Source organism: Flavobacterium sp. 2755, from assembly GCF_031455715.1.
Taxonomy (GTDB): Bacteria; Bacteroidota; Bacteroidia; order Flavobacteriales; family Flavobacteriaceae; genus Flavobacterium.
In genome coordinates, this window is the sequence record NZ_JAVDTG010000003.1 from 634,386 (window position 1) to 692,056 (window position 57,671).

The window sequence follows — 57,671 nt, forward strand, 5'->3', positions numbered from 1 at the left end:
TACTTATGAGATGATGAAAGCTTGTATGGTTGAGCTTGGGATTTTGAAGGTTTCTAGCCCACGGGTTTTACAGGTTTAACGGATTTTCGCAGGTTGGTTTTTTCGCTGCGAATTCACGAACTTTTAATAATTAATTCGTGAATTCGTGGCTATAAAAAATTATTTCTGCTCGTAATATCTAAAAGATTGCCAATATTTATCTTTATAGATTTGGTAACTTATATCGAAAGAATCATTATATTTTTTTATTAATTCATCTGCCGTTTTTGAAGGTTTTCGAAAATCTTTGCAAGCAAAAAAGATTTCTCTTTTGTTTGCCAATGTTTCTCTACCCACATTTAAATAACCTTCCAAATCCTTAAGTTCTAACACTATTTGATCTTCAATTTCATTTAATAACTGATATGTTTCTTTGTCTGGCATCCCGTTACTATTACTACCGTCAAATGGGATTGTTATAATAAACATCCATGGATGGGATGCTTTATTATCCCATTTTAAAAGATCCGCATTCATTAATCCTATAACAACTCCTCCGTCTTTTGTACTTGACTCAAAACCTGAATAGTTATCTTTTTCTGTATTGTGTCTTATCCCTTCATATTTCTCAACAAATTCTTTTTCTCTCCAGATTAGATAATCTTTTAATTTTTCAATTGGAATTAATTCTTCCGAAATTTCATTTGATCCTACTACTTTCATATTATCAATTAAAGTAACAGAATGCAATTCTCCTAAATAATTATCAAGAAAAATATAAACACCGTTTGTCATCATTTGTTTTTTATCTTCTGTAAAATGGTCGTAAACTATGGTCAAATCAATTTCATCCGGATAGTTTTTATGAAGGTTAGGATAAAATTTTAAATTATCTTTATTAAAGTCAAAACCTTCATAATTTATACTTACATCTTTAATATCTGATGCTGGTTTAAGTGCTGTGAATCTCCAGCCCTTAATTTGAGGAGCAGCGTTGACCAATTCTTCTATAGCATAAATATTTCTAATGGCTCCATCCGGGGTTAGAATAAGTTCAGCAGTTTGATCATCAAACATTCCGGTTAGAAAATAAATTCCATCGTGGATTTCGTCTAGTTTTGGTGCCAGTTTATCAAGGAAACCTTTGTGAATATTTTGTCCTTCTTGAACAATTTTAAAAAATTCTTTTTCATTCTTTAAAAACCAATTCCAGAAATCACTATAAGACTTTATTGGAGATTCTTTTTTACCCAATATTTTATCAAGAAAACTCATTTATAAAAAAATTAAATTTAAAATTTACTAAGCGCAAACCTATGAAAAAAGCTTTAGAAAAAGTACGAATATTTACATAAAAAAAATCGTTCTGAAGATTATTTTCAGAACGATTTCCATTTATATTTTATAACTCCTAACTTATAACTTAGCTAAATTCAGCTTACTATTTTTTCTACTATAAGTAAAGTAAATAAACAACCCGATTAATAACCAAATTGTAAAATAAATCCAGTTCCAAACGCTTAATTCGGCCATCATATAAAGGCAGCAGATTAATCCTAAAAGCGGAATTAAAGATAGATTTCTTCTAAAAGCCCAAACAGCTAATCCAACTAAAACGAATAAGAATATCCACATTGGAATTTTGTGTTTGAATAAACTAAATCCTGATTCATATTTAGCAGAATCTGCAATTGGTAAACCTTTTACAACCTTAGCATATTTTGCATCGTCGTCTTGATATTGTCCTAATAAATGTTCTAAATCTGAAGTTTCAGTAGTTTTATTGTTTACTTCGATGCTTTCTAAGTATTTGAAAACTTTTTCAGATTCTGATTTATCTAAAGATGTTACGATTGAAGTCGCATCATAAATTTGTGGCTCATTATTGATAAAAGCCATTGTAGCTTTATTATTGAAAGCAAAAGCATAATACAATCCAACGATCATTAAAACCGGAAGAATAAACTTCGAGTTAATATAAGGCGTTTTGAATTTCCCTCTTGGAATTTCAGGTTTGTTTTGCAATACTAAAACTCCCGCACAAACCAATACAAAGGCAAATAAAGTTCCGATACTGCATAAATCAGTTACCATTGTCAGATTTAAGAATAAAGCTGGAATCGCTACTACAAAACCTGTTACGATTGTAGCAAATGATGGGGTTTTGAATCTTGGGTGAACGGTAGAAAATCTCTTTGGTAACAAACCATCACGGCTCATACTCATCCAGATACGTGGCTGTCCCATTTGGAAAACCAATAAAACGCTCGCCATTGCCACTACTGCACTTACGGCAATAATTCCCGACATCCATTTTAAGTCTAATTTATCGAAAACAAATGCAAGAGGATCTCCAACATTTAATTCGTGATATTTTACCATTCCGGTTAAAACCAAGGCAATAGCAATATAAAGAATAGTACAAATAATAATCGCCCACATCATTCCGCGTGGTAAATCGCGCTGCGGATTTTTACATTCTTCGGCAGTTGTCGAAATAGCGTCAAAACCAATATAAGCAAAGAAAACGGCAGAAACTCCTTTTAAAACCCCGCCAACTCCATTTGGAGCAAACGGGTCCCAGTTTGCTGTATCTACATAAAATACACCAACAGCAATTACTAACAGCACCACACAAAGCTTTACCACAACCATTAAGTTACTCGCATTACGAGACTCTTTCATTCCTCTATAAACTAGAGCAGTAATTAAAATAATGATGAATAATGCTGGTATATCAGTAACAAAATGGAAAGATCCAATTGTTGGTGCAGTTGTCCACGCTGTGTGTGCTTGCTGTAAAGCGACACTTAAATTTTCGAAAGATTTTCCGCCACGCATTAAAGCTTCGGCATCATTAAATCCGTTTGAAGCAGTTAAATAATCCATTTGAATCCACTGCGGTAAATGAATTCCGCCGCTCTGGAGCAGTCCGGTAAAATAATCACTCCACGATATGGCGACCGTTATATTTCCTACGGCATATTCCATTATCAAAGCCCAGCCAATAATCCAGGCGATAATTTCTCCAAAAGCTACATAAGAATACGTATAAGCACTTCCTGAAACCGGAACCATCGAAGCAAATTCGGCATAAGCAAAAGCTGCAAAACTACAAGCTAAAGCTGTAAATAAGAACAGAAAAATAACAGCTGGTCCGCCATCTGCACTGGCTTTTCCAATTGTACTAAAAATTCCCGCTCCAACAATAGCCGCTATTCCAAAAGCAGTTAAATCTTTGGTCGTCAAATGTTTCCCTAGCGCATTATGACCATCTGATTCATTCTGAGCAACTTGCTTCAGAATATCCTGTACTGTTTTCTTTCGGAATAAACTTGAAAATGCCATATATGTTTTGTATTATAAATTAATTTAATTCAGTTGTTATGGTTTTATTTTGCAAATAATGCAAAAATTATCCTTATTTCAAATATATAAAACGATTTTGTTTTGTGTGAATATTTTTTTCGCCACAAAGGCGCCAAGTCACAAAGTTTTTTCTGCCACAGATTATAAGGATTTTCACAGATTAAATTTTAAATTAAATCTGCCAAATCTGCGTGAAAAAATCTTTTTAATCCTTTTAATCTGTGGCAAAACTTAAGATAAAACAAAAAATCCGTGTTCATCCGCGTTTTCACGAAGTGAATCCGTGTCATCTGCGTGCCATTTCTCAACGCAAACAATTTCTCAAAATACTAACCGGATGCTGTGCTTCTCGTTTTGTTCCGTCATAAATTTGATGGCGGCAGCTTGTTCCTGCAGCGGCAATTTTTACGTTCTCCGCAGTGTTACGCACTTTTGGAAAAAGCGTGTCCTCTCCCATTTGCATGCTCACTTTATAATGCTCTTTTTCATAACCAAAAGAACCCGCCATTCCGCAGCAACCCGAATTATAAATCGTAACCGTATTATTTTTAGGAAGGTTCAGCATGGCAAAAGTCGCTTCAACAGAACTTAAAGACTTTTGATGACAATGTCCGTGAATTTTAATTTCTTTTGTTTCTTCTGAGAAAGAATCCGGCGTTATTTTACCGTCGATGATTTCTTTTTTGAAGAATTCTTCGATTGTGAAAGCATTTTGCGAAATTCTTTCAGCGCTTTCTTTATCTGATGCCAATCGTAAATATTCATCTCTAAAAGTCAAAATTGCCGAAGGTTCAATTCCAATTAACGGTGTGTTACTCGAAATCAAATCTTTGAATATATTGACATTGATATCCGTAATCTTTTTCGCTTCTTCCAAAAATCCTTTTGAAAGATATGTTCTTCCGCTTTCTTCATGATTTACGATTAAAACTTCGTAACCTAGTTTCGTTAATAATTCAAAAGCATCAATCCCGATATTTACATCGTAATAATTCGTAAATTCATCAACAAACAAATACAATTGTCCGTTTGGAAAATCTGTGCTTTTAGGTTTATTATTTTCATACCATTTTCTAAAGGTCTTTTTTGCCAAAAGCGGCACTTGTCTTTCTGGCGCAATTCCCATTGATTTTTTAACCAGCGACTGATTCGAAATAAAATTCGTAATCGACGGAAACAAACTTCCCATTTTATTCAATTTTGCGTTGTTAGCAAAAATTTTACTTCGGGTCGAAAATCCGTTTGCTTTTTGATATTGGTATAAAAATTCCGCTTTAAGAGTCGCTACGTCAACATTACTCGGACATTCGCTTGCGCAGGCTTTACAACTCACGCACAACTCAAAAACTTCGTATAATTCTTTCTGGTCAAATTTGTTTTCTTTTTCAGAATACGTCAAATATTCGCGTAAAGCGTTTGCTCTCGCACGAGTTGTTTCTTTCTCATTTCGCGTCGCACGATAACTCGGACACATTGCTCCTCCTGCCGATGGCATTTTTCTACAATCGCCAGATCCGTTACATTTTTCGGCAGCACGCAAAATCCCTAAACTATCTGAAAAATCCTGAAATGTTTTAATATCTGGTTCTACCCTTCCTGAAATCACACGATGATTTTCGTCCATCTTCAAAGCGTTGACAATCTTACCGATATTTAAAACCGAATTTGGGTCAAACGCTAATTTGATTCTTTTCAGCAATTCGTAATTCTTATCTCCAATCATAAACGGAATAAACTCACCACGTACGATTCCGTCTCCGTGTTCACCACTTAACGAACCTCTATATTTTTTTACCAAATGCGCTACTTCGGTCGCAATGGTTCTGAATAATTTTAAGTCTGATGTTTTCTTCAAATTCAAAACCGGACGTAAATGCAGTTCTCCTGCACCGGCATGCGCGTAATAAATCGCTTCCTGTCCGTGGCGTAACATCATCGCCGAAAACTCTGCAATATAAGCTGGCAAATCGCTTAATTCAACCGCTGTATCTTCAATAGAATCGGCAGCTTTATCGTCGCCTACAATACTTCCTAAAAGCCCGAGTCCGGCTTTTCTTAGTTCATTTGCTTTATCAATATCGGCTCCGTAAATTTTTACGAGCGCGTAACCAAAGTTATTTTTTTCTAAATCAGCAATTAAAGCATTGGCCTGATTTTCGGCATCTTCTAAAGTATGAGATGCCACTTCAAAAAGCATAATCGCTTTTGGTTCTCCAACCAAAAAGAATCGGTTTTTAATGTGTTCACGATTCGTTTTGGTACAATCTAAAATCGTATCGTCAATCATTTCGCAAGTGTACAAATGATGTTTCATCGCCACGACAACAGATTCTAAAGATTCCTGAATCGTATGATAATGTCCAACAACCATAATACTATGCGCTGGCGGTAAATCATCAACTTTTAAAGTAATTTCGGTTGTAAAAGCCAAAGTTCCTTCGCTTCCGCAAAGTAATTTTCCTAGGTTGATTGTGGGTTCTGTTCCGCCAAATAATTCTGATCTTAACAGAATATCAACGGCGTAACCTGTATTTCGTCTGTGAATTTCCGGTTTCGGAAACTCTTTTATAATTTCTTCCTGAATTGCTTTTACCGAAAGTTCGTCGTAAACGCTTTTGTAGATTTTATTTTCTAAAGAATCACCTTTGGTTTTCTCAATAAATTCTGCCGAAGTCAGTTCGCCAAAAGCCACTTTTGTTCCATCGCTCAAAATCGCTTTTACCTCGGCAATTTTATCACGCGTAACGCCATAACGAATCGAAGTTGTTCCGGAAGAATTATTTCCCACCATTCCGCCAATCATCGCACGGTTTGAAGTTGATGTAATTGGTGCAAAGAAAACGCCATGAGGTTTTAAAAACAAATTCAGTTCGTCGCGAATAACGCCGGGCTGAACCGTCACCGTTTTTTTCTCGGCATCATAACCTAATATTTTGGTAAAATGTTTCGAAACATCAATCACAAGTCCGTCGCCAACAGCTTGTCCGGCAAGTGAAGTTCCCGCAGTTCTTGGCGTAATCGAAATATTATGCTGCGCCGCAAAGCGAATTAATTTGCTGATATCTGCTGTCGATTTAGGCAAAGCCACCGCATTTGGCCGAATCCGATACACCGATGCATCTGTCGAATAAAGTGTTTTATGAAGATCATCGTATAAAAGTGTGCCTTCGAGTTCGCCGGCTAATTGCTCTAAATGAGATTGGGTCAACATGTAAATGGTGCTTTTCTTAAAAAATAATTGCTCAAAACTGAGACAACAAATATAAAGATAACACATGGCAAAATAATTCCATTTGTGGATTTTATCTAACAATCCCTCATATTTTATAAAATTCAGAAAGAATCCTGTAAAGTATTCCACTTGCTAAAAGTTAATTTTAAAACTTTGTTTAGTTGAATAAAAAATTTAAACACATAGAAACATAGATTTTAAATTCAAAGTATGAGAATATTATAAAAAATCTAGATTTTAACACATAGCACTGTAAACTCAGCTATGTGAATTTAAACAAATGAAATGCCTTTAAGCGCAAAGAAAAACTATGTTTCTATGTGTTAAAAAAATTCACTAAACGATTTAAACACTTTTACGCCTTACAATTATGGAAAATTTCGTTCAGGACGTCTTCAAACATTTAGAAAACTATTATTACAGCATTGTCGATCTTACGCCAAAATTTATTCTCGCCATTGTTGTCATTCTCGTTTCGTGGTTTATTGCAACCCGAATTGGTATTTTTACAGGAAACCGACTTAAAGCCAGAATGCACGACCGACTTCTGGCAACTTTTATTGCCCGTTTAATCAAATCGGTTTTGATTATTATTGGGGTTTTGTTCATGTTCAAAATTATTGGTCTTGACGGAATCGCTCAAAGTATGCTTGCCGGTGCAGGAATCTCGGCTTTTGTAATTGGTTTTGCGCTTAAAGATATTGGCGAAAATTTCCTTGCCGGAATTCTGCTCGCTTTCAAACGTCCGTTTTCTATTGGCGATATTATCGAAAGCAACGGCGTAAAAGGCGAAGTCATCAACCTCAACCTTCGTGATACCGAAGTAAAAAGCGATTCGAAAATTATTTATATTCCCAATGCACTTCTTATAAAAAACACTTTAATTAATTACAACAGCGAAGGTTTTCTTTTACAGACTTTTACCGTTGGTCTCGAATACGGTTCTGATTATGGAAAAGCAATAGAACTCGTAAAAGAAGTCCTAAAACGAAACGAAGAAGTAACCGAAAAAGATCACGAAGACGCAGCCGTAATAACTGATATTTCCGGGGCGATCATTCAGTTAAACATTCGTTATTGGGTAAAAACGGGAACTTCCAGAAAAAGCGCCGAATGCCGTTCGAAAATCATTGCAGAAGTTTTGAATACTTTAAAGGAAAATGAGTTTGTACTTAAGTAAGGTTCTAAGTTACTAAGATTCTAAGTTTTTCCTACACAATTGTCATCCTGAGCGAAGTCGAAGGCTAATGGAAACGTAAATTTCTCGTTTTAGAATTTTAATAAGGAGCAATTTCCTGCTGTCCGCTATATCTTTTACGCCTCCCGATAGCTATCGGGACCGGCGCAAAAGGATGCCGCTTCCATCAGGGCTAGGGCATTCGGTTTCATAAGAAGATTTTATTGAAAACTGATTAAAATAGAGTTTAGAATTGGATACACATAAAAGTCATTAATCCTATTGTTCCAATTATCATTAGTATTATACTTATCAACATACACAGAGAACTATAAAAATTATAAGTTTTTATTTTCTTATTATATTTCTCTAAATCAATCTCTTCATCTTTGCTTTCATCTGTAAATGCAATAGCTTGTTCCATCATAGCTAAATTGTGAAAAACATTAAAACTACAAAATTGAGTCAAAAAATTAAACATGATTGAAATAGCGAAGCACATTCCAAAAACTTTTAAAGAAACGTCAATGGACTTACCATTCTCAGACAAAAATTTCATTAGTTCTAATGAAAGATAAATTCCAGCTCCATCAAAAGTTACTAAAAGATAATCAAATCTTTGATGTGAAGCTCTAAAATCATCCCAATTTCTTTTATTAAATTCTTTTATATATTCTTCTCTTTTAGTAAGTTTATTTTCCTCCATTTTTTAACTTTTCATCAAATTAAGTAATTTTTCAATCCAGAAAATAGTTTTATCTTATCTATTTCATTTATTTATATGTTTCTAATTATAAAAATAACGTTTTATATTTACTATGCAGATATGATTTAGTTTCTTTCTAGGCTTTTTTTAAACAATAAATATATAATACTTTTCTTACTTTAAAATATTTTTTTGATATCTTTACAATCCTAAACACAAAGAAATATGATATCAAAAAAGCTTTTGCCCGTGCGGTATGGTGGCGGTATTGGAAACAACTGCAACGCACTTTGTGGCGTAGGACACCTTAGCTGTGCGGGTTCTTTTCCTAAACACAAAGATTATGATTACAAACACACTTTCAAAAGAAACCCAAATCAGGCTTTTGAATTTTTTCAATGAAAGAATTGATTCTAAGGAAATGGCTAAAACACTAAGACAGGTAAATTTCACACTCGCATTAGGCGTTATGAGCGAACACGAAGAACTTCAAAACGAAATCACCAAATTAAGAGATAGTTTTTACTGGCTCAATGAATTAGCTGAAACTTTAAATCCTTATTTGGATTTGGAGTGAGAATTTTAAAATGAAAAACCTCGGTTTCAAAAATCGAGGTTTTCTCTTTTAGTAATTGATAAACTTTGCGGGCACGAGCGGGACGCTCGCGCTAGCAGAGAGATTCTTGATTTTTGAAAACTATTTAAGACGCTAGCGCGAGCGTCCCGCTCGTGCCCGCAAAGTATCTCCAGCATTAGATAAAAAATAAATGAGCAGAAAATATAAATTTGGAGAACAAACAGGAGCATATTTTATCAGTTTTGCTACAGTTTATTGGATAGATGTATTTACAAGAGAAGAATATTTTGGAGCAATCATCGAATCTCTAGATTATTGTCGTAAACATAAATCAATGGAAATTTATGGATATTGTATAATGCCAAGTCATATTCATTTAATTTTCAGATCAGGAAATGGTGATCCTTCAGGATTGATTAGAGATTTTAAAGGATTTACTTCAAGAAAACTGCTTAAAACAATCGAAGAAAATCCGCAAGAAAGCAGAAAAGAATGGATATTATGGATGTTTGAAAAAGCTGGAAAGAAAAATAGCAATGTAAAATTCAGGCAGTTTTGGCAGCAAAATAATCAACCTATCGAGATTTGGTCATTAAAAGTTTTTGAGCAAAAACTAAACTATATTCATAACAATCCTCTTGAAACTGGTTTTGTTAGTAATCCGATAGATTGGAAATACAGTTCTGCAAGAAACTATGGAAATAATGATCAGACTGTTTTAGAAATTGATATTAATTGATGTTCTGTGTGGGCACGAGCGGGACGCTCGCGCTAGCTGGGGAACAAAAACAAATTTCAAATATAAAATTGTTAAAATTATAATCTATTTTTCATTAGTACATGGCTAATAATTAAACAAATATTCTTTCACTTCATCAGACTTATCATCTATATTATTTTTTGAAATTGGGAGATTATCAAAAAAACCTGAAGTTAATATTTCAAGAGGACTTATTCTTCTATGGGATTCAGCTATTGTTTCAACATCTAAATTATGTTCCTCCGCATATTTTTGTAAGTAGTCCGTTTCTTCATGTGAAGATGAATTCCAATCTTTATATTTTATATAATCTTCTTCTAAAAATCCTTTTAAAACGTTTAAACAAAAACCAACACATGTCATTCTCTCTCCTGTAGATTTTTGACTAAAATGCGTACCATTACTATCATAATATTCTCCGCTGTAAAAAAAACCATATGTTGGATTCGCTTTCTTTTTGATTGAATTACAATAAGCAATGAAAGCTGGAATCTCATCCTCATGAATTGTTTGAGTACGCTTATGAAAATAATTATAATTTACTTTTTGAAATTCAATCTCTTGACTTGTATAATGAAATTGAAATAAAGCAGATTTATAGTTTATTATTAAAGAAGCATGGTATGGGGACTTTTCTTTATTAATTAAAGCTCCTATCGCTACAAAGTCTTTATTTATATCTTTTTCTGATAAAGTATTAATTATTTCAAACATTAGCGTGATTGTTTTAATAAACTTTCGTACAACTTTAAAAGTTCATCTCTGTTTTTTTTAATACATTCATTCTTAACTTGAAATGATTTAGATATTACCAAAATAGTTTTTATTTCACTTACATTAAAAACATTACTATTGAAAGCTTTTAGCAGTAATTCAATATTTCTTTCCCTTTTATCTGAATTATCAATAAAATCATAAATAATTTCAAGTCTATCAATCAAATCCTCAGGTTGGTAATAATTGACCAGAAACTCTTTAAAAGGTTGTACTAATTCATCTTCAATTATTGTTTTATGTTCGAAAATTGGTTTTAAATCCTTATCTTCAAAATCTTTCTTAATAACTAAACTAGAAATAGTTTTATATAGATGTGGTTTTAATTCTTCCGTTTCATTAATTGTACAATCTATTGTCAATCTATTTCCATTTCCGTAATCAAAATGATAGTTAGGATCATTCCCGCCAATTTGATTAAAAAAACCAGAAACAATTTCTAGTTTATTTTCAAATAATTGTTTTTTTCTCTTTTTAGCTATTTTTTTTGATTCTCTTAATCTTTTATCTAGAAGTTCTCCTTTATAAGAAAATTGATATTTAAAAACAGTATTTTGTATTTCCTTTTGAATGCTTCTCAAATTCGAAGTTACAATTTCATCAGAGGATTCTCCTTTTAAAGCTTCATCAATTTTAGAGTAAATATTACCTATTTCATTAGGCAATCCATTTACACATGCATAAGCAGACCCTTTTTTAATTGTATAAGTTAATTGATCTGAAACTAATTCAGATATATTTTTCAGAGAATTGGTAACACTTAAAAATGACTCAAGTGCTTTCACAGACATATTGCTTAGATCAACAACTTGATCATCAATAAAAGTTAATTTTATTTCTATTTTGTCTGTGGACATAATTTAAATCTTTAATGTAAATATATCAATATTTTATTTATCAGATATTTTACCATAATATTTTATAATTTAAAATCACTATTATAATTTACTTCTCTGTCAGTTACCAAGAAAAATGCTCCAAAAATATCAATATATCCTCAAATACCTTTACGTATTTATACCTGATATTTAAAAAGTAAAACCGCTTAACAAATCAAAATCTATTAAACGGCTTAAAAATATTTTATAAAAAGAAATCTACTCCTTCCCCCAAATCCTAGTATTCAAATCCAGTTCATGAACAATATCATGCATGAATTTCACAATCGAAAGATCGCCGGAAAGTAAATCGGGATCTAAAAGCGAAGAATGAATAGGCGCTTCAAAATAATTTTCGGACAACGGAAAAGCAATATACATTTTAGAATGTATAAACGAAACCGAAATCGTTTCGTCGCATTTGCCGTTTAAGTCCAGAATTCTTTCCATCATGGCAGGCGTTAAAATGTATCGCGCTTCGATTTGGTTACTGGAATAAGTTACAAATTTATTGCTGAAATCGATGTTTTCTAATTCGATAACATCAGTATTTCCAAAACTAAAAACATTTTTAGAGAACCACGAACCAAAAGCTTCTCCAAAACCTTTTGGACGAACAACTGTCGAAACATTGAAATTTTTATTGAAATCGGCCACAAAAACAATTCCTTTAAAAATCGTGTGCCATTGTGTACGGGTTCCGTTTTTTGTACTAGTTTCGGTTTTGTATTCGGCGTGAACTTCGGCAAACCAAAAAGAAGTTTTATCGTTTGTTCCGCTTATTAAATCCTGTGTTTTATAACGATCAGATTCAGTTGTAAAAAGTTCCGAACTTCTAAACTCATATTCAGGAAGTCCGCTTTGCGGCGTTATCGTCAAGCTTTCGTTGATATTTTTTAATGCAGATCCTACAACATTGGTTTTATAAGCTATTTTGTATTTCTTAACATCGTCGCCAATTCTAAAATGCATTACGATGCCAGTAATGGCAGAAACGGCAAATCCCAGAAAACCTAAAGTCGGAAACCTAATTAATAAACCAATTACCATAAATACAATGGCAAGACCAAATAAAATGTAGGTGGTTTTATAGGTTTCGGCAATCTTTTTTCTTTCAACTTCTAATGTATTCAAAACCTCCTGCAAGGCTGAATTGTTGCTAATTCCTGAATCCATTAATTATTGAAAAGTTCTTTTGCACTAATATTTTTACGTTCTTCTTCTGGCGTTGCCAAAACATCAATTTGAGTATATTTCAACATTCCCGCAAACAGATTTCCCGGGAACATCATAATAGCGTTATTGTAACTCGTAACCGAAGCATTATAAGTTCTTCTCGCAGCAGCGATTTGTTCTTCGCTTTCTGTCCAAGTACTTTGCAGATTTAAGAAATTGGTATTGGCTTTTAAGTCCGGATAATTTTCAACCGTAACCATTAAACCTTTTACAGCTGAGCTAAGTTCAGTATCTAAACTTGCTTTTTCGGCTTCGGTTAAAGAACCTGAAGTTGCTCTTGAACGAAGTTCTACGATTTTAGTTAAGGTACTTTGTTCGTAATTAGTGTATTGCTTTACAATCTCAACTAAATTCGGAATCAAATCATAACGTTTTTTCAGCATTACATCAATAGAAGAAAAAGCATTCGTAACTTGGTTTCTTTTTTCAATAAGGGAATTGTAAATGAACACTCCTATTATGATGAAAACAAAAAGGATAATAACTATAATCATGGTTTAAATTTTAATTAGTTTGAAAACAAATATATAAAAACGGGAATAAGTTTTTCTTTTATTTTTCAATTACAGTCAGGCTTCATAATTAATTCTCGTATAAACGCAAAAAAAGCCCAACCGAATAGTTGAGCTTTTTATACATATATTCTATAATTTTATTTCTTCTCTTTCAATAGCTTTTTCAATTTCTCTTTTGTTTCTGGAATTGCTTGAAGCGTTAAAGCTTTTTTAAAAGTTTCTATCGCTTTTGCTTTATCACCTTTTTCAAGATATAAATCGCCAAGAGAATCATAACAATTGGCACTTTCAGGATAGTTGGTCGTATTAAGTTTAAACAAGGTCTCAGCTTTTGCTAATTGTTTAGCTCCCATCATTTGGTAACCCAAATTATTAATTTGGTTTTCGCCCGGCTTTACAACATAGCCCATGTTTTCAGAGACATTTTTGTAGTGCGCTACCAAAAGTGAATCTAATTTAAAATCAGGATTTTTTAATTCGCTGTCGTAAATTTTAAGTTTATAGAACTCAAAAATAAATCGAAGTGCATCATATTCACCAATCAAACGTACTGAAGGATGATTGTCATCTTCATAAAATTTATATTTAAAACGCAATTGGTTCTTTTCATTTTTAGACAAATCTTTAATAAATTCTAAATTGCTTCGAAGAAGCGCTGTCGTTTGGGTTGTATCTTTTTGAACACTTAATGTATCAACACCTTTTTCTAAACGATTTGCCATTGCCATATACAATGTTTTTCCTTTGTAATTTTGAGTCGGTAAAATCGTTTTGGCGTCTTTTACCACTTTTTGGCGATCCCACCACAACGAAGCGTCAAGAGAAACATACGAATTAAATAAATTCGGATTATGCAAAAAAGTATTCATAACTGTTAAGCCTCCAAGCGAGTGACCAATAAACGTTTTATAAGATGTAGTTGGATAATTGGAATCAATATACGGAATCAATTCTTTCTCGACATATGACATAAATTTTTCGCCGCCGCCCACAATTTCAGGTAATTCTTTATCTGTACCTATCGTTAAATCAACCAATCTGTTTTTGTGCAGAATACCAACCACAATCATTGGTGGACAAAGATTCGATTCCGCCATATGTTCTGTAATGCTCACAACGGTGTTGAAATTTTCACTTCCGTCTAATAAATAAATTACAGGATAATTTCCTCTGTCTTTGATTTTATTTCCACCGTTACTACTCGGAATATGGATCCAGACTTTACGTTGCTGTTCTAATATTTTCGAAGATATCGTTTCTTCAAATCCATTTACAAAAGGGCTGTTTTCCTGAGCTGTGACAAAAAAAGAGAGTAGTAGAAAGGTAATGTAGTAAAAAAATGATTTCATAATTTAAGTTTGATTGTTTTGAATTGATGACTAAAATTCAACAAAGTGTTTTTGAGGAATTTCGAAAGCAAACTTAACCAATTAATTGTACAAATTTTTCTGCATTTTTAATCATTATTCATTTAGCTGTCTTTTTTCGGAATAGTGAATTTTACAAATAAAAAAATCCTTTTTCACTATATTTATATCTAAAATAATCTGATTTTAGCGTTACCAAATAAAACACTTCCTTAAAACATCATTTTAATGAATAAAAATATAAGTTCTCTTTACGAAATTGCTCAAAAAGAGACCCGAAAAATATTAGGTTTAATGTCTGGAACTTCGCTCGACGGACTCGATTTGGCTCTTTGTAAAATTTCTGGCGAAGGCGAAAACACGGTTGTCAAAATCGAACAGTTTGAAACCATAGATTACAACGAAGATATTAAAACCGAAATCAGAAAAGTGTTTGCTAAAAAAACAATCGATTTTCAGCATTTGGTTTTACTAAACGAATGGATTGCTGGCTTGCATGCCGGAATGATTAAAGATTGTCTTTCAAAATGGAATATTCCCGCTAATGAAGTTGATTTGATCGCTTCGCACGGACAAACGGTTCTGCATGCGCCAAAGTTTTTACATCAGCAGGAAAAATTTCCAAATGCAACCTTACAAATTGGCGACGGCGATCATATTGCGGTAAAAACCGGAATTATCACTTTATCTGATTTCAGACAAAAACATGTTGCTGCGGGCGGCGAAGGCGCGCCTTTGGCAGTTTATGGCGATTATTTATTGTTCAGTAAAAAAGGCGAAAACCGAATCATGCTTAACATGGGCGGAATCGCAAATTTCACTTATTTACCAGCCTCGCAAAACGCCGAAGAAGTTTTTGTAACCGATACTGGAACTGCAAATACTTTAATTGATATTTTTACCAAACAACTTTTTCCTGAAAAAAGTTACGACAAAGATGCTGAAATCGCCAAAAGCGGAACTGTAAATCAGGAACTTTTAAGTGAATTAAAAAGTAATTCTTTCTTTCAAAAAAGCTTCCCAAAAACAATTGGTCAGGAATTATTCAATCATGATTTTGTGAACTCGGCTTTGGCAAAATTAGGTTTAGAAAACATTTCGGCACCAGATTTGCTTGCGACTTTAACACGCCTTAGTGCCGAAACTATTGCCGAAGCGATTTTATTTGTAGTTAAAAATACCAAAACTCCAATTGAAGAGTTTACAGTTTATATGTCTGGCGGAGGTGCACGAAATCCGTTATTGGTAAGCTGGCTACAAGAATTATTGTCTTGTAAATTTGAAAAAAGCGATGTTCTGGGAATTTCAGGCGATGCAAAAGAAGCCGTTTTATTTGCCGTTTTGGCCAATGAAACCGTAGCGGGAGGAAATTATAATTTTGGATCTAAAAAAGGAATTCCATCCGTAACAATGGGGAAAATTTCTTTTCCAGACTAAATAATTAGTTTGCCACGAATTACACGAATTTTCACGAATTATTTTTTTGTACTTTGAGAATAAAAAATTGGTGGAAATTTGTGCAATTCGTGGCAAAAAAACATTTAAAATAAAATTTAGCAGAATTCATTGAATTCCTAGCAAAACAAACTATTTTTGGTTCTTGTTAAAATTAAAGATTAAAATGCATAAAAATCAGCACTTACTATACTCAATCATACTTTTATTTTTCTTTGGATTAAAATCTAACTCACAAGAAAAAATAATGCATCCTAAAAATGAATTTAGAGGTGTTTGGATTGCGACTGTAGTAAATATTGACTGGCCAAAAACAGCTACAGATAATGTTGAAAAAGAAAAAGCTGATTATTTAGAAATTCTTGAAACTTACAAACAATTAAATTACAACGCTGTTATCGTTCAGATAAGAAGTGTTGGTGATGCTTTTTACCCAACAGAACTTGCGCCTTGGTCAAGATTCCTGACAGGAAAAGAAGGCGTAGCTCCAAATCCATATTACGATACTTTGGCGTGGATGATTGAAGAAGCGCACAACAGAGGTTTTGAATTTCACGCATGGCTGAATCCGTATCGTGCAACTTTCGATTTAAATAAAAATCTTTTAAGTCCAAATCACGACGTTTTTAAACATCCGGAATGGATGATTGAATACGGAGGGAAATATTATTACGATCCTGCATTGCCAGAAGTTCAGTCACATTTAACAAAAGTCGTAAAAGAAGTCGTTGACAAATACGATATCGATGCGATTCATTTTGATGATTATTTTTATCCGTATGCCGTTCCCGGAAAAGTATTTAACGACTCGGCTTCGTACAAAAAATATGGTTCAGGTTTAAGTCTTTCAGACTGGCGTCGTGCCAATGTGAGCAACTTTGTACATACTATTTCAACAACTATAAAAGAAAGCAAACCGTGGGTTCAATTCGGAATCAGTCCGTTTGGGGTTTGGCGAAATAAATCTGTTGACCCAAAAGGTTCAGAAACGCAGTCAACCGCAAATTACGACGATTTATATGCAGATCCTGTTTTATGGATGGATCAAAAATGGATCGATTATATACTTCCGCAATTGTATTGGAGCATGTATAACTCGAGAGCTTCTTATTCAAAATTAGTAAAATGGTGGGCAGAAAACTCTAATAATACAGCTGTTTATATTGGGCACGCTTCTTATAAAATCAGAGCCGATGGCGATAAAAGCTGGAATTATATCAGCGAAATCCCAACTCAGATCGATTTTGCCAGAAGTACTAAAAATGTTTCCGGAAGTGCTTATTTCAGCGCAAAATGGTTCATGAACAAAAACTTAGATCTTGTTCGTCTTCTGGAAGATAATCAATATCGTTTTCCTGCGCTTCCTGCTGCGGTTCCTAATTTGAAACGCATTATTATTGATACACCGGTTATTACAGATTTTGCAAAAGACACTATAAAATATTCTTTCAGCATCAAAAATCCGCTGAATACAAAAGTGCGTTACATTGTAATTTATGGCGGTGAGCATATTTCAAAAATAAATACAAACGATGCTGAAAAAATAATTGATAAAGTAAGAGCTGTTGAAAAAGACGGCGTTATATCATTTTCTATTCCCGCAGAAAAAATCGATATGTATAAAGCTTGTGCTGTAACATTTATTGATTATTTTGCAAACGAAAGCACCCCAACTGCTGCCGACTTAAAAAAGAATTTTAAAATCTATTCACCTGCTCAGCCTAATGAAAACAGATAATAAACCCTGGTTCTGGATTCCACTTCTTAATTTTGCGTCTGGATTGCCTTACGCCGTAATTATCTCGGTTTCGGTAATTATGTATAAAAACTTAGGTATTTCAAATGAAGATATTGGCGTTTACACCAGTTTATTATACTTACCGTGGGTTATAAAACCTCTTTGGAGCCCTTTTATTGAATTAAACGGAACCAAAAGAAAATGGTTTTTATCGATGCAGTTATTGATTTCGATTGCTTTTTTATTAGTCGGATTTACGATTCCAACCAATGGATTTTTCATGATGACATTGGCAATTTTCTGGGTTGCCGCTTTTGCTTCGGCTTCAAATGATATTGCTAGCGATGGTTTTTATTTATTGGTTTTACCAGAAAATCAGCAGTCTTTTTTCCTCGGTATCAGAAGTACTTTCTACAGGCTTTCAATGCTTGCCGGAAACGGATTAATTGTGCTTTTAGCAGGATATTTAGAACAAAAATATGGCGACAATACTAAAGCATGGTCGTATACAATGATTGGCGTTGGTTTATTAATGACTTTTATAACGATTTATAATTTTGTTTTTACTCCAAGAAATGAAATAAATGTTGTAGCAAATAATAAAGATCATCATCAAAATTTCGGTTCTATATTTGCCAGTTTCTTCAAGAAAAAACAAATCGGTTTAGTTTTAGCTTTTATTCTGGTTTTCAGATTAGGAGAATCACAGTTGCTTAAAATGTTAAGTCCATTTTTATTAGACGGAAAAGATGTTGGCGGAATGAGCCTAACTACTGAATCTGTTGGGATTATTTATGGAACTTTAGGAATTTTTGCTTTAACAATTGGCGGAATTTTGGGCGGAATTGCCATTTCAAAACATGGTCTTACCAAATGGATGCTTCCTATGTTTTTGGCAATGCATCTGCCAATTCTTGGTTTTATAGGATTAGCTCATTTTCAACCCGAAGCAATTTTTCATCTTCACATAAATCTTTATTTTTTCGAAATAAATTCTCCATTAAATCTGTATACTTGCATTACCGTAATTTTGGAACAATTTGGATATGGTTTTGGTTTTACAGGTTTTATGATGTTTTTAATTCATGTTGCCGAAGGAGAATCAAAAACAGCACATTATGCACTTGCAACCGGATTTATGGCATTAGGAATGATGCTTCCGGGAATGTTGAGCGGTTTTATACAACAATTTTTAGGCTATCAAAACTTTTTTATATGGGTTTTTATAGCGACAATTCCAGGTCTTATTTTATCACGTTTTTTAATTTTCCCGAAAGATTTTGGGAAAAAATCTGAAGAAGTTTAACCCCAAATCAAACTCTTACTTATGGAAATCAATGAAAATTTGCAGGCCGAACGCAACTTAAAAGGAGCTGAGTTCGAAAAAACCGGAAATCTTGAAAAAGCAATTGAATTATATGAGGAAAATGTCGCAGAAAGCTTTAAAGGAAATCATCCTTACGATAGATTAGCAACAATCTACAAAAACCAAAACGATCTCGACAATGAAATCAGGGTTTTAGAAAAAGCTATTGTGGTTTATGAAGAAATTACAATTGAAGACCGACTGGAAGGTTTGCCAAAACTCTTCCGCTTTAAAAACCGATTAGATAAAGCAATTGAAACCAAAAAACAATTGGCAAAGCAAAAGAAAGCAAAATTGAAATAAAATATCGATCTCAAAACTTGCAGTGAAAAGATGAAAACAAAGATTTGCATAATAACATTGTTTATAGTGCTAGTATTATCTTGTGGACATAATAATGAAAAGAAAAATAAACTGCCAGAAAAAAAACAACCTGTTACAAAAACATTTGAGCAAAAAGAAAAAGAACGTTTAGAGAAAAGAGCTGAAATTGAAAAACAGGAAAAGATAGATAGTTTAAAATTAAATAAAATTCTATTTGATGCTTTGAAAATTGCCACTCAGGAAATTAACAAAAAGAAATTCCAAAAGAAATACAAAGTTAGACCTGATAATGAATATGACGTTGAAGTTGAAATAAATATAGATTGCTATTTTGCAAAAAACAATCCTCATCTCATTATCCGAAGGTTAGAGCCAAATAATGTATATATCGATATTTATTCGAAAGATGGAAATAAATTCGTAAAAGTTCTTTCTCACAAAGAGTGGGCTATGACTTATATGGATGACACAATAAAAGACATTAATGGTGACGGTTTGAAAGATTTTGTTGTTAATTGGTATGGCGCAACTGGATGCTGCCTAAAAGCCTTCAGCAATATTTATTTGTTTAGAAAGGATAAAAAAACATTTTCGAAAGATTTTGAATTCATAAATCCTACTTTTTCTCCTAAAGAAAAAATAATACGAGGAGTTGAATATGGTCATCCTGGACATACAGCAATTTATAAATATAAATGGAACGGTGAAGCAGTCGATACTTTAGAATATGTTTACTATGAAACTGACAAAGAAGACAGAAAAACCGGGAAAATAATTATTTCAAAAAAAGAAGCTTACAGTAAAAATAAAAAAGACATAAGAATATTAAATTCAATACCTGTTGAATACAAAAACATTGAAGGTTTCGATTGGTTTACAGGAAAAGGTTATGAATAAAGAAAATTATAAAACAAGAAGATGATTAACTTAAAACGAACCAATTCAGATGATCCCGATTTTATAAAGCTGGTAGCTTTATTAGATCAGGATTTAGCAATTCGAGACGGAGAAGATCATGCGTTTTACAATCAGTTTAATAAAACCGATAAAATAAAACACACGGTTGTTTACTATGAAAACAACATTCCGGTTGGCTGCGGCGCATTTCGCGAAAAAGAAAGCGACAAAACAGAAATCAAACGAATGTATGTTCATCCTGATTTTCGCAAAAGAGGAATTGCTTCAAAAGTTTTAGCCGAATTAGAAATTTGGGCGAAAGAAGTCGGCTATACTTATACTATTCTCGAAACTGGGAAAAACCAGCCCGAAGCCATAAATTTGTACCAAAAATTAGGTTACACAATCATTCCAAATTATCCGCCTTACGAAAAAATGGATAACAGTGTCTGCATGAAAAAGACTTTATAATAATGAAAATTACAGCCGAAGCATTACGACAAAGAATAGGACAATTCTTTTTTCCTGCCGTTTTTATTAACGATACCGAAGAAAATATTCAGGAAACCGAACGTTTAATTAAAGAACACAACATTGGCGGACTGACCTTTTTTCACAGTCGTGCGAGCGCTGCAACGAATTATGAAAGCAAGAAAAAAGTTGTTTTTAATGACGATAGTTATCAAAAAATAAAAGAACTTATTGTTCGTTATCAAAAAGCCGCTTCTACTCCACTTTTAATCAGCATTGATGCAGAATGGGGATTAGCAATGCGTATCGAAAAAACACCACAATATCCGTATGCGATTACACTTGGCGCTTTGCCAGAAAACAAATCTGATTTAGTTTTTGAAGTTGGAAAACAAATAGGTTTAGATTTAAAAGCTGCCGGAATTCAGTATAATTTATCGCCTTTGGCAGACATCAACAATAATCCAAATAATCCTGTTATTGGATATCGTTCCTTTGGTGAAAACAAAGAAAAAGTAGCCAATTTTTCGGTTGAATATTTAAACGGAATGTCGGAAGTTGGCGTTTTAGGCTGTCTGAAACACTTTCCCGGACACGGAAATACGAATGTCGATTCACATTTAGGATTACCTGTTTTAAAGGAAACTCTGGAAGAATTATTAGAAAACGAATTATATCCATTCATTAAAGGAATTGAAAACAATGTCGACTCTATTATGATTGGACATTTGGCCGTTCCAAGTTTAAATGATGGAAAAGATACCTCGGCAACCTTATCAAAAGCTGTCATTCAGGATCTTTTACGAGACAAATTAGGTTATGACGGTTTGGTAATTTCTGATGCTTTAAATATGCACAGTGTTTCAAAATTATACGAAACGAAAGGCCAGTTGGAATGGGAAGCTTTTAATGCCGGAAATGATATTTTATGTTTCGCCGAGAATGTCCCCGAAGGAATTGAAGCAATCTTTAGAAATGCTTCACCAGACCGCATCTTCCAAAGCTATAGTCGAATCATGAAAGCTAAAGAAAAAGCAGGAATTCTTTCTGGAAATACTGCTGCTTCGGGCGAATTAAATTTTGAAAAAGCATCTGAATTAAATCTGGAAATTGCACAAAATGCGATCACAACAATTATTGATAATTCAAATTCAGAATTAGCATTTGAATCTCAGAAAAACAACAAATTAGCCAAACTAAGTTTATATAAAAATACCGAAAACACATTCTTCAAAACTTTAAATTCAAAATTAGAATCTCCTGAATTTGCTTTTGAAAATTTAGAAGTTTCGGATATTTCATCAATTAAAAAAGAATTAGAAAATTTCGAAACTATTTTGATTTCATTGTTTGTTCCAAAAGCAAAACCTGCAAATAATTTCGAAATTAACGATGAAGTTTTAGAGCTTCTTTCTGATTTACTTCAAACCAAAAAATGCATTGTTTACGTTTTCGGAAATCCTTACGTTTTACCAATAATTCCGAATCTGAAAAAGGCTTCAGGTTTAGTTGAAGCGTATCAGGATTTTGAAGAATTTCAAAAAACAGCAGCAATTCAATTTTTAGATAAAATTTCTTCAAACGGAATTCTTCCAGTAAATATTGATATCCAATAAGTTAAAAAGTTAAATAGTCAAAATTTATCAACTTATAAATTTTTATAATCACATCTTATTGTAAGAATCTGTACTTATACCCTACTTTTGCACCAGAAATAAATTTTTAACGTTAAAACGAAAAATATGTCTTTAGTAGGAAAAAAATTCCCAAGTATTGCAGTAGATGCTATCTCAGAAATGGGTGATAATTTAAAAATCAACATTTTTGAAGAAGCAGTAAACAACAACAAAAAAGTATTATTGTTTTGGTACCCAAAAGATTTCACTTTTGTTTGCCCAACTGAATTACACGCCTTTCAAGCTGCATTACCAGAATTTGAAAAAAGAAATACTATCGTAATTGGTGCTTCTTGTGACACAAACGAAGTTCACTTTGCTTGGTTAAATACTCCAAAAAACAATGGTGGAATCGAAGGTGTTACTTACCCAATCTTAGCTGATACAAACCGTAACTTAGCTAACATTTTAGGTATTCTTGATATCGAATCTACAAGCTACAGCGAAGATACTGATTCAGTTATCATCGAAGGTTCAAACGTAACTTACAGAGCTACTTACCTTATTGACGAAACTGGAAAAATCTTCCACGAAAGTGTAAACGATATGCCATTAGGACGTAACGTAAACGAATACTTAAGAATGGTTGACGCTTATACGCATATCCAGACTAAAGGTGAAGTTTGTCCTGCAAACTGGGAAGCTGGTAAAGAAGCTATGTCTGCAGACAGAGTTAGTACTGCTGAATACTTAAGCGCTAATTAAGCAGCTAAGATACTAAGATTTTAAGATGCTAAGTTTTTTAACTTAACTTTTGAATCTTAAATACAATTCTACAATAAAAGTCAAGAGATTCTAAGATTAAACTTAGATCTTAGAATCTCAACGACTTAAAAAAACATCAAATAAATCCACACAAAGTTATTCGGTTCGAGAGCAAACTTAGCATCTTAGAACCTTAGCAACTTAGTGTCTTAAAAATAAAAACTATGTTAATCGACTTAAACGAAGATACGTTAGCAGATTTAGTTGCTAAAAACGAAAAAGTAGTAGTACAATATTCAGCATCATGGTGTGGAAACTGCCGTATTATGAAACCAAAATTCAAAAAATTAGCAACAGAAAATGAAGCTATCACTTTTGTTTTGGTTGATGCAGAAAATTCTCCTGAATCAAGAAAATTAGCTAACGTAAGCAACCTGCCAACATTTGCAACTTTCGTAAACGGACAATTAGTTGGTGAAACTCAAACTAATAAACAAGAAGTTTTAATCGATCTTGTAAACGCAATTGCTTAATTTTAGATCGTTAGACTTGCTTAGATTTTTAGATATCTTAGATATTAAAAAAATTTAAATAAAGTCTAAGAAGTCTAAGCAAGTCTAAAAATCTAAGAAATCTCAACATGAAATTACCAGTAATAAAGCAATTAACGCAGTTCATCGAAGAAAACGATCAGGATTATATCATTGAAACGATTGAAGTTCTTGAAGCTATGACCGAAATTCCTTCTCTTAAAGACGAAGAATTAGATGTAATTGGCGAATTGATTTCGAATATGTACGGTGCTCTTGAAGTACACAAAATGGTTTCTCAGGGAACTGATAAAAAAGAAGCTCTAAACGCGTTCATGAAACGTGTTTTGGGTTCAATCGATAAATAAATCGACCTCTTTTTCAAGTAAAAAACAAAAAAACATGACTGAGAAAGCGTTTCTATTTGGAGACGCTTTTTTTTGTTTATACTTTTAGCGTAAGCAAAGTCATTGCGAGGAACGAAGCAACCTCACGCAGATTAGACATTGCTTCGTTCCTCGCAATGACACACTAAAATCCGTGTAATCTGCGTCATCTGCGTGCCATTATACACAAACCAACATAGATAAAAACCTCAACATTAATCTCACCTTAAACCCTTAACAAATACTTTTAGATTCAAATATTAATCCTTACTTTTGAACCTCATTAAAAAAAATTATCATGGCTTCAATAACATTAGGAGGAAATCCAGTTCATACATCAGGCGAATTACCAGCAGTTGGTTCTAAACTTGCTGATTTTAAATTAGTACAAAATGATTTATCAGTTGCTTCTTTGAGCAATTTCGCTGGTAAAAAATTAGTTTTAAATATTTTCCCAAGTGTTGATACAGGAACTTGTGCTGCCTCTGTTAGAAAATTCAACCAAAGTGCAAGCGGATTAGAAAACACTACTGTTTTATGTATTTCAAGAGATTTACCTTTCGCTCAAAAACGCTTTTGTGGTGCCGAAGGTTTAGAAAATGTAGTAAACTTATCTGATTTTCAAACTGGATCTTTTGGTAAAGCAAACGGTTTAGAAATCGTTGACGGACCTTTAGCAGGTTTACACTCAAGAGTTATTATTGTTGTTGATGCAAACGGAACAATTACTCATACAGAACAAGTTGCTGAAATTGCAAACGAACCAAATTACGAAGCGGCTTTAGCAGCACTATAATATTTTCCACTAAATGGAGTTTCAAAAAGATAATACTTTTGTTACAGGTCGTTTAAAGAGTGTAACTTACGCCTTTAAAGGAGCTGTAAAATTGATAAGAACAGAACACAGCGTTATGGTTCAATTCTCACTGGGAATTATTATGACCATTGCCGGGTTCTATTTTCATATATCACAAACCGAATGGCTATGTCAAACCTTAGCCATTGGTTTGGTTTTAAGCATTGAAGGATTAAATACGGCAGTTGAAAAAATCGCCGATTTTATCCACCCCGATTACAGCAGACGAATTGGGTTTATTAAAGATATTGCTGCAGGAGCGGTATTTTTTGCCGCCATGACAGCAATAGCGATTGGTTTGATAATTTATATTCCAAAATTTATATAGGCGGAACGCAAGAATGGCAAAAACAAAAAAAGAAACTGTAGACAAAAAAACCGAATCAAAAGTCGCCAGCATTAGATCCTGGTCATTATCCAAACAACAAAAATTTGTTTTGGGCTGCCTTTTGGTACTCTTTTCTATTGCATTATTAGTTGCATTTATTTCGTTTTATGTCAACGGACAATGGCAGACAGACCAAAGTGCGGTTAGTCAGCTTGGCGACCGTGAAGAAGTAGTGCAAAACTGGCTCGGAAAATTCGGGGCTTTTCTTGCAGACTTAATTGTATACAGAGGTTTCGGTCTTGCTTCTTTTATAATTGTTCGTTTATTCTTTTTAACCGGATTATTTCTGGCATTAGAACTTTCGACCAAAAAATTAAAAAATACTTGGTTCTGGGATTTATTTGCCATTATCGTTGTTTCTATTTTATTTGGATTTTTTGCTACTTCGGCACCAGAATTAGGAGGAACAATTGGTTATGAATTAAATCTTTTCCTTCAGGATTATATCGGGAAAACCGGAACTTTATTGAGCTTACTTTTTGGATTGATTGTTTATTTGATTTTCAAAATAAAAGTATCTCCGGAAAAAATCCAGTCTTATTTTGATTCAACTAAAAATGAATTAAAATCAGAATTAAATTCTATCAAAAAACCGCAACAGGATTTAGAGCCTGAAAGTGCTTATAATTTAGAAGAATTTGCGATTGAGGAAGATCCGGAACTGGATAATATTCATTTAAAAACAGACGATTCTAAATTCGAAATCAACAAAGAGGCTTTAAAACCAACTATTAATCATTCATCAGAAATTGAATTAAATCCAATTTTAAAACCAATTCAGCCAAAACAAGAACTTCCATTAGTTTCTCCTGATGAAGCCTTTGTTATTGAAAAAGCCGAAGAAGAAGACATTATTGAAGAAAATCTTGCTTCTCGCCTTGTTGCTGATTTTGGATTATTTGATCCAACTTTGGATTTATCCAATTATAAATTCCCAACTATCGATTTATTAAAAGAATATTCGACGGGTGGAATTACCATTAATCAGGAAGAATTAGAAGAAAACAAAAATAAGATTGTAGATACACTTCGTAACTACAAAATTGAAATTGCACAGATTAAAGCAACCGTTGGTCCATCGGTAACTTTATACGAAATTGTACCCGAAGCTGGAATTAGAATCTCTAAAATTAAGAGTTTAGAAGATGACATTGCGCTTTCATTATCTGCTTTAGGAATTCGTATTATTGCTCCAATTCCAGGAAAAGGAACAATTGGTATTGAGGTTCCAAATAAGACTCCTACTATGGTTTCCATGAAGAGCGTTATTGGCGCTGCGAAATTTCAAGAAGCTGAAATGGAACTGCCAATTGCTTTAGGAAAAACTATTTCGAATGAAACTTTTGTTGTCGATCTTGCTAAAATGCCTCACTTATTGATGGCGGGTGCAACAGGACAAGGAAAATCGGTTGGATTAAATGCCGTTTTAACTTCGCTTTTATACAAAAAACATCCGGCAGAAGTAAAATTTGTTTTGGTCGATCCGAAAAAAGTAGAGCTTACGCTTTTCAATAAAATAGAAAGACATTATTTAGCGAAACTTCCAGATACAGAAGACGCTATTATTACTGATAATGCAAAAGTGGTCAATACTTTGAATTCACTTTGTACTGAAATGGACAATCGTTATTCTTTATTAAAAGATGCGATGGTTCGTAATATTAAAGAATACAACGAAAAATTCAAAGCCAGAAAATTAAATCCGGAAGCCGGACACCGATTTTTACCTTACATCGTTTTGGTTGTCGATGAGTTCGCCGATTTGATTATGACTGCAGGAAAAGAAGTCGAAGTTCCGATTGCTCGTTTGGCCCAGCTGGCGCGTGCTATTGGTATTCACTTAATTATTGCAACTCAAAGACCTTCAGTAAACGTTATTACAGGTTTAATTAAGGCCAATTTCCCTGCGAGAATTGCATTTAGGGTAACTTCAAAAATTGACTCAAGAACAATTTTAGATACTCAGGGAGCTGATCAGTTAATTGGACGTGGAGATTTATTGTACACAAACGGAAATGATGTAACGCGTGTACAATGTGCGTTTATAGACACGCCAGAGGTTGAAAAAATTACAGATTTTATTGGTTCACAAAAGGCATATGCCACAGCATATTTGCTTCCGGAGTTTGTTGGAGAAGAAACTGGCATTAATCTTGATATGGATATTTCCGAAAGAGATACCTTATTTAGAGAAGCTGCCGAGATTATTGTTAATGCGCAGCAAGGTTCTGCTTCATTACTGCAAAGAAAATTAAAATTAGGTTACAACAGAGCCGGTCGTTTAATCGATCAGCTGGAAGCAGCAGGAATTGTTGGACCGTTTGAAGGCAGTAAAGCAAGAAGTGTGAACATTTTAGACTTAAGTGCTCTTGATCAATTCTTTAATAATGAACAAAATTAATCCAATCATGAGAACAAACATTCAGGAAATCAAAAACAATTCTATCACTAACATGACTAAAAAGTGTTTTCAAATGGCAGTTATCTTGCTTTTGAGCTTCACTTCTATTCAGGCTCAGGATAAAAAAGCTAAAGATTTATTGAACGAAGTGACTGCTAAAATAAAAAGCTACGATAATATTGTTATAGATTTTAAATATTCTCTAAATAATGCAAAAGAGAATATTAACCAGGACAGTAAAGGAAATGTAACCATGAAAGGAAATCAATATGTATTGAATTTTATGGGCGTTACTAAAATTTTTGACGGACAAAAAACGTACACAATTGTTCCTGAAGACGAAGAAGTTACAGTTTCTAAAGTAAATGAAAAGGATGATAATGCTATCACGCCTTCAAAAATGCTTACTTTCTTTAATTCTGGGTACAAATACAATATGGATATAGTACAAAATGTAAAAGGAAGAAAGATTCAATACATTAAATTAGTACCAACTACCGGAAAAGATCAAAGAAAAGAAATTCTTTTAGGTATTGATGTTCAGACAAAACATATCTATAATTTGATTGAAACTGGAAAAAACGGAACAAAAACAACTTTAACCGTTAATTCTTTTAAAACCAATCAGCCATTATCAAAAAATCAATTTACCTTTGTAGCGAGTAAATACCCGAAATACTACATCAATAAATTAGATTAATCAGAAGGTTGAAAATACTAGACAAATACTTATTAAAAACATTCTTAGTTACATTTACTACGGTATTTGTAATCCTTTTTTTCATATTCATACTTCAAACAGTATGGCTATTTATATCAGAACTAGCAGGTAAAGATCTCGACTTAATATTGGTCGTGAAATTCCTGCTTTTTTCTATGCCGCGTATTATCCCGCTGGTTTTACCGCTTTCGGTTCTATTGGCTTCTATCATGACTTTCGGAAATTTAGCCGAGAATTATGAGTTTGCCGCCATGAAATCTTCTGGAATCTCGCTTCAAAGAGCAATGCGGGTTTTAATTATTTTTATATTCGTTTTAAGTATTGTAGCATTTTGGTTTGCCAATAATGTTATTCCTTTTGCCGAATATAAATTTGTGAACTTCCGTAAAAATATCGCACAGGCAAAACCGGCCATGGCAATTGCTGAAGGTCAGTTTAATGATGTTGGAACTTACAACATTAAAGTCAACAAAAAATCTGGTGAAAACGGAAATATCTTAACTGGTGTTACTATTCATGAAAAGGCTAACAATTTTGGCGAGAACAAAACAGTTATCAAAGCCAAAGATGGAGAATTAATCAGTAATGAAAAATCAAGTATTTTGAAACTGGTTTTAAATGATGGTTATTACTATCAGGATGTTACTCCAAAAAAATACGAAGACCGCGCTAAACTTCCTTTTATAAAAGGAGCTTTTAAAAAGCATATCATTAACATAGATTTATCTGAATTAAATAAGGTTGATGACAGTAAAGAAAGTATTGCCGGTACAAACGCGATGCTTAATGTTAATGAATTACGCTATACTTTAGACTCATTAAACAAGAATCTGGATAATGAAATTATATCATTTTCTGAGAATATAAATCAACGTGTTGGATTTAGAAGATCAAGTACTCTGGTTACTGATAAAGCAAAAAAGAAAAAGACTTTACCAAGTGATCTTTTGTCTTTATACAACAATAAAGAAAAAGTCGATGTTCTAAAAATGGCGAGCAGCAATGTTACCAGCAACATCTTCTCTATCGAATCAACCCAAAAAGATTTAAAAGACAAACAGCGCGACATCAACAAACACTTAACAGCTTTGTATGAAAAGTTTGTTATTGCTTTTGCGTGTTTTTTAATGTTCTTTATTGGTGCGCCGTTAGGAGCTATTATCCGAAAAGGAGGACTTGGTTTACCAATTGTTTTTGCGGTATTAATTTTTATTACTTTCCATTTCATTAATACTTTTGGAAAAAGATTATCGCAGGAAGGCGGAATGACTCCTTTTATGGGTTCATGGATGTCATCGTTTATTCTTTCGCCATTAGCAGTATTATTAACCTATCGTGCTACAAATGATAACGGATTAATTAATTTTGATGCGATAACTACCCCAATATCACAACTATTTCAAAAAATTTCCGAGCGGTTTTCACCAGCTCAAAACAAACAATAATTATGTCAACAAAAATTCAACTTAATACCATTGAAGAAGCTATAGAAGATATTCGTCAAGGTAAAGTAATCATTGTAGTTGATGATGAAGATCGCGAAAATGAAGGTGACTTTTTAGCTGCTGCCGAAAAAGTTACGCCTGACATGATCAATTTCATGGCTACACACGGACGTGGATTAATCTGTACACCACTTACAGAAAGTCGCTGCAAGGAACTTGATTTACGCGCCATGGTTACTAATAATACAGATCATATGGAAACTGCTTTTACGGTTTCTGTTGATTTAAAAGGAAATGGTGTTACAACCGGAATTTCTGCTGCTGACAGATCTAAAACAGTACAATCATTAGTTGATCCAAATACAAAACCACATGATTTAGCACGTCCTGGACATATTTTTCCTTTGATTGCTAAACAAGGGGGTGTTTTAAGAAGAACAGGGCACACAGAAGCCGCAATTGATTTTGCAAGATTAGCAGGATTTAAACCCGCAGGTGTTATCTGTGAAATTTTAAATGAAGACGGAACGATGTCCCGTTTGCCTGAACTTATAAAAGTGGCAAAGAAATTCGATTTAAAATTAGTTTCGATTGAAGATTTGGTTGCTTACAGAATGCAGCACGACAGTCTTATCATTAAAAAAGAAGATTTTGATATCGAAACCCGTTTTGGAACTTTTAGATTAAGAGCTTACGAGCAGACTACAAATAAACAAATTCATATTGCTTTAACTAAAGGAACATGGAATTCAGGAGAACCAATTTTGACCAGAATCCACTCTTCTCAGGTTAATAATGATTTATTAGGAACATTGACTAATAATGCAGAACAGCAGTTAGACGATATGTTTAAAGTAATTAATGAGAACGGAAAAGGTGCTGTTATTTTTATTAATCAGGATATGACAGCTGTAAATTTATTAAACAGAATTTCTGAACTTAAAACTTTACAGGCCCAAGGAACATTAAAAGCACCAAAAGTTATCATAGATAGTAAAGATTACGGAATTGGGGCTCAAATCCTTCATGATATTGATATTTCTAAGATTAGATTAGTTTCGAACACAGAACAAACAAAACGCGTCGGAATGATTGGATATGGTCTTGAAATCACTGAATACGTAACTTACTAATCTTTATGGGTACATTAGAAGAAAGAATTTTAAAATCTGAAACACATATTTTTAAAGCGGTTTTCCCGAGTACAACGAATCATTATGATACTTTATTTGGAGGAACTGCGCTTCATTTAATGGACGAAGTGGCTTTTATTTGTGCTACACGTTTCAGCCGTAAAAAAGTAGTTACGATTTCTACAGGTCAAATTGATTTTAAAAAGGCGATTCCGGCAGGAACTTTAATCGAATTGGTTGCAAAAGTTGTAAGCGTAGGAAGAACGAGCTGTAAAATTCATGTTGATATTTTTATGGAACAAATGTATACTGAGCTTCGCGAAACGGTAGTTTCCGGAACTTTTTCGTTTGTTGCTGTTGATGAAAACAAGAAACCAACGCCAATTTTGGACAACTTGGATTAATTTTTTCAAAAATCTCATTTTCGGAAATACTGATAATTAGATACTTGTAAATTATTTAAAAAAAGTTTCGAAAAAAGTTTTCAGAACCGAAAAACCGTCTTATATTTGCACCCGCAATCAGGCAATGATAGCAACATACTGGAGAAATGGCAGAGCGGTCGAATGCGGCAGTCTTGAAAACTGTTGACTGTAACAGGTCCGGGGGTTCGAATCCCTCTTTCTCCGCAGAACTTGAAACCCTTAACTTTTGTTAAGGGTTTCTTTTTTTTATAATATTATTTTCTTTGTAAATAGTTTCAAAAAAGTTTTCTCAATTGAAAAAACACCTTATATTTGCACTCGCAATCACGAAATGATAGCGACATACTGGAGAAATGGCAGAGCGGTCGAATGCGGCAGTCTTGAAAACTGTTGACTGTAACAGGTCCGGGGGTTCGAATCCCTCTTTCTCCGCGAAGGCCCGAAAACAAAGGAAAAATAAGATTTTCAAAGTTTTCAAAAAAGGCCAAAAAGAGCGGTAAACCCTGCAAATCAAACGATTTGCAGGGTTTTTTCTTTTATACCGCTTTTCAATATTTATAAAATCGAACAAAATCTTTGTGGCACATTCGTGGCACATTTGGAAATTTCGAAAATGTGCCACAAAATTTCATCTTAAGTCCCGATATCAAAGGGGTTAAGCACGTTTACATCTTGTTTAAATGAGGTTATAATTCTACATTTACTAATCTAATAAGTTGAATTATGCTAGAGAACAGCTTTGGGTTAATTTTCTTTTTGAAAGCAGCCCGCAATGAGAGTAACATTAGAATCGTTTATTTCAGGATAACCGTTGACGGAATCCCGAAAGAAGCATCCACAAGACGGAAATGGGACAGCGAGCGCTGGAACCAGAAAACCGAGAGAGCAACAGGTACAAAAGAAGACGCAAAATCCCTGAACTTTTTTCTGGATTCACTCGCTATGAAGATCCATGAAGTCAAATCAGAAATTATGTACACCGGAAAACCCATAACTTCCCAAAAGATTATGGATCATGTTATGGGAAGAATGACACCCAGAGCCAAGGTGCTGGAAGAATTTCAAAAACACAATGATGAATTGAAAGCCTTAATTGGCAACGGATATACAGAAGCGACACTGGAGAGATTCAATATCACTAAAAATCATGTAACGGCTTTCATTAAATTCAAATACAATACGAGTGATTTTGAATTTGCTGATTTAAATTTTGAATTCATAAAAGACTTTGAGTTCTATCTTCGTACCGTAAGGAAGTGCGCAAATAATACCACACTTAAATACATTTCCAATTTCAAGAAAATTGTAATACGAGCCATGGACAAAGAAATCATTATCAAAGATCCATTTAAGAATTTCAAAGGGAAGAAAACTAAAATTGTAAAGAAGCCTATATCTGCAAAAGAATTGGCTGAACTGGAAAGACGCGAATTTTCGACTGACCGTCTTAATACCGTTCGGGATATTTTTGTTTTCCAGTGCTACACGGGACTTGCTTACATTGATGCATTTCAGCTCCGAAAAGCTGACATAAAAGACGGCGTTGACGGAAATCAGTGGATTTTATCTGAGAGGCAGAAAACAAACTCTACGGCAAGAATCCCGCTTCTTCCAAAGGCGATCGAAATTCTTGAAAAATACAAAGATCATCCTGTCTGCATTAAACGCGGAACTGTACTGCCGGTTTCTTCTAATCAGAAAATGAATGAATACCTTAAAGAAATTGCTGCATTATGCGGTTTTCCATTCACCCTCAATACACATATGGCACGCAGAACATTTGGAAGCACGGTGACATTGAACAATAACGTCCCTATTAATGTAGTAAAGGAAATGCTGGGACATTCATCAGTCAAACAGACTGAATCATACGCTATCACAGAGCAGGCTACCATAGGCCGGGAAATGACACTGCTGAATAAAAAACTGAACCCTGGCAAAACTGAAATATCACAGGATGACCTTACTGCTCTGAGCAGACTGGCGAAAGAAATAGAATTAATTAAAGAGAAATATAATATTTCATCCTCTTAGATTATAATCTCCAAAATAATTTAATTCAAAAAGAAAGAGGTTATCTCAATTATGAGATAACCTCTCTTGATATAATTCAACTTCGCTTCTATAACCCGGATGATAAGAAGGCATATACTTAATATAGCCCAAATCCTGAAGCTGTTTGAAATATTTATGATAAGTGGGCAGTGTATTGATATGTGACAATAACATGAGCTTGCGACGGCTGACTTTAATTCTCTGCCTCTCTCCCTGCCTATATCCTAAACTTAAAATTGCATTTAAAATAGCCAAATGCCATACGTTGAGCTGCGGATCTTCCATATAAATAGATAAGCAATCTATGACTTGGTGTTCGGTTATATTATTAATTTGACTCATCTTTGAAAAGTTTTAGCAGATCTTCTTTATTGTAGTAGTACGAGCCAAGAACCTTTTTAAATCGGATTTTCTGTGTCATTCGAAGATTTTGGACCGAACCAGCAGAGATATCCAGCAGCTTTCTGACCGCCTTGCTCTTAAGCCATTCAGGATCTGCTAACTCAGTTTGCCTATTAGTAGTCTCATTCATTATTATTCGTATTTTATCCAATAAAAGCAGACCAAACTGCTTTAAATCTTCTTTTGTTACTGCTTCACTCATAATTTATTCTTTTATTCATTAATACTCATATTCCAGTCTAATTCTGCGTCTTTTCATTAATCATTGGTTTTTCCGCAGTTCTTTTAAAAGACGCTCAATTTCTCCATACGAAGTGAGATGCTGACAAGGATGCTGCTAACATCTTCAAAAAGTAAAAAATTTCATGACAGTTCAATATTACGCAGTTCGAAGTCAAAAAAATAAATCCTGCTGCCTCTGGTCTTTTTAAAAGAAGGCTCATAGCGCAGGTAGCCGTACTCATGCAGTTCATGCATGCATTTATGATAGGTGTATTTAGAAGATATCTTGGCAATAGGCGCCAGTTCATGCCTGAAGATTTCAATAGGATTGATAAAACCCTTAAGGGAACGGTAACGCAGCAGGGCCGCATAAATGGCAATGTGGGTACTGCTGATCCGATAATCCTTTTCAATTACCGAAAAAAAATCCGATAAGGGTTTTACACTTTCCATGAGTTCTAAATGGACTGGGATTGTTTCTTTGTTTTCCTGCCTTCTTTCTTATTTTCTCCTCCCGGTCCTTCATCAATACTATTTTTCTGCTCTTTTGATACTGTTTTTTCCTGTGTGTCTTTCAGCTTTTGATTTTTACTTTCTCGATGATTAATGCGCTGGAAATTGTTATCATAAACATTTACGGTCTTAAAATGAGGGTTCGCTTCCACATACATTTTGCTTTCAACCCCGCCCACCACAAAAGTGACCGACTGCAGATTTCCCTTTTTCAGTGAGTTTAAAAGATCTTCCTTGTATTTTGGAGTTTCCAGTTCTTTGATAGAATGCTTGGTAAGGGATGCCTCTAAATCATATCCATAATTCTGGTGGTAGTGGTCCATTTTAAAGTTTCCGTCATTTTCTGGATTTTTGAAATTCAATTGAATCCAGGAATTATACATCTCGCCCTCCTTGTTTTTCAAGTCTTTGTTCACTGCTCTTCCGTCCAGCAGGTTAAAGGCTTCTTTCATTGTAAAGGTATTGTCCTTACCGACATAAAAAATCTGTTCGGGCGCGTGTGAAACCCCTTCTTTCTGCAGTATGGCTTTATAGGAATTAAAGAAATACAAATCACTCTGGTCCGACTTTTTAAAAGAGAGCTCCGATGACAATGTCCCGCTCTCAAATCTGGCTTCATGCGGGATTGTAAATTCCTTTGCCCCATTTTCCATTTTCTCTTGCAGCACTCCTTGAAGTGTTTCTCCAAACCCAGTATATTTTAACTGGTCTTTCAGGTATTCTAAATTTTTCTGATTCATGATGTTCGTATTTAAGTTATTTTCTAATAGTTCTCTCCTATCCATTTCCAATCGGACAGCTGCGGTAAGATCAAGCACTTTATCGCAGGAAGTATCAATGCCGCTCTGCATAACTATCTTTAAGTTATTTATAAGAGAATCTGTACGCATATTTTTAAAATAATCCGTATCATTAATTCCAACAAGACAGTGATCCTCCGCCCCCATTGATGTTCTAAAAAACTGAATCGTGTCGCTGTCCGTCAGCTGATTTACAGGATATGCTGCATACTGATAGCCATAAGCAGCCATTTCTTCAGCAAACGAAAGCAGCATTTCGGCATCGGCAATATTTATGTTCATAATTGTATTTTTTAAGTTTAAAGGGGATCACTGCTGAATCCCCCGATTGGAATTACTTTATCAGTCAGATTATTATTAATGTTAACCTCTAAATGACGCCCGCCGTTCTTTTCAATGAGCTGCAGCGTCAGATACTTATTCTCAGGTATCGTAAATTTCTCCAGAGCGTAAACTTTAATGACTTCAGATTCATAAGGAATCACCCCGGATGATGAAGCGCCATACAGCGGCTGTATTTCTATTTCCTGCAACGCCGTACGTTTTGATCTTCTCTGGTCCCTGATAAAAAAACGAAACTGATCAATATCGTAGTTAATCTTGGATTTATTTTCAAATACAACCCGCAGATACAAAACATCCTCATGGATAAAGATGCCGTTTACCTCCAGACTGATCTGAAACTTTGATTTTTTTAAACCTCCGGTCTTTTTCTTTTTTGATAAGGCAAGTGAGGCCAGCTGTTCTATTTTCTTTTGATTTTCGTTCTCCAATGAAAACAAAATCTCTTTACCGGCTGCCATTGTATTTTCCGCTTTTATATTCAAGTCAGGACAGCCTTCATCGTAATTCAGCACAAATACGTACAATCTTGCGTCGGAAGTGACCACAGTCAGGTTAGTCTGGAAAAAATCCTGCTTGGCGGCTTTTACCAGCAGTATATTCTCCACTCCTTTGGCTTTCTGCACCATTACATCGGCGCTTCCCTTATCTATGCTTTTTATCGGGTAGGGAAAAACGATGCTTGTCGTTTTACTATAGCCGATTTGAAGGTTCTTGTACTGATCTTCATAAAAGACAGATTCTTTGCCTAGGGACTGCGGATAAACTGAAACACAAACCAGCAGCAAGCTGATTAAAAACAAATAATTCGCTCTTTTCATATTTTCTCTCTTTTAAGGTTTTAAATTCTTTTGTTTTTCATCATACAGCAGCACCTGATACCCTGCCTTTACAACCACTTTTATAAGTTTTATCTTTTTGCTCATAAGACTTTTGGCTGCCTCGATGCCCATCCCTGCGGCCTGTGCTCCCCAGGAATCCGAAATCCCTGTAAGACCGAGAGTCTGAATGGAACGGTCAGCTGATGCTTTAGCCACATCCCTGTTAATTGCTCCGGGAATATAGATGCCGTCAATCCCGTCCATATCATAGACAGCCAGCTCGACGGGAAATATCGAATTATTGTACTGGATGTTTGTGATTTTTACCTCCAGCCTCTCTCCTTTTAAAGCCGCCATACCATACAGAAAAGTATTTCTGGGTATATTTGTTCCTTTGAGAAAAATATCATTCGTAAGTCTTAATTTAACCACCGAGCCATTGACAATAGTCTGCGTCTGATGCACAACTGCTTCAATAGAATTTTGTACTTCTTCAGCAGGCTGTGCTTCATCCAGAGAATAAAATTCATTTGTTTTCAAAGAGATCTGCGAATCGGCATTCCGCTGAAGTGAACTTATGTTATTCTCTGCTTCTTTTTTCTGCACTGAATATATTTGGCCTTTTTTGCTTTCGGAAGACTCTTTAAGCCTTTCCTGCACACGCTGCGGATGCTGTATATCCAAAATATTTTCCAGCATACCGCCTAACTGCTGAAGTTCCGGATCAGCTTCCTGGGGCGTGCTCATCGCCGACATTAGCCCTTCAAGTTTTTTAATCTCTTCCGATTCTCCACGAGAAGTACCGTAATTTTCAAATTCCCTCATGTCCTGACCGTAAGTAGGGACAGCAGGCTGGCTGATTACTTTTTCAAGAGCCCTGAGCTTCTCATAAACTTTCTGTTCATTGCGGTCCTGAAAAGACTGAGAATTAAAAGCCGATCTGCTTTTAGGAAGCATGCGGGATTCAAAATCATTTGTGGAAAAAGAATCTGTTTTATCTTCCGAGACTTTATTATCAGTATAGTTAGGATCTTTTTTTATCTGCTCTCGCAGTTTTATCGAATCAACTGCCGCCTGATCGTAATAGCTCATCTTATCCAGTGCTGAATCTTCTTTAAATTTAGGCAGTGGCAGCTTAAAATTGAATCCTTTCCTTTCATCGTTCCCTGCCATCTTGGATTCCATTCTTCCGCCGCCTAATGAATAAAATAAGAATGTGAGAAATGGAAAGGTTATGAGAGGCAGCATTAAAAGCATCTTTCTCTTTTTAGATTCCTTTGGAGATACTATTTTCTCTTCCATAATTTTAGTTTTTTAAATTGATCGTCTTAATTTTTGAAGCTGCTGCAACCTCAGCTTCTTTATAAAATGCCCTATACAGGTTATAAATTAAATAACCCGATGTCAAAACAGTAAAGAACAGAAGACCCCAGATCAGTTTTCTTTTAGAGAGCCCATCTGTGACTCTCTTCATTTTTTCTGCCCATCTTTTCTGCAATAGCAGATAATACTTGTGATACACAAAAGGCTCAGTCTGTCTTGTAAAAAAGGATTTCATAAATCTCTATTTTCTGGTTTCTGCGGAAAGATCTTTGTTTTCAATCGTATTAAACCGCTCGATAAGAAAACCATGCGGATTATTATCACTTCTTGAGACATTGCGAAGCGCACCTTCTGTAAGCAGACTTCTTTTCAAAATACTGGTAGTACGGATAATGTTCTGTCTGGCATAACATCTAAAACGGTAGGGATATTCACGGATATCAATACTCACACTGTCAATCTGGATGGTCTGGCTGATATTTCCTGATATAATACCCGAATAAAAATTGTTTTCCTTCAGGTCATCATAAATCCGTTTTGCACTGTCGTCTGCCAGATATAGCGCTTTTGTGACATTGGTTTTAATGACCTTATCATCAGGATCAAGGGTAAAGAAAAACTTGTGAAAGGTTTTCACATGGTCCCTTGCTTCAACAGCAATATTATCTTTTCTTTCCGAAGCGTAAGCTTCCAGCGCTTTGCCGTTTGCCAGAATATATACTTTATCCTGCATAAGGCTAACTGTCTGGAAACTTTTATAGACAGCATAGCAGCTTATTATGATGCAGCCTGCAATTACAAGCATCGTGAAACCTCGAACATATCTAAATGCCGTATCAATGTTTTTCATTTTGGTAAACATATGCTCCTGTTATTAAGTCTGTTTAGAATTTCCTTTAAGCCTGGCATTCATATAGTTTCCTTTATCAGTAAAATAAGGACTGCTTCCTGCTGTCGCAGCCATGCTGCCGGTCATTCTCCGATCTGCATCTCCCATCGCATCAGCAGCCATTCCAACCGCGTTTGAGGAAGTTCTTACAACAGTATTGGCTGAACTGCCAAACATGCTTGTCACTTTATGGCCCAGGGCTCCTCCTCCGCCGGCGTGAACAATATAATTAGCAACAGAAGGCACCGTAAAATAGCCTATGATTCCAATAATCATAAAGATTAAATAGGCCATATCGGTCCTGCTGAAAAAAGTGTCACCTGTTGCCTGCACCTGCGAGAGGTCCAGCTTGAGCATGAGCTCCTGAATCTTTCCGATTATGCTTCCGAATATATTGGCCACGGGAAGCCACAGGTAAATATTGATATATCGGGCAAGCCATACAGTGAGCGTGTGCTGGAAACCGTCAAATACAGCTATTCCAAATACCAGCGGCCCTAAAATGGAAAGCACCACCAGCTGAAAGGTCCGAAGGGTGTCAATGCATAAGGCGGCGGCTTCAAACAAAACCCTCAGCACCTCGCTCAGCCATTCCTTAACCGAATTTCGAAAACTGTAAGAAGCTTTTTCCATGGCAAATTTGACATCATTGCCAATGCCTGCGAGCATGCTCTCATCGGATGGATCAGCACCGTCATGGGTATATTTATACCATCTGTCGCGATCACCCGTCCCGGCTGCCCCTACATACATCTTCCATGGATCGGTTTCTTTAATTGCTTTTTCTTTCTCTTTAAGCAGAACAGCAACTGCATTGTTAGAGCCTGTTACCATAGCAGCAGTAGCTGTAACAGTTGGTTTCATAACTCCGTTAATAAGTGCCAGAACCGACGGAAAAATCATAATGCAGAATCCTATAACAAAGGGACGGAAGAGCGGATAAAAATCAATGGGCTCGGCACTTGCTATATGCCTCCACACGCGTGAGGCGATGTACCATATAGTTCCAAAACCTGCTATTCCCTGCCCTACAGCAATTAGGTTAGAACACAACGGCATCATTTCATCATAAAGCCGGTCTAAGACGCCATGAAGACTACTCATATCATCACCTAGTCCCTGTGCTATTATTCTGCAGGGATGCAGTAATAAGATAAGCATCACACAAACTGCTTTTTTGTTTAATAGGCATTTCATACTCTAGTCTTTAAATTCCTGAAAACTCTTTGAGACATAAACATCTTTTTTCTCTTTTGATCTCTGAAGAGCCAGCACATTAGATGAGGCATTAAAGTTTCTTAGGAAAAGCAGTTTATCCTGCATCTGCTCATAGATATCGTCAACTGCCTTTAGTCTTTCGTCGTCCGACATTCTGAGCTTATCAGCTGTTATGACCATCGTAAGTTCATCAAGATTTCGCAGGCTCTCATTAAGCAGGTTTCCGTAAACTTTCTCAAAGTAATTTATTTCCTGTCCGCTGAAATTTCCGTTTTTTATAAATCGGTTCATTCCGTTGCGGCTTTCCTTGACTATTGAAATCTGATATTCCACTATCTCTCCTACCCTTTTGTAATTCCTCACCGCTGGACTTACCTGCATAAGAGCATCTAAAAAAGTTTTATGAAGGCTGAAGTTCCCTTCAGTCATTTCTTTCACCGTTTTGTATCCACCTGAAAGCAGCGCATATCCCTTTTTCATGTCACTTAGAATTTTCCTGAACTGGGAAAGCTTTTCAATATTCAAAATCAGCTGCTGAATTTCTGCTGACTGCCCTATTGATTTAACCGGAATCATTAACAAAGTGATCAATATTGCCAAAATCAAAATCTTTTTCATGATCGCAAGTTTATAATCCGTACAATTCACTTAATCCTTTGGAATCCTCTTTGTCTGCAGTTTTTGATACCGACATCAGTCTGGCATCCCTGCTGAAAGAAAGACAGAAATTATAATCCTCCAGCATAGTTTTGTGAAGGAGATCAATGCGTTCAAGCCTCTGGTCATCTTTTAGTTCCAGTTCTGCATCGGCAGTAATAACAAGGAGCTGGTCGAGAGTCTGGCTGCAGTTCTGAAGCAGCCTCCCAAAAGACCTCTCGATGTAGTCCAGTTCATTACCATGAAACAAATCAGCAGTTTTAAGATCTGCCAAAGTCCTGCTGCAGAGTTTCATTATTTTAAACTGCATGGAGATGATCTGGGCAGTTTTATAATAATTCCTAACCTTTGGATTGATTTTTAAAAGTGAGGTAAAATAATCACCGTGCAGGCTGACTTCTCCTTTTCTCGCATCCCCTATAAAATTGAGTCCCTTTGATACTGCCGAATATCCTTTCTTTGCATAGTCGATATAAACCTGAAGCGCCGCTATCTGAAGGATCAGTTCCTTCCTCTGTTTTGCCTGCCCGCTCATACCTTGATTAAAAACAAAGAGCGTTATTAGTATTACAGTTGTCTTTTTCATGTTTTTTATTGAATTATGGAATTCCGTAAAATTGTTTCACCCGGTTTACATCTGCTTCTGTTTTGGCCCTCTGAAGACTCAGCAGTATGTTCTGCTGGTTAAACATTGTAAGGTCATCGTAGTTTCCATCAATCTGGTCAGCAGCCTTATTGATAATTTCAAGACGTTTGAGATCGCTCATCTGGGTGGCAAAAGAATCCAGAATCAAAAAAATCTGGTCGATATTCTTCACACTTTCCTCGAGTATTCCTGTATAAACACGCTCCATATACTGGATTTCACTGTCTTTAAAATGGGTATCCTGCTTAAAAAGATTCCAGGCTCTTTCATATTCCTGAACAAGCTGTGTCTGCTTTCTGGTAATTTCTTTTATCCTCTGGTAGTAGGTAATAATTGACTTTACTTTTGCCAGCTCTTCATAGTAGCCTTTGTAAAGATCTTTCTGCTTTTGGGTCCATTCCGAGATCTCATCGAGCTTCAATTTGGATAGTACATTTTCCACCTGCTTCTGTGCATTCTGAAGCCAGATGGTCTTATTCTGCAGTCTTTGGATTCGAAGATCGATCGCTTTAATGACTTTCTTGGTTACTGCTTTTACAATCTCGAGTATCGGCAGTACCGTTACTTTTTCAGCAGGTCTCGCCGAAGTGCCGACCAGCAGCAGGCAGACCAAACAGACAATTAATTTCTTTTTCATTTTTCCTTTTCATTTAATTCCATTTCTCATATCCTGAGCCATTGCGGCTATTCCTTTCTTTATGTCCCCGCCAAACTTCTGTGCATAGGCATTCATTTTCACTTTCTCGCTTTCCTCCGTGGTATAGGCCAAATATTCCTCCAGAGAAACTTCCGTGCGATATACCTTGGAAAGCATCCCTCCCAACGAGATAAACACTTCTTTGTATTTCCTGGCTGGATCATTGGCTTTATTTACAGAAAGTACAAGTGCCTTTTCTTTGTCTGTAAGTCCCAGCAGCTCCTGAATCTGGTCAAACTTATTCTGATATTTGCTCTGGTCCAGCAGGATCTTGCAGTCGCTGTTGTTGATAATTGCCTGCTTGACCACTGGTGAAGAAATAATATCTTCCACCTCCTGAGTTACCACTATTGCTTCCCCGAAGAATTTACGCACAGTCTTAAAAAGATATTTTATATAATCTGCAAAACCCTCCTTCATCAGTGCTTTCCATGCTTCCTCAATGAGTATCATTTTTCTGATCCCTTTAAGCTTACGCATCTTATTTATAAAAACTTCCATTATTATGATGGTCACGACAGAAAAAAGTATCGGGTGGTCTTTGATGTTGTCAAGCTCGAAGACAATAAACCTTTCTTTTAGAAGATCCAGATTTTCTGTCGCGTTCAGCAGATAATCAAACTCGCCTCCCTTGTAATAAGGCCTGAGCACATATAGAAAGTTATTCACGTCAAAGTCCTTCTCCTTTACTTTATCGCCTTCCAAAATGGAAATAAAATCCTCTTTCAGGAAATCATAGAAGCTGTTGAAACAGGGAAATATCTCTGCATTACGATCCAATTTCTCGTAATACAGCTGCAGGGCATTTGAGAGTGCTACATACTCGCTCCTATTAAAGGTTTCGTCGTCTTTTTTCCAGAGCGCCAGCAGAAGCGTTTTAATGCTCTCTTTTTTCTCCGTATCCAGACTGTCTCCTTCTGAAATATAAAATGGGTTAAAACGGATAGGATTCTTTTCATCGTAAGTGAAATAATACCCGTTTACCATATCGCAGAGCCCTTTATAGCTGTGCCCAACATCCACCAGCACAATATGCGTTCCCTGCTCGTAATAGCTTCTCACCATATGATTGGTAAAAAAGGATTTGCCGCTGCCCGAAGGTCCCAATATAAATTTGTTTCTGTTGGTACAGATCCCCATCTTAACAGGCTCATCGCTGATATCCACATGAACCGGTTTTCCTGTCAGTCTGTCTCCGAGCCTAATGCCGCAGGGACTTAGCGAAGATTTATATCCCGTTTCCATATTCAGAAAGCATACCGCCTGTTCAGTGAAGGTATCAAAGGTGTCATTCATGGGAAAGTCGGCTGCATTTCCCGGAATTCCTGCCCAGTAGATCTGCGGAGCTCCTACCGTTTCCTGCTTCGCTGCCGCATCCATCTGGGCAAGAGCTGATGACACTTTGTTTTTAATCTCTTTGAGCTCTTCTTTGTCCGTGCTCCAGGCCAGCACATTAAAATGCGCTTTAACCGGAAGCCTCTGCTGTGATACTGCTTCGTTCAGGAAATCATTCGTCGCATCCCTGGCAATCATATTCTCCCGACTGTAGGCAGAAAGTGACTGCAGTCTGAGTCGCTTGCTTTCCAGCTTTTGGATGGTTTTCTGTGAATCCTCAATGAAGATATACTGATTGTAAATATGACTGCAGGATAAAAGCTGCCCAAGGGTTGAAGCAAAACCAATGCTGAATTTGGTCTTATCGGTCGAATAGCGGTCAAAATTGATTCTAGAGCCGCATAATCCAGGCAGATCAGCCGCATCACCAAGTGCGAAGAGCTGGCAGTGTTTATCTCCTACTGCTAATCCTTCATCAAACCTGATATCCTTAAAAACAAATGAATCTTCACGCTCTGATAAAAAACAATACTTTTCCACCAGCCCGATTCTTCCGCTCTCGCTTCTAAGCGATTCATTTTTCAGACGCATCAGCTTTATAAATCCGCTGTCTTCCATAATCCTTTTAAACTGGCCGCAGGCATCTGCAAAATCCTGCAGCAGCTGCGGCTTTAAAGTTTCCTCCGGCACTATGGAACTTCGCAGCAGATTAGAAAACAATGAGGTTGAATTTCTTCTCCCTGCCGGCTTCTTGGTCAGCATGATATAGCAGCTGTGATCCAGAAAAGGCCTTTCGTTGAAGAAACGCTCGCTGCTTCTGGTCAGAAAACTGCTGTCTTCACTTAAAAAATCAGCTTTATAAGCGCTTTCTAAGAACCAGTCCTGCTTATGAAAAACACAGAACTTTGGCAGTACCTTTATGGCCTTTATCCACGATTGGTGGAACGCTTCGTATTCCTGATCCGACATTGTAAAGATCTCAGGCAGTTCCACCTTAAAAACGATAGTTACATCTCCTTGTTTTGATAATATGCAGTCATGTTCTACTGCCATAACCGGCAGCAGATCTTCCATCCTCTTCTCCATCCTTCCTTCTGTTATTACAAACGTTCTACAGCTATAGCTTTATAAAAATTCTCCTGCTGTAAACTTTAATCCACTTGGGTACCTGTTTCTTAGCGAGAGCCTTCATCATGCCGTACTCGCCGTAAGTATTGCTCATTCTGTATATTTTAAAAACAAGAAAACCTCCCGCCGTTCCAATAAAACCAATGCAGATCAAGGAAGGAACTCCAATTATGTACAGGGCAGCAAACAGAATCATAAGGCCTACAATACCTCCGCCCAAATACCAGATGTACTGCGCTTTAAGTCCCTTAAATTCTATACTCTGATTGATTCCTTTATTGATAGAATAAATGCTGTTACTCATTTTCTCTATCGTTTAAACCCCGAAAAAGGATTTAATTACAGTAGCGACTACCACCAGAAACACACAGCTTCCAAACCAGGCCGCTGCGACTTTTCCGGTATCAGGATCTCCGGCATTCCATTTCTGGTATACTTTTACTGCCCCTATCAGCCCTAGGATCGCTCCTACCGCATACATTAATTCAGTGCCGGCATCAAAGTAACTTCTCACTTTCTGGTTAGCCTCATTAATTCCTGCTACACCGTCCTGACTGTATAGAGCAGCGCTGAAAAACAACATCAGCAGCGAAGCATTTAATCTTCTAACCCTTCTCCAAAAACTCTTTAATTTCCAATTCCATCTTTTCATCTCCTATCATTTATATTAAACTGTTACTTAAAATAAAAGCAGGGAAATACCGCTGTTTCCATATCTATTTCTTGTCACCTCCGCCATACCGCACTAGACTGAACAGGGATATTCCTCTGCTTATTTTTTATACTTCTTCTTCCCATAAACTGTCCATCACCTCAGAGGTCAAAATAAACTCTGGATACTTAAGGCTCTCAGAAACCGCAAGAGAATTTATTTTTTCGCGTAAAGCAGACTGTTTTACAAAAGGGTATTCTGCCAGTACAAAACGGACATAGTACATAAACTGGGTTTTAGAAATACCCCTATCATTACTTTCAGTAAATATTCCTAAAAGTTTAACATATAATTCTTGTGCATCTTCCAGTGTACTGAATGATTCATTATAATCTGCAAAGGGACTGTTGTTGTTCTCTTGGCTTTTATTAGAAGCCCCTGTTTTAAGTTTACCCTTAAAAATATCCTTTATATTTTTCAGTTGATATCTGTAAATTAAAAAACTGTACCACACTAAAACTAAAACCGCCATTGCAGTTAAATAACTGCTCCATGAAATACCTGTAAGCATAACTGTTTCTTTTAATAATTAAACTCCCATCATAAAAACCAGATCCAAGTTTTCTAACTTTATTACAAGACAAAGAAACGACTACAGCAGGCCCGTCACAAGTACAAGTTCAGCTGTACCCTTTTGTACCCTTAAAAAGAGCCGTAAAAGAGGAATCGTTTTTAAGGAGTTTTTATCCAGTAAAAAAAGAATTTTATGCCTTTGTTTTTGATTTGATGGCCATAGCTCAAAAAAACTGGAAAGAAGCTGTGGAGAACAACTTGTTTGTCAAACGATTTGACATCACTGTAAATGGACTTTAAAGACAGATTCTATGCCTGAGTACAGCAAATAGCTTAATACAAGATATATGAATAAAAGCCTCTGCAGACATCATAGTCCGCAGAGGCTTTATTGGGTTAATGAGCTTATTTATTTTGATCTCATTGCTTTAATAAGTTTGGCGTTGCGCCTGTCAGCTCTCGAATTCTGGAGCGAAAGCACCGCCCAGATCGCTGCCGGAATCCACCCGATCAAAGTGATCTGCAGTATCAGACAAAGCAGTGCCGTTAAAAGTTTTCCTCTCAGCAGAAAGGAAAGTGACGGAAAAAATATGGCAATTAAGGTCATCATTGTTATTTTAATTAGATTGTTCAAATTATCAAAAAAGAAAATAAAGATTTACTATCGTTTCATATTCTCAGCCAGACTTTATCATCAATTATTTTCGATTAGTCTGCACCTGTTTAATATTGTTTCAAGAAATGCAGCAAAAATCACAACTTTATTAATAGGTCCTAATTTTTCTGATCATTTTCTCCAGCGTGAGAATGGCCGTATTTTTATCACTCTCTTCTGCATTATAGGATTTACTCCTTACCGACTGATACGATAAGTCCCTTTTGAAAGCTGTAGATAGATGCGGAACAATCTTTTGAAAGACAAGACTCATGGATCTGGACTTTACTATTCTGGCCTCATCAGCAGCCCTTAGTATAATTCCGATCTGATCGGCAGACAAATCACACTCTACCTTATTTCCCTCTTGTTCAACACTATCCTTCCCCTTATCGGATCCAGCTGCTCTCATTTCCAGCTGTTTTTCCCTAAACTGCATCTCATGTCTGAACCAGTTTTGGAGCACTGTCTTAAGATCCTGGAGACCCGCATTAAAAAACAGTTTATCAGTAGAAAGGATCTGGCTGAATTCTTTAAAACAGTACGATAACAAACTAAGTTTTTGCGTTACATCTTCCTGCAATTCCAATTGTGCTGTGATCCTGCCGGTTAACAGCTGCACATATGCCGGACAGTTAAAATTAAGACCTATCGCCTTATGGTCAAGCGCGGAAAAAAAGCTTTCATCAACCTGTAAACAATCAAAATTCTCAATCTCGTTTAAAAATGCCCTTATATACATCACATGACGAAACGTAATCTTGTTTTTATTCTGCAGTGAAAGCGCACCGGAGAGCTCATCAATAATAACTTTTAAAACCATGGTATCTTCATTCCTGTCTAATGTAAAACACTGCATTTTTTTTAATTTGTGCCCCAGCTCTTTTCTCGAGACCAGCAAATAGGTAATGGGAACCCTTTCATCAAGACTCAAATATGCCGAAAAGCGATTTTCCAAAAATGAAAGCAGCTCGTCCAGGCTTTTGATCACTACTTCAGCCGTTCTGGATAAAACCGGCAGCTGAAATACCTTATCCTTAGAACTCTCCACAATAATATCCAATAGGTATATTAAAGTAGAATGGTACTTTCTGACCAGAAGCCTGATCTGCCTTTTTGTTCTCAAAACAAATATTTCGCTTTTAATCCGGACCTGTATGCGGCCGGATTCTATTGGTACATGTTTTAAAATTACAGCCAGATCGCTTTCTGATAAACGGCCCAGATCTGTTATACTAGGATTTAAATGCTTTACTATTAAGGCATCGATCCATTCTAAGGGATATTTATTGTTCATCATTTTCATGTTTAATTGTAGTTAATAGCGAAGCCTAACGACTCTTAAATCTTTCGATAGCATTCGAACGATATTCCGAAGGTGTACAGAAAATTAGTCTTTTAAAAAAAATATCAAAGGCCGAGAGTGTACTGAATTCAAGTTCCTCGGCTACCTCAGCTATGGTGTACTGAGAATCCTCGAGCAGGTTAACCGCTTCAGCCAGTACGGCTTCCGTTATCATTTTCTTGGCGGGTTTTCCGGTCACCTGCTTCACTACCCTGTTCAGATAACCGGAAGTTACATACAATGCACCTGCATAAAATTTTACATTGTGATGTTTACGGCAGTGAATGGACAGCACTGTAAGAAACTGAACCGTCAGCTGCTCTGCCCTGGAAACGTACAGTTGTGCCGAAGTAAAATATTTGGAACAGATAAACTTCAGCTCAAAAAACAGCAGATTTGAACTCAAACGCCGAAGTTCTCTTTCAAAGCCGCCGGATGCCTGATTATACTGCGCCGCATACAAAAGCCTGCAGATTAATGAAAGTACAAGGTAATCACTGTCTTCCAGATGTATTTTCATGGCTTTACTTCCAGCCAGATAAAATACAGAATCGGCATTCTGGTTGTGAAAAGGGGGTTCTTTCCTGTCGAAAGAAAACACCAGCAAAAAAAACTGCAGTCGATTTCCTGCTTCCATCACCCTGCATTCCACTTTTTTCGGCAGAATTACCAAATCCCCGGCATCCAGTTCCAGAACCAAATCCAGAGATTGAATCTTTAAGATCCCGGACTTCAGTAACAGCACAGCGGGCTGATCAACCCTAAAAGATTCACCCTCATGGCTGTTTGTAATTGACTTTTTAACCAAATAAACAGTAACTCCAAAAAATGATCCCCGGTTCAGTTCCTTATTAATCAAATCTTTAAGCATAGCTTGATTTCGTTAATAAACAGCATAAAATAAACTGCCGATGCACTAATCTGCAAATCTATTTTTTATGGCAATATAGAACAGACCATACAGATTTAGAAGCACAGTAATATAAAGTCCATAAACAGTTAATCTGGCATGCTCATTTCTCATAGAATCTTCTATACCATTAAGGATGAAAAAACCTATGATAAATCCAAGGCTTAACAGATTAAAAAATACCAGCAGCATATATAAAACAGTCGGCAGTTTCATTTAAACTATCATGGTTTGTATTTAAATAATTACAGACAGCAGGGCAATTATCGAAATAATAGGCGCTTGATTAACTTCAAAGAAAGAGCTCACGGATTTTCCTCCCACATTTGTCTCCCAGTCCCTGTCTTTGCGCTCTTCGGCAGAATAAAGTGAATACCTGGAAATGGATGCCACTGTCAGGATAGTTTCCACTTCCTGCGATGAAAAAACGGTATCATTTACTACTTCCTGCTCATAATCTGTAATGTAGTTATAGGTCACGCTGAATTCTTGCTGCCTCTTGATTATAAGATGCTGCAGAAAGCCAATCAAATTGTCCTTTGCATAAACCTGCAGGGTACTGTTCTGCACAATCGAAATCATACTGTTATCGGGATCTTCCATTATGGATTCCACCATTTCATCCGTGAAAGGTATCAATCTTTTGGTCTGAACACCTTTAGTGTTCAGCTTTTCAGAAGTAAACCTAATCTGTTGTGCAAGCTCAGGTATGGAATTCGGCGATTTGCTTTTATGGTAATATAACTGCAGCGTTTCATAAACCCTTCTCCCTTTTAGGTCAAAAGGATTGGATGGATTGGACGGGTTGTAAATTTTGGTCTCTGTACCATCAATTTTACCAGCTAAACTTTCTGCTGCTCCTAAATCTGAATCAGCGGAACAGGAAGTTAAAAAAACGAATGTGATGCATAATAAAACGGTTTTCATGATGTAAGGGTTTGAAGGTGAATGGGAATCTTTTCCCAGTCCATCTCATCCGGATAAGCAGAACTTTTATCCGGCACCCTGCCGGACATTTTGCTTTTGAATTCAAGGCAAAACTATTCTGCTTAAAAATCTCACGCAACCCTATATCTGCGCGTTTTCGTCATTTACACTATGGATTTGCGGGAAATCCACAGTGCTTTTTTAACCAACAATCACCTATAATTCAATCGTTTATGTTATTTTTATATTAATTTAAAGTAAAATAATTCATACAGCTTTAAATTAGAAGTTCAACATTGTCCCAGTTTAAACTTCCTTACTGCCCGACCGATGAATAGAAAAAATTTACTTTTATTATTTCTGCTGTTTCTTTCTTCAGCCTCTGCCCAGAAAAACAATTTAAAGATTCCGGATTCATTAAAGAAAAAAAGTTATGAATATCTGGATGATAAAATCTATGATCTCAGAAAGGACAGCGTTAGTGCATCAGTATATGCATATGCTTTTCTTCATAAAGCCAAATCAGAACAGAACTGGAAAGAAATTATTAACGGTTATCAAAACCTGCTGCATTTGTCTCAACAGAACATGCGTATTATATATGCGGACAGCATGATTTATACCGCTAAAAAATCAAATGATAATGAACTGATCGGCAGTTCTTACCTTACTAAGGGAATCGTCTATTATGGACAAAGGATCCAGGATCAGGCAATGGATAACTATCTTATCGCAAACAGCTATATCTCAAAGACCACAAATCAATACTTAATTCATAAGGTAAAATACAGCATTGCCCAGACAAAATTTTATATCGGGTTTTACGATGAGGCTGTCTCACTGCTGCAGGAGTGTATCGCTTATTACAAAGACCAGCACGCCAGGCCATATCTAAATTCGCTGCACTCACTTGGGCTCTGTTATAACAAACTGGGAAATTACGGCCGGTGTTCTGAAATCAACAAGCTTGGAATCTCGGAAAGTAAAAGACTGCAAATTGAAGAAATGATTCCTTATTTTATTCATTCAGAAGGCATCAATGAATATTTTAAGAAGAATTTCGGAACATCCATCAAAAATATAGCATCTTCGATTGAAGCCATAAAGGAAAACAATGACTCGGCCAATGAAGAAGTCGGATATTTTTATATAGGCAAAAGCTACTGGTCGCTGCATCAGAAAGAAAAAGCGCTGCCTTATTTCCAGCTGGTGGATAAAATCTTCAATGAGAGAAAGATTCTGAGACCGGATTTAAGACAGGCCTTTGAATTAATGATCAGTTATTATAAAACAAAAAAAGATTTACATAAGCAGCTCTACTATATTGATCAGCTTCTTAAAGCGGACACGCTGCTGACCGAAACCAATAAATACATTGTTGGAAAAATCCATAAACAGTATGATACCAGGGAACTTCTTCTGGAAAAGGAAAGAATTAAAATGGAAAATGAAAAAATGACTGCAGAACTGCTCTGGGAGAAGTATTATGACTGGATTTTTGCAGGCATTATTTTACTAATGTTTATTGCAATCCTTGCAGTGACTTATCATTATCAGAAAATTAGAAAAGAATATAAAAAGAACTATCAGCTGCATATTGAAGAACAGCAGACCAATAAAAACAAGCCAAAGACAAAAACGGAAAAAGTTCCCATACAAAATATAAATTCAGAAACGGCTGCTGTACTTTTAAAACAGTTTGAAAATTTTGAAAGGGATAAAAAATTCCTGGAAAAAGACTGGAATCTCAGCAGCCTGTCTTCAGCTTTTAACACAAATCCCAAGTATGTCTCCAATATCCTGGAACATTACAGATCAAAAGGCATTAACGAATATATAAACGGACTTCGTATCGATTATATTATCAATCTGATACAGACAGAATCCAGATTCAAGCATTACACTTATGAAGCACTGGCAAAGGAGGCCGGATTCAGCACCACTGAACGCTTTAAAAAAGCATTTTTAAGTAAAATGGGATTCTCACCATCCTACTTTATCGCTCAGCTGAAAAAAGAAAATGTATAATTGTTTATCTGTAATAATACTAGGAAATGACTTTTAACTTTTTACTTTTGCCACGTAATCTTAAAAAACAGAAAAACTTATGAAAGATTTAATAGCAAAAATCAATGCTGAAATCGAAACATTCAAAACCGAATCTGAATCATTATCAGAAAAAGGAGTTAAAGCTGCTGGAGCCAGAGCTCGCAAATCTTCTTTAGAGATCGAAAAACTTTTAAAAGAGTTTAGAAAAGTTTCTATTGAGGAATCAAAAAAATAATTCAATCTTACTTTACTTACTAAGCCTTTCAGAATTTCTGGAAGGCTTTTTTATTATATACATTTTAGAAAGCTTAATAATATTTATTTAATTGTACTATTATTCTTATCAATTGGACTAGGAGACATTACATATTTACCTTTCTTTCCAAACAATAATATCTTGGATAAAAACATAGCCATCCTCAGTAAAATAATCTATGTCTAATTTTAGCGAATCAATAGGTGCTGAACTATAATTAAAATCAATATAAAAAGTTTGCTCTCCCTCGTTATTTACAATTCCAGATCTTCCAATATCCAAATTTTTAATTTCAGAAGCATTAATCTTTGTCTCGTTATACGAAAATATTGGTTTAAAACAATTTACATAACTAAGAAGCTCGTTGAAAGTCAAAAATCTACACATATTGAAACTCTTCTTTTGGTTTTGTATTAGTCAAAACAATGAGATTTTTTATTGGCATTTTTTTATCTCCCTATGATGTCTGTCTAATTAAATGATGGTAAGTATACCCACTTTACACCGGAAAGAAAACAAAAAAAATTAAATCCACCTATTACGGTGGATTTTTTTATTTAGGATTGGCAGGGCGGAGAAATTAAAAAGAGCAAATATCTCTACTTGCTCTATAACTACAACTTAAAAGAGAAACCAGAAGAATCTTAGAGAAATATTCAAGTTAATTTTAAAAGCTTTGTTTCTGTTTTTGTGTTTGCGCATGGTGAGTAAATTTAATATGATTCATATTTTAAATTTTGTGCGCAACACAAATCAAATATATCAAAAGCTTTATAACACAAACTAGGTATAAATACCTGTTTTATTTCTGTTCTCTGATTAATACCGTCAACGTTTTTGCGTTATTATCTACGTCTAAAATCAAAAACCTTTCGTCATTTTTATAGGGAATTCCTCTTTGTTGGTTACCAATAGCTGTTACTGAGTTAATTGTAAATCCAGATTTTTTTATTTCTGAAATTATTTCTTGTGCATAATTTACAGATTCCTCAGTACTAATAATAAATTCTATGTCTATTCTATAATCCAACGGAATAGTTTTTATTTTGTTTATATCTTCTGTATTTAATATGCGAGGTTGCTTTTCATTATAGTTATTTACATTTTGAGTACCATAATTAGGAGCTTGATTAATTATGCCATTATTGACAGAAGGTTCTTTAACACTTAAACTTTTTTCTGTTGATTTGGAAACTACACTATTATTCTGAGTTGGTGGAGTGTCATTTTTTGGATCTTTACTAGTGTCTTCGGCTTTCTTATCCCTATTTACATAATCTCCTTTAATATTAAAAGTAGTATTTGTAACGGGTAGTGGAGTAGCCTCTTCATTCTTTTCTGCCTTTTCTGTATAGTTAGCTAATATTCCGAAAACAACAGCTAAAATGGTGCATAAACCAGTTAATATTGTGTAAGTCCAAAACATATTTTTTCGATTCATTTATCAATATTTATAATATTACAAATATACTCACTTCTCATGTTGTAGGCAAGGCTTCGATATTTCCTAATTTTCCTAACGTCATGCCTAATAAACACGGGGATTTATAAAGCCATCGGATAGAATTTCGATAAATTTATTTAGTCGATTTTGTTTAATTCTTCCGTTGTAGTCAAATACTAATTCTGTTAAAGCAGTTCCAGCATATGGGATTAAACTAAAAAGTGATTTGGCAGTGCTAGTAAGAATTTCTTTTTTATCCATTATATCATTAAACTGGAGGTAACTGGTTTATTCATGCCATGGAATGGCTTAGTATCGTACATTTTTAGAGATTTTATAGCATTGTCCAATTTTCAACATCAAACTTATAAATCGCATTGAGTTGCTTTTAGGGTTTTCCATAATTGTCACTTGAAATGGCAAATTAGTTTTTTAGTAAATAAAATGAACCCCTATAAATACGTGTTTTTATAAATTCAACCAATAAAAAAAGATGCCAAAGCATCTTTTTCATTAATTAAAATTTTCATCATCAAAAAAATCTTTTAATGTTATATCTATCATTTTACAAAATCTTTGAATCGAATATATAGTAACACCTCTTTTATTTTTTATACTTTCCCAGCGATTAACAACCTGACGATCGATATGGTTTTTTTGGGCAAAATCTGTTTGAGAAAGTCCTGTTTTTAATCTTAAAAACTGAATTCTTTCTGCGATTTTTATTTGTAGTATAGTATCTTCTTTAGTCAATTCTGCCATACTGCAATTTTGTTAATTTTTCATAATATTCTGTAAACCACTTGGATTACAAATAAAATTTTATATCTTTGATTATGATTTGATAATTTTTCTAAAAATTAAATAATCATTTATTAAATTTGCGTCTCTTCATATAAAAATATTTGAAGCATTCGCTTTGAATCTCGTATCAAAAAACTGGCGTTTTACATACCACGAGAGGATAAGTAAGATGCTCACGTCTATTTGGCGTGGGCTCACTTATTTGTGGTAGGGTGCCGCCAGTGCCTTTGATACGATAAGCTGAGTACTGCGCCTTTTTTATTATAGTTATTCAAATAAATTCAAAGCAATCTTTCACTTGTTATTAAAAGTTTCGCATCAAAAAGTCGAACCCTTTAAATCTATCATTGCCTGTGTATTAAATAATTTTCTTTTGTACCTATTAAGCTTTTTACTTAATACACAAAAAATGGCCCTCTACCTCGTCGCCAAACTTAATAGAGAGCCTATAGAGCTAATCAAATCACATTTAACTAACCAATCCCAATATTATGAATTATTTTTCATTTTACAAGGATGGAAAAGTTCTTTATTGCCTAATTTTTACGGGCATTCTGCTATCTTTTTCATCATCATTCGCTAATAACTCAAAGCGGTCACTCAAATCTTCTAAACAGCAGCATGAAGTTCAGGGAAACATAACCGATGGTACTGTTCCTATTCCAGGTGTGACAATTGCTGTAAAAAACAATTCCCAAAAAACTTCCATTTCAGACTACAATGGACATTATTCCCTTACGGCAACTCCAAATGACACTCTCGTTATCTCCTTTATTGGATTCAAAAAGAAATTCATCCCTGTCAACAACAGGACTAAAATTGATATTCAGCTGGAACCTGATACCACTACTCTTCAGGAGGTAAAAGTAAATGCCGGCTATTATTCCGTCAAGGAAAGTGAACGTACAGGAAGCATTGCCCGCATCACTTCTAAGGATATCGAAACACAGCCTGTAACCAATATACTTGCCGCTATGCAGGGACGGATGGCAGGAGTCAGTATTACGCAAAGCACAGGAGTCCCTGGAGGCGGATTTGATATAAAAATTCGGGGACAGAATAGTCTTCGTTCAGACGGAAATGCACCGCTGTATATCATTGACGGGGTGCCCTTTTCTTCTGAAACGATAGGTTCGGGACAGACCGGCACCTCTTTTCCGACGCTGTCCAGCCCGCTCAATGGAATTAATCCTGACACAATAGAAAGCATTGAAATCTTAAAAGATGCCGATGCAACTTCTATATACGGCTCAAGGGGAGCCAATGGTGTGGTATTAATTACTACAAAAAAAGGAAAACAGGGAAGGACAAAATTCAGTGTTAATTCCTCAACTGGAACAGGAACAGTAACACGTTTTCTAAAACTGATGAATACGGAACAATACCTGAATATGCGAAAGCAGGCTTTCCTAAATGATGGGCTATCGGACTACGGCCCTCTTGATTATGATCTCAACGGAACATGGGATCAAAATCGATATACAGACTGGCAGAAAGAATTTCTGGGAGGAACAGCACAGATTACTGATTTAAATGCTGCGGTATCTGGAGGTTCTGAAAACACACAGTTTCTGGCAGGAGGATCTTATCATACACAATCTACTGTTTTTCCCGGTGATTTTATATACAGCAAAGGCGGCGGTCAAATAAGTATCAATCATACTTCTCAAGACTCAAAATTTAAATTCTCGTTCTCAGCAGCATATAATGTACAGTCCAATAATCAGCCTTCTTTCGACTTAACTTACGATTCGAGATCGCTTCCTCCAAATGCTCCTGCACTTTATAGTGCTGATGGAGAATTAAACTGGGAAAATGGAAGCTGGGCTAATCCGCTTAGAAACCTAAATACTGAATTTAAGTCCAAAACAAATGATCTGACAGCAAATACCATATTGTCGTATGAACTTTCAAATACACTGGCATTTAAAACTAATTTGGGATTCACAAAGCTGTTTAACGAAGAAACACGCATTGTACCTTCTACAATTTACAATCCTTCGTTAAATGTAACCAGCGCCAGTTCTGTACTCTTCCTTAATAACGCAGACAGATCTTCCTGGATTGCCGAACCGCAGATCAGCTGGCAAAAAGATTTAGGAGCAAACAGTCTGGAAATACTCTTAGGGTCAACCTTTCAAAGTCAGAACAGCAGCCGCACTGTCCAATCAGCAACTGGTTTTAGTTCAAACAGCCTGATATATAATCTGGCCGCAGCAAGAGTTATCCGTATACTGACCAGCGATGAAACTGAGTATAAATATCAGGCTTTTTTCGGGCGTTTAAATTACAATCTGCACCAGCGCTACATTTTGAACCTGACAGCAAGAAGAGACGGATCAAGCCGTTTTGGACCAGGAAATCAGTTTGCTGATTTTGGAGCTGCGGGTTTTGCATGGCTCTTTTATAAAGAGAGTTTTTTAAAGGGCAGTCCATGGCTCAGCTTCGGAAAGCTCAGATCAAGTTATGGTACTACCGGAAGCGACCAAATTGGAGATTATCAGTTTTTGGACACCTATAGTGCTGTTGGGACAATTTATAACGGCGCAGCAGGACTTAGTCCATCACGTCTGTTTAATCCTGATTTTGGGTGGGAAATAAACAAAAAATTTGAAGCTGCTGCAGAACTCGGTTTTTTTCAGGATCGTATTTTTTTAACAGCAGCCTGGTATCAAAACAGGTCATCCAATCAGCTTGTGGGTGTGCCCCTGCCGGGAACAACAGGTTTTACATCCATACAGGCCAATCTCGGCGCTGTGGTTCAAAACAGCGGTCTTGAACTTACCCTGCGGACTAACAATTTTGCACGAATAGAATTTTCATGGATAACAAACCTCAATATTACTTTTGCAAAAAACAAGCTGGTTTCTTTTCCAAATCTTGAAATATCAACATACAGCCAGAGTTATAGAATAGGAAGTCCGGTTAATATTGAACTGTTGTACAATTTTAAAGGCGTTAACCCGCAGACCGGTCTTTACGAATTTGAAGACAGGAATGGAGACGGTTTAATTACTTTTCCTGAAGACAAACAGACAGTGGCAGACTTTAGCCCCAAATTCTATGGAGGAATTCAGAATCAGCTGACATACAAGCGTATTTCATTGGATTTCCTGTTTCAGTTTGTAAAACAAAAAAACAAGACCTATCCTATGGGGCCTGCCGGAACGATGTCCAATCAGCACCAAAGAATACGTAATAGCTGGGCAGAGTCTGGAGATGCTGCTCCATATCAGATCTACACTACAGGTTACAACAATGATGCACTTACAGGCAGTTATCTGTTCGACGAAAGCACCGCGTCAATTACCGATGCCTCTTTTATCCGGCTTAAGAATATTTCTCTTACCTATAATCTGCCGCTGAGCCTCAAAGAAACCCAGCTTAAAATTATACTTCAGGGGCAGAATTTGTTAACATTTACAAAATATCCTGACGGCGATCCCGAATTTCTCAGTTATGGATTTCTGCCGCCCCTAAAAGTAATGACCGCCGGAATTCAGTTAATTTTTTAAACCAAT

General features: G+C 35.5%; 55 protein-coding genes and 2 tRNA genes (1 of these 57 only partly in view). 27 read left to right on the plus strand and 30 right to left on the minus strand.

The window, feature by feature from the left end; all coding sequences use genetic code 11:
- Positions 1-79, plus strand: partial view of an aminotransferase class I/II-fold pyridoxal phosphate-dependent enzyme gene (locus tag J2Y38_RS10125; protein WP_309841874.1) — the 3' end only. 1,154 nt of this gene lie to the left of the window's left edge; the window shows 79 of its 1,233 coding nt (coding positions 1,155-1,233); its start codon lies off the left edge, out of view; its stop codon occupies positions 77-79.
- Between the two features lie 80 nt (positions 80-159).
- Here the strand turns inward: J2Y38_RS10125 and J2Y38_RS10130 are convergent, their stop codons facing one another.
- From J2Y38_RS10130 to J2Y38_RS10140, 3 genes are all read right to left on the minus strand, one after another.
- Entirely contained in the window at positions 160-1,254 is a 1,095-nt protein-coding gene (locus J2Y38_RS10130; RefSeq protein ID WP_309841876.1) for a DUF695 domain-containing protein, read from the minus strand.
- Positions 1,255-1,395: 141 nt separating this feature from the next.
- Positions 1,396-3,327, minus strand: coding sequence for an amino acid permease (locus tag J2Y38_RS10135; RefSeq protein ID WP_309841881.1), 1,932 nt, complete (start codon positions 3,325-3,327; stop codon positions 1,396-1,398).
- A gap of 325 nt (positions 3,328-3,652) precedes the next feature.
- Entirely contained in the window at positions 3,653-6,559 is a 2,907-nt protein-coding gene (locus J2Y38_RS10140; protein ID WP_309841884.1) for an FAD-linked oxidase C-terminal domain-containing protein, read from the minus strand.
- Positions 6,560-6,950: 391 nt separating this feature from the next.
- Between J2Y38_RS10140 and J2Y38_RS10145 the strand changes: the two genes are divergently transcribed.
- On the plus strand, positions 6,951-7,760 hold the full coding sequence (locus J2Y38_RS10145) for a mechanosensitive ion channel domain-containing protein (RefSeq protein WP_309841886.1): 810 nt from the start codon (positions 6,951-6,953) through the stop codon (positions 7,758-7,760).
- Positions 7,761-8,004: 244 nt separating this feature from the next.
- Here the strand turns inward: J2Y38_RS10145 and J2Y38_RS10150 are convergent, their stop codons facing one another.
- The gene (locus tag J2Y38_RS10150) at positions 8,005-8,463 is read right to left on the minus strand and encodes a hypothetical protein (RefSeq protein WP_309841888.1); all 459 of its coding nucleotides are present in this window, start codon (positions 8,461-8,463) and stop codon (positions 8,005-8,007) included.
- A gap of 343 nt (positions 8,464-8,806) precedes the next feature.
- Here J2Y38_RS10150 and J2Y38_RS10155 point away from each other — a divergent pair, with 343 nt between their 5' ends.
- Both J2Y38_RS10155 and J2Y38_RS10160 read left to right on the plus strand, forming a co-directional pair.
- Positions 8,807-9,040, plus strand: coding sequence for a hypothetical protein (locus J2Y38_RS10155; RefSeq protein WP_309841891.1), 234 nt, complete (start codon positions 8,807-8,809; stop codon positions 9,038-9,040).
- A gap of 190 nt (positions 9,041-9,230) precedes the next feature.
- Positions 9,231-9,779, plus strand: coding sequence for an REP-associated tyrosine transposase (locus J2Y38_RS10160; protein WP_309841893.1), 549 nt, complete (start codon positions 9,231-9,233; stop codon positions 9,777-9,779).
- Between the two features lie 105 nt (positions 9,780-9,884).
- Here the strand turns inward: J2Y38_RS10160 and J2Y38_RS10165 are convergent, their stop codons facing one another.
- From J2Y38_RS10165 to J2Y38_RS10185, 5 genes are all read right to left on the minus strand, one after another.
- Complete coding sequence (locus J2Y38_RS10165; protein WP_309841896.1) at positions 9,885-10,514, minus strand: hypothetical protein; 630 nt, start codon at positions 10,512-10,514, stop codon at positions 9,885-9,887.
- A complete protein-coding gene (locus J2Y38_RS10170; RefSeq protein ID WP_309841899.1) occupies positions 10,514-11,431 on the minus strand; it encodes a hypothetical protein in 918 nt (305 codons plus the stop codon). Before J2Y38_RS10170 ends, J2Y38_RS10165 begins: the two co-directional genes overlap by 1 nt.
- A 240-nt stretch (positions 11,432-11,671) precedes the next feature.
- Positions 11,672-12,628, minus strand: a complete 957-nt coding sequence (locus J2Y38_RS10175; RefSeq protein ID WP_309841902.1) for a DUF3137 domain-containing protein — start codon at positions 12,626-12,628, stop codon at positions 11,672-11,674.
- Positions 12,628-13,182, minus strand: a complete 555-nt coding sequence (locus J2Y38_RS10180; protein WP_309841904.1) for a LemA family protein — start codon at positions 13,180-13,182, stop codon at positions 12,628-12,630. Before J2Y38_RS10180 ends, J2Y38_RS10175 begins: the two co-directional genes overlap by 1 nt.
- Positions 13,183-13,340: 158 nt before the next feature.
- The gene (locus J2Y38_RS10185; protein ID WP_309841906.1) at positions 13,341-14,552 is read right to left on the minus strand and encodes an alpha/beta hydrolase-fold protein; all 1,212 of its coding nucleotides are present in this window, start codon (positions 14,550-14,552) and stop codon (positions 13,341-13,343) included.
- Positions 14,553-14,798: 246 nt separating this feature from the next.
- Between J2Y38_RS10185 and J2Y38_RS10190 the strand changes: the two genes are divergently transcribed.
- From J2Y38_RS10190 to J2Y38_RS10285, 20 genes are all read left to right on the plus strand, one after another.
- A complete protein-coding gene (locus tag J2Y38_RS10190) occupies positions 14,799-16,007 on the plus strand; it encodes an anhydro-N-acetylmuramic acid kinase (RefSeq protein ID WP_309841909.1) in 1,209 nt (402 codons plus the stop codon).
- A 184-nt stretch (positions 16,008-16,191) separates the two neighbouring features.
- Positions 16,192-17,763, plus strand: a complete 1,572-nt coding sequence (locus J2Y38_RS10195; RefSeq protein WP_309841911.1) for a family 10 glycosylhydrolase — start codon at positions 16,192-16,194, stop codon at positions 17,761-17,763.
- Positions 17,750-19,069, plus strand: a complete 1,320-nt coding sequence (locus tag J2Y38_RS10200; protein ID WP_309841913.1) for an MFS transporter — start codon at positions 17,750-17,752, stop codon at positions 19,067-19,069. The genes J2Y38_RS10195 and J2Y38_RS10200 overlap by 14 nt, the downstream gene beginning before the upstream one ends.
- A gap of 21 nt (positions 19,070-19,090) precedes the next feature.
- Positions 19,091-19,432 (plus strand): hypothetical protein, encoded by a 342-nt coding sequence (locus J2Y38_RS10205; protein ID WP_053471121.1) that lies wholly within the window; start codon positions 19,091-19,093, stop codon positions 19,430-19,432.
- Between the two features lie 30 nt (positions 19,433-19,462).
- A complete protein-coding gene (locus J2Y38_RS10210; protein ID WP_309841915.1) occupies positions 19,463-20,350 on the plus strand; it encodes an XAC2610-related protein in 888 nt (295 codons plus the stop codon).
- Between the two features lie 21 nt (positions 20,351-20,371).
- Positions 20,372-20,821: a GNAT family N-acetyltransferase gene (locus J2Y38_RS10215; protein WP_309841917.1), complete on the plus strand. Its 450-nt coding sequence runs from the start codon at positions 20,372-20,374 to the stop codon at positions 20,819-20,821.
- 2 nt (positions 20,822-20,823) lie between these two features.
- Positions 20,824-22,437 (plus strand): glycoside hydrolase family 3 N-terminal domain-containing protein, encoded by a 1,614-nt coding sequence (locus J2Y38_RS10220; RefSeq protein ID WP_309841920.1) that lies wholly within the window; start codon positions 20,824-20,826, stop codon positions 22,435-22,437.
- Between the two features lie 126 nt (positions 22,438-22,563).
- Positions 22,564-23,202, plus strand: coding sequence for a peroxiredoxin (locus J2Y38_RS10225; RefSeq protein WP_053471125.1), 639 nt, complete (start codon positions 22,564-22,566; stop codon positions 23,200-23,202).
- 224 nt (positions 23,203-23,426) lie between these two features.
- Positions 23,427-23,735 (plus strand): co-chaperone YbbN, encoded by a 309-nt coding sequence (locus J2Y38_RS10230; protein ID WP_007805605.1) that lies wholly within the window; start codon positions 23,427-23,429, stop codon positions 23,733-23,735.
- Between the two features lie 107 nt (positions 23,736-23,842).
- Positions 23,843-24,100, plus strand: a complete 258-nt coding sequence (locus tag J2Y38_RS10235) for a DUF6952 family protein (RefSeq protein WP_042566605.1) — start codon at positions 23,843-23,845, stop codon at positions 24,098-24,100.
- Positions 24,101-24,416: 316 nt separating this feature from the next.
- Positions 24,417-24,914: a thiol peroxidase gene (tpx, locus tag J2Y38_RS10240; protein WP_309841963.1), complete on the plus strand. Its 498-nt coding sequence runs from the start codon at positions 24,417-24,419 to the stop codon at positions 24,912-24,914.
- 13 nt (positions 24,915-24,927) lie between these two features.
- Entirely contained in the window at positions 24,928-25,302 is a 375-nt protein-coding gene (locus tag J2Y38_RS10245) for a diacylglycerol kinase (protein WP_053471127.1), read from the plus strand.
- Positions 25,303-25,315: 13 nt separating this feature from the next.
- Positions 25,316-27,763 carry a DNA translocase FtsK gene (locus J2Y38_RS10250; protein WP_309841967.1) on the plus strand — a complete coding sequence of 816 codons (2,448 nt, stop codon included), beginning with the start codon at positions 25,316-25,318 and terminating at the stop codon, positions 27,761-27,763.
- A 7-nt stretch (positions 27,764-27,770) separates the two neighbouring features.
- A complete protein-coding gene (locus tag J2Y38_RS10255) occupies positions 27,771-28,463 on the plus strand; it encodes an outer membrane lipoprotein carrier protein LolA (protein ID WP_082356391.1) in 693 nt (230 codons plus the stop codon).
- A gap of 8 nt (positions 28,464-28,471) precedes the next feature.
- Positions 28,472-29,929: an LptF/LptG family permease gene (locus J2Y38_RS10260; protein ID WP_309841972.1), complete on the plus strand. Its 1,458-nt coding sequence runs from the start codon at positions 28,472-28,474 to the stop codon at positions 29,927-29,929.
- A 2-nt stretch (positions 29,930-29,931) separates the two neighbouring features.
- On the plus strand, positions 29,932-31,062 hold the full coding sequence (gene ribB / locus J2Y38_RS10265) for a 3,4-dihydroxy-2-butanone-4-phosphate synthase (protein ID WP_309841973.1): 1,131 nt from the start codon (positions 29,932-29,934) through the stop codon (positions 31,060-31,062).
- Between the two features lie 5 nt (positions 31,063-31,067).
- The gene (locus J2Y38_RS10270; RefSeq protein WP_053471131.1) at positions 31,068-31,466 is read left to right on the plus strand and encodes an acyl-CoA thioesterase; all 399 of its coding nucleotides are present in this window, start codon (positions 31,068-31,070) and stop codon (positions 31,464-31,466) included.
- 140 nt (positions 31,467-31,606) lie between these two features.
- Positions 31,607-31,691: transfer RNA gene (locus J2Y38_RS10275), tRNA-Ser, on the plus strand.
- A 143-nt stretch (positions 31,692-31,834) separates the two neighbouring features.
- A tRNA-Ser gene (locus J2Y38_RS10280) sits at positions 31,835-31,919 on the plus strand.
- Positions 31,920-32,210: 291 nt separating this feature from the next.
- Entirely contained in the window at positions 32,211-33,521 is a 1,311-nt protein-coding gene (locus tag J2Y38_RS10285; RefSeq protein WP_309841975.1) for a site-specific integrase, read from the plus strand.
- 45 nt (positions 33,522-33,566) lie between these two features.
- Here the strand turns inward: J2Y38_RS10285 and J2Y38_RS10290 are convergent, their stop codons facing one another.
- The 19 genes from J2Y38_RS10290 to J2Y38_RS10380 all read right to left on the minus strand — a co-directional run bounded on the left by J2Y38_RS10290 (position 33,567) and on the right by J2Y38_RS10380 (position 49,597).
- Positions 33,567-33,884 carry a hypothetical protein gene (locus J2Y38_RS10290; protein ID WP_309841977.1) on the minus strand — a complete coding sequence of 106 codons (318 nt, stop codon included), beginning with the start codon at positions 33,882-33,884 and terminating at the stop codon, positions 33,567-33,569.
- Positions 33,871-34,146, minus strand: coding sequence for a helix-turn-helix domain-containing protein (locus tag J2Y38_RS10295; RefSeq protein WP_309841980.1), 276 nt, complete (start codon positions 34,144-34,146; stop codon positions 33,871-33,873). The genes J2Y38_RS10290 and J2Y38_RS10295 overlap by 14 nt, the downstream gene beginning before the upstream one ends.
- A 161-nt stretch (positions 34,147-34,307) precedes the next feature.
- On the minus strand, positions 34,308-34,619 hold the full coding sequence (locus J2Y38_RS10300) for a hypothetical protein (protein ID WP_309841984.1): 312 nt from the start codon (positions 34,617-34,619) through the stop codon (positions 34,308-34,310).
- Positions 34,620-34,624: 5 nt separating this feature from the next.
- Positions 34,625-35,761: a hypothetical protein gene (locus tag J2Y38_RS10305; RefSeq protein ID WP_309841987.1), complete on the minus strand. Its 1,137-nt coding sequence runs from the start codon at positions 35,759-35,761 to the stop codon at positions 34,625-34,627.
- Positions 35,762-35,778: 17 nt separating this feature from the next.
- The gene (traN, locus tag J2Y38_RS10310; protein WP_309841989.1) at positions 35,779-36,642 is read right to left on the minus strand and encodes a conjugative transposon protein TraN; all 864 of its coding nucleotides are present in this window, start codon (positions 36,640-36,642) and stop codon (positions 35,779-35,781) included.
- Between the two features lie 12 nt (positions 36,643-36,654).
- Complete coding sequence (traM, locus tag J2Y38_RS10315) at positions 36,655-37,944, minus strand: conjugative transposon protein TraM (protein ID WP_309841991.1); 1,290 nt, start codon at positions 37,942-37,944, stop codon at positions 36,655-36,657.
- Between the two features lie 262 nt (positions 37,945-38,206).
- Complete coding sequence (traK, locus tag J2Y38_RS10320; protein ID WP_309841993.1) at positions 38,207-38,815, minus strand: conjugative transposon protein TraK; 609 nt, start codon at positions 38,813-38,815, stop codon at positions 38,207-38,209.
- A gap of 24 nt (positions 38,816-38,839) precedes the next feature.
- The gene (traJ, locus tag J2Y38_RS10325) at positions 38,840-40,051 is read right to left on the minus strand and encodes a conjugative transposon protein TraJ (RefSeq protein WP_309841996.1); all 1,212 of its coding nucleotides are present in this window, start codon (positions 40,049-40,051) and stop codon (positions 38,840-38,842) included.
- Between the two features lie 3 nt (positions 40,052-40,054).
- Positions 40,055-40,690, minus strand: a complete 636-nt coding sequence (locus tag J2Y38_RS10330) for a TerB family tellurite resistance protein (RefSeq protein ID WP_309841999.1) — start codon at positions 40,688-40,690, stop codon at positions 40,055-40,057.
- A 10-nt stretch (positions 40,691-40,700) separates the two neighbouring features.
- Positions 40,701-41,315, minus strand: coding sequence for a hypothetical protein (locus tag J2Y38_RS10335; RefSeq protein WP_309842001.1), 615 nt, complete (start codon positions 41,313-41,315; stop codon positions 40,701-40,703).
- A gap of 13 nt (positions 41,316-41,328) precedes the next feature.
- On the minus strand, positions 41,329-42,012 hold the full coding sequence (locus tag J2Y38_RS10340; protein ID WP_309842003.1) for a conjugal transfer protein TraI: 684 nt from the start codon (positions 42,010-42,012) through the stop codon (positions 41,329-41,331).
- 9 nt (positions 42,013-42,021) lie between these two features.
- Positions 42,022-44,493 (minus strand): TraG family conjugative transposon ATPase, encoded by a 2,472-nt coding sequence (locus J2Y38_RS10345; protein WP_309842005.1) that lies wholly within the window; start codon positions 44,491-44,493, stop codon positions 42,022-42,024.
- Between the two features lie 31 nt (positions 44,494-44,524).
- On the minus strand, positions 44,525-44,839 hold the full coding sequence (locus tag J2Y38_RS10350; RefSeq protein ID WP_309842006.1) for a DUF4133 domain-containing protein: 315 nt from the start codon (positions 44,837-44,839) through the stop codon (positions 44,525-44,527).
- 12 nt (positions 44,840-44,851) lie between these two features.
- Positions 44,852-45,118: a DUF4134 domain-containing protein gene (locus J2Y38_RS10355; RefSeq protein ID WP_309842067.1), complete on the minus strand. Its 267-nt coding sequence runs from the start codon at positions 45,116-45,118 to the stop codon at positions 44,852-44,854.
- 196 nt (positions 45,119-45,314) lie between these two features.
- A complete protein-coding gene (locus J2Y38_RS10360) occupies positions 45,315-45,758 on the minus strand; it encodes a hypothetical protein (RefSeq protein WP_309842008.1) in 444 nt (147 codons plus the stop codon).
- A gap of 411 nt (positions 45,759-46,169) precedes the next feature.
- Positions 46,170-46,370 (minus strand): YqaE/Pmp3 family membrane protein, encoded by a 201-nt coding sequence (locus tag J2Y38_RS10365; protein ID WP_309842011.1) that lies wholly within the window; start codon positions 46,368-46,370, stop codon positions 46,170-46,172.
- A gap of 154 nt (positions 46,371-46,524) precedes the next feature.
- Entirely contained in the window at positions 46,525-47,715 is a 1,191-nt protein-coding gene (locus tag J2Y38_RS10370) for a hypothetical protein (protein ID WP_309842014.1), read from the minus strand.
- A 31-nt stretch (positions 47,716-47,746) separates the two neighbouring features.
- Entirely contained in the window at positions 47,747-48,631 is an 885-nt protein-coding gene (locus J2Y38_RS10375; RefSeq protein WP_309842016.1) for a helix-turn-helix domain-containing protein, read from the minus strand.
- Between the two features lie 276 nt (positions 48,632-48,907).
- The gene (locus J2Y38_RS10380; protein WP_309842019.1) at positions 48,908-49,597 is read right to left on the minus strand and encodes a hypothetical protein; all 690 of its coding nucleotides are present in this window, start codon (positions 49,595-49,597) and stop codon (positions 48,908-48,910) included.
- A gap of 330 nt (positions 49,598-49,927) precedes the next feature.
- Here J2Y38_RS10380 and J2Y38_RS10385 point away from each other — a divergent pair, with 330 nt between their 5' ends.
- Complete coding sequence (locus J2Y38_RS10385) at positions 49,928-51,625, plus strand: AraC family transcriptional regulator (RefSeq protein ID WP_309842020.1); 1,698 nt, start codon at positions 49,928-49,930, stop codon at positions 51,623-51,625.
- A gap of 79 nt (positions 51,626-51,704) precedes the next feature.
- Entirely contained in the window at positions 51,705-51,881 is a 177-nt protein-coding gene (locus J2Y38_RS10390; protein ID WP_131424719.1) for a histone H1, read from the plus strand.
- An 823-nt stretch (positions 51,882-52,704) separates the two neighbouring features.
- On the opposite strand, the gene J2Y38_RS10395 is transcribed toward J2Y38_RS10390, so the two are convergent.
- Positions 52,705-53,343 (minus strand): hypothetical protein, encoded by a 639-nt coding sequence (locus J2Y38_RS10395; protein WP_309842026.1) that lies wholly within the window; start codon positions 53,341-53,343, stop codon positions 52,705-52,707.
- A gap of 516 nt (positions 53,344-53,859) precedes the next feature.
- Complete coding sequence (locus J2Y38_RS10400) at positions 53,860-54,108, minus strand: helix-turn-helix transcriptional regulator (RefSeq protein ID WP_309842027.1); 249 nt, start codon at positions 54,106-54,108, stop codon at positions 53,860-53,862.
- Positions 54,109-54,641: 533 nt separating this feature from the next.
- Between J2Y38_RS10400 and J2Y38_RS10405 the strand changes: the two genes are divergently transcribed.
- Positions 54,642-57,665, plus strand: coding sequence for a SusC/RagA family TonB-linked outer membrane protein (locus tag J2Y38_RS10405; RefSeq protein WP_309842030.1), 3,024 nt, complete (start codon positions 54,642-54,644; stop codon positions 57,663-57,665).
- The last annotated feature ends 6 nt before the right edge of the window (positions 57,666-57,671 follow it).

Bases quoted from the DNA above. Each gene is read 5' to 3' on its own strand.
- J2Y38_RS10150 (WP_309841888.1), bottom strand. From the start codon at position 8,463: ATGGAGGAAAATAAACTTACTAAAAGAGAAGAATATATAAAAGAATTT.
- J2Y38_RS10200 (WP_309841913.1), top strand. From the start codon at position 17,750: ATGAAAACAGATAATAAACCCTGGTTCTGGATTCCACTTCTTAATTTT.
- J2Y38_RS10145 (WP_309841886.1), top strand. From the start codon at position 6,951: ATGGAAAATTTCGTTCAGGACGTCTTCAAACATTTAGAAAACTATTAT.
- J2Y38_RS10235 (WP_042566605.1), top strand. From the start codon at position 23,843: ATGAAATTACCAGTAATAAAGCAATTAACGCAGTTCATCGAAGAAAAC.
- J2Y38_RS10220 (WP_309841920.1), top strand. From the start codon at position 20,824: ATGAAAATTACAGCCGAAGCATTACGACAAAGAATAGGACAATTCTTT.
- J2Y38_RS10350 (WP_309842006.1), bottom strand. From the start codon at position 44,839: ATGAGTAACAGCATTTATTCTATCAATAAAGGAATCAATCAGAGTATA.
- traJ (WP_309841996.1), bottom strand. From the start codon at position 40,051: ATGAAATGCCTATTAAACAAAAAAGCAGTTTGTGTGATGCTTATCTTA.
- tpx (WP_309841963.1), top strand. From the start codon at position 24,417: ATGGCTTCAATAACATTAGGAGGAAATCCAGTTCATACATCAGGCGAA.
- J2Y38_RS10335 (WP_309842001.1), bottom strand. From the start codon at position 41,315: ATGAAAAAGACAACTGTAATACTAATAACGCTCTTTGTTTTTAATCAA.
- J2Y38_RS10380 (WP_309842019.1), bottom strand. From the start codon at position 49,597: ATGAAAACCGTTTTATTATGCATCACATTCGTTTTTTTAACTTCCTGT.
- J2Y38_RS10210 (WP_309841915.1), top strand. From the start codon at position 19,463: ATGAAAACAAAGATTTGCATAATAACATTGTTTATAGTGCTAGTATTA.
- J2Y38_RS10170 (WP_309841899.1), bottom strand. From the start codon at position 11,431: ATGTCCACAGACAAAATAGAAATAAAATTAACTTTTATTGATGATCAA.
- ribB (WP_309841973.1), top strand. From the start codon at position 29,932: ATGTCAACAAAAATTCAACTTAATACCATTGAAGAAGCTATAGAAGAT.
- J2Y38_RS10330 (WP_309841999.1), bottom strand. From the start codon at position 40,690: ATGAAAAAGATTTTGATTTTGGCAATATTGATCACTTTGTTAATGATT.
- J2Y38_RS10165 (WP_309841896.1), bottom strand. From the start codon at position 10,514: ATGTTTGAAATAATTAATACTTTATCAGAAAAAGATATAAATAAAGAC.
- J2Y38_RS10355 (WP_309842067.1), bottom strand. From the start codon at position 45,118: ATGTTGTTTTTCAGCGCTGCTCTATACAGTCAGGACGGTGTAGCAGGA.
- J2Y38_RS10140 (WP_309841884.1), bottom strand. From the start codon at position 6,559: ATGTTGACCCAATCTCATTTAGAGCAATTAGCCGGCGAACTCGAAGGC.
- traN (WP_309841989.1), bottom strand. From the start codon at position 36,642: ATGAAAAGAGCGAATTATTTGTTTTTAATCAGCTTGCTGCTGGTTTGT.
- J2Y38_RS10365 (WP_309842011.1), bottom strand. From the start codon at position 46,370: ATGATGACCTTAATTGCCATATTTTTTCCGTCACTTTCCTTTCTGCTG.
- J2Y38_RS10385 (WP_309842020.1), top strand. From the start codon at position 49,928: ATGAATAGAAAAAATTTACTTTTATTATTTCTGCTGTTTCTTTCTTCA.
- J2Y38_RS10255 (WP_082356391.1), top strand. From the start codon at position 27,771: ATGAGAACAAACATTCAGGAAATCAAAAACAATTCTATCACTAACATG.
- J2Y38_RS10245 (WP_053471127.1), top strand. From the start codon at position 24,928: ATGGAGTTTCAAAAAGATAATACTTTTGTTACAGGTCGTTTAAAGAGT.
- J2Y38_RS10155 (WP_309841891.1), top strand. From the start codon at position 8,807: ATGATTACAAACACACTTTCAAAAGAAACCCAAATCAGGCTTTTGAAT.
- J2Y38_RS10250 (WP_309841967.1), top strand. From the start codon at position 25,316: ATGGCAAAAACAAAAAAAGAAACTGTAGACAAAAAAACCGAATCAAAA.
- J2Y38_RS10295 (WP_309841980.1), bottom strand. From the start codon at position 34,146: ATGAGTGAAGCAGTAACAAAAGAAGATTTAAAGCAGTTTGGTCTGCTT.
- J2Y38_RS10370 (WP_309842014.1), bottom strand. From the start codon at position 47,715: ATGATGAACAATAAATATCCCTTAGAATGGATCGATGCCTTAATAGTA.
- traM (WP_309841991.1), bottom strand. From the start codon at position 37,944: ATGGAAGAGAAAATAGTATCTCCAAAGGAATCTAAAAAGAGAAAGATG.
- J2Y38_RS10390 (WP_131424719.1), top strand. From the start codon at position 51,705: ATGAAAGATTTAATAGCAAAAATCAATGCTGAAATCGAAACATTCAAA.
- J2Y38_RS10375 (WP_309842016.1), bottom strand. From the start codon at position 48,631: ATGCTTAAAGATTTGATTAATAAGGAACTGAACCGGGGATCATTTTTT.
- J2Y38_RS10185 (WP_309841906.1), bottom strand. From the start codon at position 14,552: ATGAAATCATTTTTTTACTACATTACCTTTCTACTACTCTCTTTTTTT.
- J2Y38_RS10405 (WP_309842030.1), top strand. From the start codon at position 54,642: ATGAATTATTTTTCATTTTACAAGGATGGAAAAGTTCTTTATTGCCTA.
- J2Y38_RS10285 (WP_309841975.1), top strand. From the start codon at position 32,211: ATGCTAGAGAACAGCTTTGGGTTAATTTTCTTTTTGAAAGCAGCCCGC.
- J2Y38_RS10195 (WP_309841911.1), top strand. From the start codon at position 16,192: ATGCATAAAAATCAGCACTTACTATACTCAATCATACTTTTATTTTTC.
- J2Y38_RS10225 (WP_053471125.1), top strand. From the start codon at position 22,564: ATGTCTTTAGTAGGAAAAAAATTCCCAAGTATTGCAGTAGATGCTATC.
- J2Y38_RS10230 (WP_007805605.1), top strand. From the start codon at position 23,427: ATGTTAATCGACTTAAACGAAGATACGTTAGCAGATTTAGTTGCTAAA.
- J2Y38_RS10180 (WP_309841904.1), bottom strand. From the start codon at position 13,182: ATGATTATAGTTATTATCCTTTTTGTTTTCATCATAATAGGAGTGTTC.
- J2Y38_RS10130 (WP_309841876.1), bottom strand. From the start codon at position 1,254: ATGAGTTTTCTTGATAAAATATTGGGTAAAAAAGAATCTCCAATAAAG.
- J2Y38_RS10175 (WP_309841902.1), bottom strand. From the start codon at position 12,628: ATGGATTCAGGAATTAGCAACAATTCAGCCTTGCAGGAGGTTTTGAAT.
- J2Y38_RS10290 (WP_309841977.1), bottom strand. From the start codon at position 33,884: ATGAGTCAAATTAATAATATAACCGAACACCAAGTCATAGATTGCTTA.
- J2Y38_RS10160 (WP_309841893.1), top strand. From the start codon at position 9,231: ATGAGCAGAAAATATAAATTTGGAGAACAAACAGGAGCATATTTTATC.
- traK (WP_309841993.1), bottom strand. From the start codon at position 38,815: ATGAAAAACATTGATACGGCATTTAGATATGTTCGAGGTTTCACGATG.
- J2Y38_RS10305 (WP_309841987.1), bottom strand. From the start codon at position 35,761: ATGAACATAAATATTGCCGATGCCGAAATGCTGCTTTCGTTTGCTGAA.
- J2Y38_RS10300 (WP_309841984.1), bottom strand. From the start codon at position 34,619: ATGGAAAGTGTAAAACCCTTATCGGATTTTTTTTCGGTAATTGAAAAG.
- J2Y38_RS10215 (WP_309841917.1), top strand. From the start codon at position 20,372: ATGATTAACTTAAAACGAACCAATTCAGATGATCCCGATTTTATAAAG.
- J2Y38_RS10360 (WP_309842008.1), bottom strand. From the start codon at position 45,758: ATGCTTACAGGTATTTCATGGAGCAGTTATTTAACTGCAATGGCGGTT.
- J2Y38_RS10345 (WP_309842005.1), bottom strand. From the start codon at position 44,493: ATGGAGAAGAGGATGGAAGATCTGCTGCCGGTTATGGCAGTAGAACAT.
- J2Y38_RS10400 (WP_309842027.1), bottom strand. From the start codon at position 54,108: ATGGCAGAATTGACTAAAGAAGATACTATACTACAAATAAAAATCGCA.
- J2Y38_RS10395 (WP_309842026.1), bottom strand. From the start codon at position 53,343: ATGAATCGAAAAAATATGTTTTGGACTTACACAATATTAACTGGTTTA.
- J2Y38_RS10270 (WP_053471131.1), top strand. From the start codon at position 31,068: ATGGGTACATTAGAAGAAAGAATTTTAAAATCTGAAACACATATTTTT.
- J2Y38_RS10135 (WP_309841881.1), bottom strand. From the start codon at position 3,327: ATGGCATTTTCAAGTTTATTCCGAAAGAAAACAGTACAGGATATTCTG.
- J2Y38_RS10340 (WP_309842003.1), bottom strand. From the start codon at position 42,012: ATGAAAAAGAAATTAATTGTCTGTTTGGTCTGCCTGCTGCTGGTCGGC.
- J2Y38_RS10205 (WP_053471121.1), top strand. From the start codon at position 19,091: ATGGAAATCAATGAAAATTTGCAGGCCGAACGCAACTTAAAAGGAGCT.
- J2Y38_RS10190 (WP_309841909.1), top strand. From the start codon at position 14,799: ATGAATAAAAATATAAGTTCTCTTTACGAAATTGCTCAAAAAGAGACC.